Below are 56444 nucleotides of genomic sequence, written 5' to 3' on the forward strand. Positions count from 1 at the left end.
CGCGACGCGCTGGCCAAGCTGAAGGACTGAAACGCCGAATCGCGGACAGGCGCCCATCAGGGCGCCGTTTCGTTCCTGTGCCTCGGAACGCGATCTCTGCTGTTCCCATCGCTGATCAGCGGCCCGGCGATCGTCTATCATCAGGCGAGGCCCCGATCGGCCTGAAGAGGATGGCGGCGATGTCGGGAACGCGTTGCCGGCGCCGGTTAACCGAGGAGAGGGCAATGCAGCAGCAGGAATTCCTCGATCGCCTGCGGGCGGACGGCTTCGCCGAAGTCACGACCGTCGAGCGCGGGCCCGGCGGCCTCGACCTGCATACGCACCCGTTCGAGGCCCGGGCGCTGATCCTCGACGGCGAAATCGCGCTGACCGTCGACGGGCACACGACCGCGTACCGCGCCGGCGACATCTTCCACCTCGCCGCCGGCGTCGCGCACAGCGAGCGCTACGGGCCGCAAGGGGTCCGCTACCTGGTCGGCCGCCGCTAGGCGCACCGGGCCGCCGCGAGCACACGTCATGGAACCCCGCCTCAGCCTGATCACCCTCGGCGTCGCCGACCTCGCGCGGGCAACCCGCTTCTACGAGGAATGCCTCGGCCTGCCGCGGCTCGCGACGCCGCCGTCGGTCACCTTCTTCGAACTGGGCAAGACCTGGCTCGCGTTGTGGCCGCGCGAATGCCTGGCGGCAGATGCCGGACTGCCGGCCGAGGGGTCCGGCTTTCGCGGCTTTTCGCTGGCGCACAACGTGCGCTCGCCGGCCGAGGTGGATGCCCTGCTCGCGCGCGTCGCCGCCTATGGCGCGCAGGTGGTGAAGCCGGGCCAGCCCACCGACTGGGGCGGCTACGCCGGCTACTTCACCGACCCCGACGGCTTCCTGTGGGAAGTCGCTCACAACCCGGATTTTCCGCACGTCTGACGCTGTCCGCACAGGCCGCGAGTAGCTGCGCTCCTGGCGGCCTACCGCCGGCGAACTCGCGGGCCGGCGGCAGTTTCGGCGAAGCGCGCCGCGGCCGGCAACGGCGGCGAAACCCGCTCAGAAGCTGATACTATGACTAAACAATAATTTGCTAATTATTACTTTAGGCATAGAATGAAAGCCTGTAACAATATTCGAACGTCCTAAAAAAGGAAGCCCCCCATGAACACGTCAGGACGCATGACGCTGCGCACCAAGCTGATGGCGCTGGCAGCGGCGACGGTGGCCGCGCTGGCCCTGCTCTTCGCCGTCTCCCTCAACAACGACAAGGAGCAGCTGCTGCGCGACCGCAAGGAAAAGCTGCGCAACCTGGTCGAGGTGGCGCACGCGACGGCTGCGCTCTACGAGAAGCAGGCGAAGGACGGCAAGCTCTCCGCCGACGACGCACGGACCGCGGCACTCGCTGCGCTGCGCGCGATGCGCTACGACCAGGTCGAGTACTTCTGGGTGAACGACCTCGGCAAGCCGGCGCCGAAGATGATCATGCACCCGACGGTGCCGGCGCTCGAGGGCAAGGTGCTCGACGCCGAGCGCTTCAACAAGGCGACCTCGATGCAGCTCGGTGTCGACGGCAAGACCACGACGCTCTCCGGCAGGAACCTGTTCATGGCCTTCATCGACGTCGTCGACGGCGCCGGCCACGGCTACGTCGGCTACCTGTGGCCGAAGCCCAAGGCCGGCGGCGGCACCACCGAGGAGCTCTACCCGAAGCTGTCCTACGTGAAGAAGTTCGAGCCCTGGGGCTGGGTGATCGGCAGCGGCATCTACATCGACGACGTCGACGCGCTGTTCCGCAAGCAGGCGATCGAGTTCCTCGCCTGGGGCGTCGGCATCGGCGGCTTCATCGCGCTGGCGCTGTTCCTCGTCGGCCGCAACCTCGTGCACATGCTCGGCGGCGAGCCCGCCTACGCGGCCGAGATCACCCGCCGCATCGCCGCCGGCGACCTGACCACCGACGTGCACTGCGCGGCCGGCGACGAGGACAGCCTGCTCGCCGGCATGAAGGAGATGCAGGAGACGCTGCGCAAGATGATCCGCGAGATCGTCGGCGGCGCCGAGAAGCTCGCCTCGGCCTCGGAGCAGCTGCTGCATGCCTCCGAGGAGGTGGCGCTGCGCTCACGCCAGCAGAGCGAGTCGGCGTCGGCGATGGCGGCTGCGGTCGAGGAGATGACGGTGAGCATCGACCAGGTCTCGCACAACGCCGGCGAGGCGCATGGCATCTCGCAGGAAGCAGGCAAGAGCTCCGAGCAGGGGACGACGATCATCCAGAACGCCGCGCTCGAGATGCGCAAGATCGCCGATGCGGTGCAGTCCTCGTCGAAGACGATCGAGGAGCTCGGCCAGCAGACCGAGCAGATCACCTCGATCGTGAATACGATCCGCGAGATCGCCGACCAGACCAACCTGCTGGCGCTGAACGCGGCGATCGAGGCGGCTCGCGCCGGCGAGCAGGGCCGCGGCTTCGCGGTCGTCGCCGACGAGGTGAGGAAGCTCGCCGAGCGCACCGCGCTGTCCACCGCCGAGATCGGCGGCATGGTCGACAAGATCCAGAACGGCACGCGCAACGCGGTAGCCAGCATGCAGTCCGGTGTCGCCCAGGCGGACAAGGGCGTCGCGCTGGCGAACACCGCCGGCGAGTCGATCGTCAGCATCCGCGACGGCGCGCTGCGCGTGGTCGAGGTGGTGAACGACATCTCCTCGTCGATCCGCGAGCAGAGCGCGGCATCGAGCGACATCGCCAAGAACATCGAGCAGATCGCGCAGATGTCGGAGGAAAGCGTGCAGGCGGTGCAGAACACCACCGCCGCGGCGCGTCACCTGCAGGAGCTGTCGATCGCGCTGCACGCCGCGGTCAGCCGCTTCAAGGCCGGCTGAGCGACGGCGGCCCCGGCAGGAACGGTGCGGCGAACCCGCACCGTTTTTTTTCGCCGGCTCAGCCGGCGAGCTCGTGGTAGAAGCGGAAGAAGCCGCGCCCGCCCTGCTTGACCTGGTACATCGCGGCGTCGGCGTGCTTCATCAGCTCGTGGATGTCGACGCCGTCGTCGGGGAAGATGGCGACGCCGACGCTGGCCTCGGCCGACACCGTCGTCCCCTCGATCTCGTAGGGCGGCGCCAGCGCCTCGACGATCTTTTCGGCGACGCGCGCGAGATCGGCGTCGCTGCCGGCATCGGGAATCAGCACGACGAACTCGTCGCCGCCCAGCCGCGCCACCGTATCGGCGGCGCGCACCGCCGAGCGCATGCGCACCGCGGCGGCCTTCAGCAGTTCGTCGCCGGCGCCGTGGCCGAGCGTGTCGTTGACCTGCTTGAAGTGGTCGAGGTCGAGGTAGAGCAGCCCGACCTTGCCGCCCTGGCGCAGCGCGCGGCCGGTGGCCTGCTCGAGCCGGTCGAGCAGCAGGCAGCGGTTGGGCAGGCCGGTCAGCGTGTCGTAGTGCGCCAGGCGGTCGAGGCGCTCCTCGATCGTCTTGCGCTCGGAGATGTCGTAGAAGATGCCGGAGTAGCTGGTCGGCTCGCCGGCGGCGTTGCGGATGACGCTGATCGACAGGTACTTCGGATAGAAGCTGCCGTCCTTGCGCCGGTCCCAGATGTCGCCGTACCAGTGGCCGCTCTCCAGCAACGTCGTCCACATCTGCCGGTAGAAATCGGCATCGTGCCGCCCGGACTGCAGGATGCGCGGATTCCGGCCGACCGCCTCCTCCCGCGTGTAGCCGGTAAGCGACGTAAAGGCGTCGTTGACGGCGAGGATGCTGCCGTCGAGGCCGGTGACGACGATCGCGTGGTTGCTGGCGTCGAAGATGCGCGCGGAGAGCGAGAGTTTTTCCTCGGCCCGGTGCAGCTCGGTGACGTCATCGCCGATCAGCACCGTGTTGCGGGTGCGGCCGGAGAAGTCGCGCAGCGTCATCGCGTGCCAGGAAATCCGGCGCGCCTCGCCGTCGCGGGCGAGCAGCTCGCTCTCGAACTCGGCCGGAAACTGCGCGCTCTGCACGCCGCCCGGGTAAAGCTCGGCGAGCAGCCGGCGGTCGCCCGCTGACAGGTGGCGCTCGAACAGGTGGCAATCCATCAGTTCGGCACCGGGGCATTGCAGCAGCCGGCACAGGCCGCCGTTGGAAAACTGCACGCGGCCGCGCAGGTCGAGCACGACGCCGATCAGCCGCGTCTGCCGCAACAGCGAGATCATGTGCTGGGCGGCGCGCTCGGCCTCGGCCTCGCCCTCCTGGTAGGCGGTGACGTCGAAGCAGAGGCCGGCGTAGCCGCCGTCCGGACGCGGCATTCCCTGGCTGACGAACCAGCGGTAGATGCCGTCCTCGCGCCGGGAGCGGAACAGCAGGCGGACCTCGCGCCGCGCGCGCCGCGCCTCGTCGAGGCCGCGGGCGAGGCGCTCACGGTCGTCGGCATGGACGTGCTCGAGCCAGCCGTCGCCCAGTTCGCGTACCGCCTCGCGGCCGGTAAACAGGCTCCACGACGGACTGACGAATTCGCAGCGCCCGTCACCGTCGAGCATGAAGAGGAGTACGTGGTCCGGATAGGCGAGAAAGTGGAATTCCTGGTCGAGCGCTGTCATATCCGGCTGACAGGGCGACGCGCCGATGTTTTTCATGTCCCTTCCTCCCGCCGCGCCGAGCGCGGCCGAAAAGCCCCCTGGCCATGCCGTGCGCCGGTTCCGCGGAGGAACAAGGATCTCGGTCCGAGCCCGCCGTGGGCGGGCCGCGCCGGCCGTTGCGCCCATCGTGCGCCGAGGCCGGGCCGGAGTCAAACGGAGGCATGCGGGAGAAGGCCGGCGGCAGCCGGCGAAGGCGACGCGGGCGCCGGGAGGGGCGCTACTTTTCCCAGCGCGCCGCGGCGTCGTCGTCGGTCTCGCGCGCGTCGACCCAGCGCGCGCCGGCGGGAGTGACCTCGCGCTTCCAGAACGGCGCGCGGGTCTTCAGGTAGTCCATGATGAATTCGCAGGCGGCGAAGGCCTCGCCGCGATGCGCGCTGCTGACCGCGACGAAGACGATGCGGTCGCAGGGCAGCAGGCGGCCGACGCGGTGGATCACGCGCACCGCGTAGATGTCCCAGCGCGCCTTCGCCTCGGCGACGATCGCCTCAAGCGCCTTCTCGGTCATGCCGGGATAATGCTCGAGCGCCATCTCGGAGACACCGGCGCCGTCGTTCACGTCGCGCACCAGCCCGACGAAGCTCGCCACCGCACCGGCACGCGGATCGCCCGCGGTCAGCGCGGCAATCTCGGCGCCGACGTCGAAATCGGCTTCCTGGACGCTGACGCTCATCGTCAGCCCCCGGTCACCGGCGGGAAGAAGGCGACCTCGTCGCCATCCTTCACCGGCGTATGACTGCGCGCCATTTCCTGGTTCACCGCGCTCTTCAGGTTCCTCACTGCGGCGAGGCTCTCCCATTCGCCGCCGCGCGCGGCGAGCGCGGCGAGCAGGCCGCCGACGTCGGCGACGCCTGCCGGCAGTTCGAGCGATTCGCCGGAGGTGCCCAGCTTCTCGCGCAGGCTGGCGAAGTAGAGGATCTTGACCATCTCAGTTCAGTCTCAGTTGAGCAGTTCCGAAAACGGGATGAAGCGCACCAGGTCGCCGCGCGCCACCGCCTGACCCGGCGGGTTGTCGACCAGGCCGTCGGCCTGCACGCAGGACGACAGCACGCCCGAGCCCTGGCTGGCGAACAGCTCGACGCCGCCCTGCTCGTTGGTCAGCGCGCGCAGGAACTCGCGGCGCGCATCCGGCCGTTGCCAGTCGTAGTCGGCGCGCAGCAGGTAGGACTTCGGCCGCACCCGGTCGACGCCGGAGAGGCGCAGCACGAAGGGGCGCACCAGCGTGACGAAGGTGACGAAGGCGGAGACCGGGTTGCCCGGCAGGCCGATGAACGCGCACTCCTTGCCGCCGGCATTGACGGCGCCGAAGGCCAGCGGCTTGCCCGGCTTGATGCCGATCTTCCACATGTCGAGGCGCCCCTCGGCTTCCACCGCCGGCTTGATGTGGTCCTCCTCGCCGACCGAGACGCCGCCCGAGGTGATGATCAGGTCGTTGTCGGCCGCCGCCGCGCGCAGCGCCGCACGCGTCGCATCGAGCCGGTCCGGCACCAGGCCGAGGTCGCGCACCTCGCAGCCGAGGCGTTCGAGCAGCGCCACCAGCGCGAAGCGGTTGGAGTTGTAGATCGCCCCCGGCGGCAGCGGCTCGCCGGGCATGCGCAGCTCGTCGCCGGTGAAGAAGACGGCGACGCGCACGCGGCGCAGCACCGGCAGCGTGGCGAGGCCGACCGACGCGGCGAAGGCCGTGTCCTGCGGCCGCAGCCGTGCGCCGGCGGCGAGAATCTGCGCGCCGGGGGCGACGTCCTCGCCGGCGCGGCGGATGTGCTCGCCGAGCTTCGGCAGGTGGTTGATGACGACGCTTTCGCCGGCATGTTCGCAGCGCTCCTGCATCACCACCGCATCGGCGCCGGCGGGGATCGGCGCGCCGGTGAAGATGCGCGCGGCGGTGCCCGGCTGCAACGTCGTGCCGACGGTGCCGGCCGGGATGCGCTGCGACACCGGCAGCGTCGTGCCGGGCGCCGTCACGTCGGCGGCGCGCACGGCGTAGCCGTCCATCGCCGAGTTGTCGAGCGGCGGCACCGACAGCGTCGAATACTGCGCTTCCGCGAGCACGCGGCCGGCGGCGGCGAGCGTCGGCATGGCCTTGGTTTCGGTGACCGGCCGGCAGCCGGCAAGCAGTTTTTCCAGCGCTTCGTCAAACGAGAGCATCGGTCTGTCCTGTCAGTTCAAGCGTGTTGATCACGAAATCGGCGATGGCGTCGATGTCGTTCAGGTCGAGCACGGGCAGATGCGCCGGCAGATGCGCCTTGTCCCGCGCATCGGTCGCCACCGCGACGACGTTCGGGTTCTCCGGCCACAGCGGCGGCTTGCCGTTGGCCGGGCGGTGCACCTCCAGCTTCGGCACCGGCTCGTTCTTGAAGCCCTCGACCAGCACCAGGTCGCAGGGCGAGAAATGCGCAAGGTAATCGGCCAGCGTCGGCTCGGTTTCGTCGCGCAGTTCGTGCAGCAGCGCCCAGCGCTGCGCGCCGGTGAGCATCACCTCGCTCGCCCCGGCCTCGCGGTGGCGCCAGGAATCCTTGCCCGGCCGGTCGATGTCGAAGCCGTGGTGCGCGTGCTTGATCACGGAAACCCTGAGGCCGCGCGCGGTCAGCCGCGGGATCAGCCGTTCGAGGAGGGTCGTCTTGCCCGAGCCGGAATAGCCGGCCACCCCAAATACCTTCATCGCGAAAACTTTCATGACGCCATTTTACCCGCTGCCGCTTCCGGCACCTCGAACACCGGCGCGAAGCCGCCGCCGGGAGTGCGGAAGTTGGTGGTCTGCCCCTGGTAGAGGCGGGCGACGACGAGCTGCACCTGGCCGGCGTAGGCGTAGTTGCGCAGGTCGAGCTTGAACTGCTGCGGTTCGCCGGCGACGTTCAGGCGCCGCTCGGAGGGCGGCACCAGCGCCTGCGCGATGTAGTCGCCCTGCAGGATCTCCTCGAACACGCGCTTGGTCAGCTTGTCGCCGCGGTACGCGGCCTTGCTGCCGTAGCCGGCGGCCGGCTTGAAGAACCAGCGCTTGCGCCCGGCCCATAATTCCTCGGCGTCTTCCGCGCGCACCGTGCGCGTCATCGGCACCATGTCGGCGATCAGCCGCCGCGCCTCCGCCGGCACGCCGAGGTCGGCGAGCCAGCCGGAATCGCACAGCGCGACGAGGTTGCGCTTGTCGGCGTAGAGCGCATGCGCGCGCGGGTGCGGCGTGATCACCGCGCCGTCATGGTCCCAGGCGGCGCGCAGCGCGGCGTTCGCCGGATCGTCGAGCGCGAAGTCGGTGAGACGGTTGTAGACGAGATCGACCGGCTGTCCGGCGTGCAGCAGCCGTGCGCCGTCCCACGTGAATTCGGACGGGTCGGCGACCACCGCGGCGATGCCGGCGCGCTCGAACAGCCGGCGGAACAGCTCGAATTCCGGCGCCAGGTACTGCTCGCCCGGTGTTTCGTCGACGATCGCGATGCGCGCGAGCGGAAGGTCGCCGCGCACGCGCCGCCATTCGTCGCGGAACATCGCGACGAACAGTCCCTCGACATCGACCGGGGACGGCGGCATCAGCGCCGCGACGGCGTCGCAGCAGGCGCGCTGCGCCGCCGCCAGCCGCGCGTTCAGGAGGCCGCCGCCGGCGTTGGTGTTGATCTCGATCAGCTTCGGTCCTTCGTCGCCGACGTGGAAATCGTAGCCGAGGAAGGCGCCGGCCGCTGCCGTGGCATGCCGGGCCGAGGCCGGCGCCCAGCCGAGCACGCGTTCCTGCCAGCCGGGCAGCGCGACGATCGCATCGAACGCGGCGACCAGCTCGGCCATGTGCGCGAGATGCCGGCGGCCGACGAAGACGATCGAGTCGGAGAAGAGGTGCGGCCGCGTCGCGAAGATCTCGCGGTAGAGGCCGTCGGCGCCGAGCGCCGCCTCCAGCGCGGCATGGTCGAGCGTGACGCAGGTGCAGTCGCGGTTGAGCACTTCGGCGGCGGACTGACAGTCGTCGGGCAGCGGCGTCATCAGTTCGTTCATATCCGTTCGTTCATGCCAGGGCTCCGGCCGCGAAGAAGTCGACCACCTCGGCCAGCTCGCGCGTCCGCTTCATCGGCGGCAGGCTGCGCCAGACGCGCTTGCCGTAGGGCTTGGTGATCAGGCGCGGGTCGCAGATCATCAGCACGCCGCGGTCGCTCTCGTCGCGGATCAGCCGGCCGGCGCCCTGCTTGACGTTGATCACGGCGCGCGGCAACTGGTATTCCATGAAGGCGTTGCGGCCCTCGCGGTTCATCCTTTCGATGCGCGCCGACAGCACCGGGTCGTCGGGCGGCGCGAACGGCAGCTTGTCGATGACCACCAGCGACAGCGCCTCGCCGCGCACGTCGACGCCCTCCCAGAAGCTCTGGCTGCCGACCAGGATGGCGTTGCCGAGCCGCCGGAAGCGCTCCAGCAGCTCGTTCTTGCTGCCCTCGCCCTGCAAGAGCAGCGGGTAGTCCAGCCCCTCGCGCTCGAGGAAATCCTGCAGCAGTTCGTGCATGCGGCGCATCGCCCTGAGCGAAGTGCACAGGAAGAAGGCGCGGCCGCCGCTCGCCTGCACCACCGGGAACGCGGCCTTCGCCACGGCCTCGATGAAGCCCGGGCTGTTCGGCTCGGGCAGGCCCTGCGGCGCGTAGAGCACGGCCTGGCTGCCGTAGTCGAAGGGGCTCTCCCAGCACGCCGACTCGGCGTCGACCAGCCCCATCTCGGCGCAGTAGTGGCCGAAGTCCTTCTGCACCGCGAGCGTCGCCGAGGTGAAGATCCAGGCGCGCGGGTGGCCGCTCATCTGCTTGCGGAAAATCTCGCCGATCGCGAGCGGCGTCGCGTTCAACTGCAGCGAGTAGGTCGTCGCCTCGCCCCAGCGCACGCTGCCGGGGCCATCGTTTTCCAGTTCGGCCGCGCCGTCGTTCGCCCCGCCCGCCTTCTTCGCGTCGTCGCCGGCGCGCCAGCGGCGGAAGCCGGCGAGCAGTTCGAGGCTGCGCTGCCAGCAGCTCTCCAGCCCTTCCGAACGCTCCGCCTGCGTTTCCAGGATCGCCGCGAAATGCTCCAGCGTGTTGACCAGGCCGACGAGGTAGTTGTCGAAGCCGGCGCGCGCCTCGAGCTGCGCCAGCGTATAGCGCGCCGGCTCGACGCCGAGCGTCAGGCGCAGGTCCTTGGCCGCCTTCTCCAGCGTCGCGCAGGCCGGCGGCAGGTCGAGGCAGTCGCGGGCCGAGGCCAGCGCCTCGATCTTGGTGTCGCGCGCGAGGTCGGTGACCTGCGCCGTCGACACGCTGTCGCCGAAGAACAGGCTGGCGGTTTCCGGCAGCTGGTGCGCCTCGTCGAAGATCACCGCGTTGCACGCCGGCAGCAGTTCGGCCATGCCCTCGTCCTTCAATATCACGTCGGCGAAGAACAGGTGGTGGTTGACGACGACGACGTCGGCCTCCAGCGCCTGCCGGCGCGCGGCGAGCACGAAGCAGTCCTTGTGGCTCGGGCAGTCCTGGCCGAGGCAGTTCTCGCGCGTCGAGGTGACCATGGACCACACCGGCGAGCTCTCCGGCACGTCGTTGCATTCACCCTTGTCGCCGCTCTGCGTGGTCTTCGCGAAGCGGGCGATGGCGCGCGCGTGGCCGGCGTCCTCCTTCGCCAGGAAGCGGCCGTCGGACAGCGCGCGGTCGAGGTGGTAATGGCAGACGTAGTTGGCGCGCCCCTTCAGCAGCGCGATCTTCACCGGCGCCTTCAGCGCATCGCGCACGGTCGGCAGGTCGCGGTTGAAGAGCTGGTCCTGCAGCGTCTTGGTGCCGGTGGAGACGATCACCTTGCCGCCGGAGAGCAGCGCCGGCACGAGGTAGGCGTAGGTCTTGCCGGTGCCGGTGCCGGCCTCGGCGACCAGCACGCGGTTGTCGGCGAGCGCCGCGGCGACGCGCTCGGCCATCTCCAGCTGCTGCGTGCGCGTGCGGTAGCCGGGAATGCTCTGCGCCAGCGGACCGGCGAGCGAAAAGACTTCGGAGAGCGACGGGGACATGCGGGGTTTCGGGATGGGGAGCTCGGTGCGCGAAGGCGAATGCTACCAGAAGCCCGACGGCGATCGCCCGCCGGGCCGTTCACTTGGCCACCACGGTTCCTTTCTGCGGCACCGCTTCGTCATCCGGTTCGTCCGTTGTTCCGGGAACATCGGCCACCGGAGCGTAGCTCGCCCGCTGCCGGACCCATTGCTCGAAGGGAATTTCGGCGACCTCGGGCGTGCGCCGCTCGGGCGTACGCCGGCGGTCCTTCCAGCCCGGCGGCGGCCCCTGCTCGGCGTCGCGGCGATCCTTGTGCAGCCGCCGTTCCGGCGGCCCCTTGTCGACATGCCGGCGGTCCGTCTCGCCGGCGCGCCGTTCGGGTGAGCCGACGTCGATCAGCCGCCGGTCACCGTCGGTCCGGCGGTCATCGTGGCTGCGCCGTTCGCCCTTGCCGCGCTGCTTGTTTCCGCCCTGATCCATCACCCCTCCGTCGCCAGTTCAACTCCGCCGCCACGCCGATACGCGAATACTACCGTCCTCTGAACCGGGGCGAACGGCTGTGTTGCACCCGGACGGAATGGAGACACGGCGGTCATGACAACCCGCTAAGCGTACCCGCCAGTATAGGGCCGGGCAGGTCGAACGCAAGCGCTTGACCGGCCTGCGGGTTTGTCACGACAATCCTCGCAACAGCACCACGGAGACCTTGATGATCGACCAGCCAGTCGCCGACTTCACGCTACCCGCCACCGGCGAAAAGAGCTTCACCCTCTCCGCGCAACGCGGCAAGACCGTCATCCTCTACTTCTACCCCAAGGACAGCACCCCCGGCTGCACGACCGAAGCGCAGCAGTTCCGCGACCTCTTCGCGGACTTCGCCGCGGCCGGCTGCGTGATCGCCGGCGTCTCGCGCGACTCGCTGCGCTCGCACGAGAACTTCCGCGCCAAGCAGGGCCTGCCCTTCGACCTGCTCGCCGACACGGACGAGCGGCTGTGCAGCCAGTTTTCGGTCATCAAGCAGAAGAAGCTCTACGGAAAGGAGGTTCGCGGTATCGAGCGCAGCACCTTCGTCATCGACGGCCAGGGCATGCTGCGCAGGGAATGGCGCGGGGTCAAGGTACCCGGCCACGCCCAGGAAGTGCTGGACTACGTGAAAACCCTCAGCGAGAGATAACGGAGACCCATCATGGCCCGCAAGCCCGCAGCCAAGCCGAAGTCCGAGCCCGCTCACTGCAAGATCTTCGTCCTCGACACCAACGTGCTGATGCACGACCCGACCAGCCTCTACCGCTTCGAGGAGCATGACGTCTACCTGCCGATCATGACCCTCGAGGAACTCGACAACAACAAGAAGGGCATGTCGGAAATCGCGCGCAACGCGCGCCAGGCAACGCGCACCCTCGACGAGATCGTCAGCAGCTTCGAGAACGGCATCGAGAGCGGCATCCCGCTCGATGGCCCGTCGAAGAAGCTGGCCAGCGGCCGCCTCTTCCTGCAGACCGAGGCGATCGCCGCCGACCTGCCGGCGGCGCTGCCGACCGCGAAGTACGACAACCAGATCCTCGCCGTCGTCATCCACCTGCAGCGCAAGCATCCGCGGCGACCGGTGATCCTCGTCTCGAAGGACATCAACATGCGCATCAAGGCCCGCGCGCTCGGGCTGGAGGCGCAGGACTACTTCAACGACAAGGTGCTCGAGGACACCGACCTCCTCTACACCGGCATGCGCCAGCTGCCCGCGGACTTCTGGGACAAGCACGGACAGGGCATGGAGTCGTGGAAGCAGGACGGGCACACGATGTACCGCGTCAAGGGCCCGCTGTCGTCGCAGATGCTGGTCAACGAATTCCTGTTCATCGACGGCGATCCGAACTTCGCGGCGATCGTCAGGAACGTCGCCGGCAAGACCGCCGAGTTCGCCACGCTGACCGACTATTCGCATCCGAAGAACGCGGTGTGGGGCATCACGGCGCGCAACCGCGAGCAGAACTTCGCGCTCAACCTGTTGATGAACCCGGCGGTCGACTTCATCACGCTGCTCGGCCAGGCCGGCACCGGCAAGACGCTGCTGACGCTCGCCGCCGGCCTCACCCAGGTGCTGGAGACGAAGCTCTACGCCGAGATCATCATGACCCGCGTCACCGTTCCGGTCGGCGAGGACATCGGCTTCCTGCCCGGCACCGAGGAGGAGAAGATGACGCCGTGGATGGGCGCGCTCGAGGACAACCTCGACGTGTTGAACAAGACCGACGAGGGCGCCGGCGACTGGGGGCGGGCGGCGACGATGGACCTGATCCGCAGCCGGATCAAGGTCAAGTCGCTGAACTTCATGCGCGGCCGCACCTTCCTCAACAAGTACCTGATCATCGACGAGGCGCAGAACCTGACGCCGAAGCAGATGAAAACGCTGATCACGCGCGCCGGCCCCGGCACCAAGGTGGTCTGCCTCGGCAACATCGCGCAGATCGACACCCCCTACCTGACCGAGGGCAGTTCGGGGCTGACCTACGTCGTCGACCGCTTCAAGGGCTGGGACCATTCCGGCCACATCACGCTGCAGCGCGGCGAGCGTTCGCGGCTGGCGGACCACGCTGCGGAAGTGCTGTAGGCGCGGCGGGCGCCGGCGGCCGGGAACGGGCGCCGGCCGCATGCCAGCCGGCGGCCGCATCCCCGACCCGGCCGCGCCGCCGGCATCGGCGCGCAGCCGCCGATCCTCCGCTGGCACTCGCCGACCGGCGGACTACGATGGGTAGATGCCCACCCCGCTGCCCGTTCCATCGACGAATGACGACGCGACACGCCTGCTCGGCGTCGTCCGCGCGCTGGCGCGCGAGCTGCGCCCCGAGCTCGACGCCGGGCGCTACGGCCTAGACCATTCGCTCGAACGCGATTTCGGCCTCGACAGCCTCGCCCGCGTCGAACTGCAGACGCGGCTGCAGCGCGAATTCGCGCCGGTGCCGGCAGCCGCCCTCGACGCCGAGGCGCTGGCGGCGGCGGACACCCCGCGCCAGCTGCTCGACCTGATCGCCGCGCCGGCAGCGCCGGTGCCGGCGGCGGCTGTAGTGCTGCCGCCCGCGGCACCGCCGCAGACGCGGGAGCGGCCAGACGCCGCGACGCTGACCGGCCTGCTCGACTGGCACGCCGACCGGCATCCGGAGGCGACCTATATCCGCCTCTTCGCCGAGACGGCCTCGCCGCCGCAGGACATCGCCTACGGCCGCCTGCGCGACGAGGCCCGCGCGCTCGCCGGCGGCCTGCTCGCGCACGGACTCGCCGCCGGCGACCGCGTCGCGATCATGCTGCCGACCTGCCGCGGCTTCTTCGCCGCCTTCTTCGGCATCCTCTACGCCGGCGGCGTGCCGGTGCCGCTCTACCCGCCGGCACGGCCGTCGCAGCTCGAGGAGCACATGCGCCGCATCGCCGGCATCGTCGCCGACGCCGGCGCGACGGCGCTGATCGCCGATCCGCGCGCGCGGCTGCTCGGCCGCCTGCTGCGCACCGAATGCGCCGCGCTGCGCGTCGTCGCCACCGTCGACGAGCTGCTGCCGGCGTCGCCGCCGCCGGCGCTGCCGGGCGCGGCGTCCGGCGACATCGCCTTCCTGCAATACACCTCGGGCAGCACCGGCCAGCCGAAGGGCGTCGTGCTGACCCACGCCAACCTGCTCGCCAACCTGCGTGCGATGGAGGCGGCGAGCGGCGTCACCGCCGACGACGTGTTCGTCTCCTGGCTGCCGCTGTACCACGACATGGGACTGATCGGCGCCTGCCTCGGCGCCCTCGCCGTCGGCTTCCGCCTCGTGCTGCTGTCGCCGCTGACCTTCCTCGCCGACCCCGAGCGCTGGCTGCGGACGATCGCCGCCGAAGGCGGCACGGTGTCGGCGGCGCCCAACTTCGCCTATGAGATCTGCGCGACGAAGCTCGACGCGGCGGCGCTCGCCGGCCTCGACCTCAGCCACTGGCGGCTCGCCTTCAACGGCGCCGAACCGGTCGCCGCCGGCACGCTGGAACGCTTCTGCGAACGCTTCGCCGGCTGCGGCTTTGCCCGCACGGCGATGACCCCGGTCTATGGGCTGGCGGAAAACTCGGTCGGCCTCTGCTTCCCGCCGCCCGGCCGCGGGCCGCGGATCGACACCGTCGCCCGCGCGCCGCTCGCCGCCGGCGAGGCGCGCCCGGCCGCCGCCGGCGATCCCCATCCGCAGCGCATCGTCGGCTGCGGCCGCGTGCTGCCGGGGCACGAGCTGCGCATCGCCGACGCGCGCGGGCGCCCGCTGCCCGAGCGCCGCGTCGGCCGCGTGCAGTTCCGCGGCCCGTCGGCGACCCGCGGCTATTTCGGCCACGCCGACCCGGGGCTGTTCGACGGCGACTGGCTGAACACCGGCGACCTCGGCTACCTCGCCGACGGCGAGCTCTACCTGACCGGCCGCAGCAAGGACATCATCATCCGCGGCGGCCGCAACCTCTACCCGCAGGAGCTGGAAGAGGCGATCGGCACGCTGCCGGGCGTGCGCCGCGGCGGCGTCGCCGTGTTCGCCGCCGACGATCCGCGCAGCGGCAGCGAACGCCTGGTGGTGGTGGTCGAGACGGCGCTCGCCGACGCCGGCGCGCGCGAGCGGCTGGCCCGCGCGGTCGCCGACCTCGCCATCGACGTGCTCGGCCAGCCGGCCGACGACGTCGTGCTGGCGCCGCCGCGCACGGTGCTGAAGACCTCGAGCGGCAAGATCCGGCGCAGCGCCTGCCGCGAACGCTACGAGCGCGGCGAGCTGGTGCGCGGTGCGCCGGCGCCGTGGCTGCAGCTCGTCCACCTCGGGCTGGGCGGCGCGCTGCGCGCCGCCGCCGCCGGCGCCTGGGCGGCCTGGGCGTGGACGGTGTTCGTCGCCGTCGTGCCGCCCGCCTGGCTGCTGGTGACGCTGGCGCCGACGCTGGCGCTGCGCCGCCGCTGCGCCCGCCGCTGCGCGCGGCTGGCGCTCGCCGCCTGCGGCCTGCGCCTGCGGGTCGAGGGGCTGCCGGAACTGACGCGGGCGCCGCGCTGCGTCATCGTCGCCAACCACGCCAGCTACCTCGACGGGCTGGTTCTCACCGCCGCGCTGCCGCCGCGCTTCGCCTACATCGCCAAGCGCGAACTGGCGGCGCAGCCGCTGGCGGCGATCCCGCTCCGCCGGCTGGGCTGCGCCTTCGTCGAACGCTTCGACAACGTGCGCGGCATCGAGGACACGCGCGAACTCGCCGCCCGCGCCGCCGCCGGCGATTCGCTGCTGTTCTTCCCGGAGGGCACCTTCCGCGCCGCGCCCGGCCTGCTCCCGTTCCGCCTCGGCGCCTTCGCCGTCGCCGCCGGCAGCGGCCTGCCGGTGGTGCCGCTGTGCCTGCGCGGCACGCGCCGACTGCTGCCCGAGGGGCGCTGGCGGCCGCGCCGCAGCCGCCTCGAGGTGCTGATCGGGCCGCCGCTAGGCGCCGACAGCGCGGCCTGGAGCGACGCGCTGCGCCTGCGCGACGCAACGCGCGACTGGATCGGCCGCCGTGTCGAGGATGGCGACGGCGCTACAGAAACCCCTGCCCGCGCAGCGCCTGGATGACCACCCGCGCCAGCTCGACGGCCCCCCTGGCCGCGTCCTCGGGCGCGAACGACTCGGTCGTCGCCGACCACAGCAGGCTCTCGCCGGGCACCTGCCAGAGGTTGCTCTCCAGCGTCACCACCTCGTAGTTGTAGGTGCTCGGCGGCATCACCATCACCGACGAGTAGTAGCCGTAGAAACCACGGCGGAAGCCGACCGCCGGCATCAGCATCGGCTGCGCCGGATAAACGCCGACACGCCGCTCGACGCCGACCAGGCGCGTCGTCAGCACGCAGTCGGCGCCGGACCTGGCGACCGCGTCGCGCACGCGCGGCAGGTCGGCCTCGGTCAGCCCGGGCACCAGCGTGTAGCTGGCGACGGCGGCGACGCCGGCGGCCTGCAGCTGCTGCACGAAGCGGTCCTCGAACACGCGCCGGCCGGCGCCGTCGTCGCCGAAGCCCATCACCAGCACGCGCTGGAAACGCGGCCCGTGCCACGCGGCATCGCGCCACGAATTGGTGATCCGCGTCGGCGACGCGCAGCCGGCGAGCAGCACCGCCGCCAGCGCGACCAGAAACAGGCGCAGCTTCATCGATCCGACCTCCTTCTCGTCTGAGTTTAGGGGCTCGGCCGCTCTGTTACAATTTGCCCATCCTGAGGCCGTGTCGGACGACGCGGCCTCGTCGCTTTTGCCGTGGAGGTTCCGTGAAACGACGCGACTTCATCGCCGCCGCCGCGGCGCTGCCGCTGCTCGCCGGCGGCGAGGCGCTGGCGGCGCCGGCCGGCCGCCGGAAGGCGGCCGCCAAACCAGCCGCCGCGAAGAAAAAGCCGTCCGCGGCGAAGCCGGCGGTCGCCCCGGCCGCCGCCAACGAGAACCGCGTCGCCGCCGCGGCGCTGCCGGACGAGCCGGCGCCGCGCTGGCGCAGCTACGAGCTGACGACCCGCATCGAGGTCCGCCGCGGCAGCGGCCCGACCCGCCTCTGGCTGCCGCTGGCGCTGTTCAAGGACACCCCGTGGCAGCGCGCCCTCGGCCACGGCTGGCAGGGCAACTTCGCGCGCGCCGGCATCTACCGCGACCCGGCCGCCGAGATGGAGGTGTTCACCGCCGAGTGGGCGGACGGCGTGCCGCCGCAGCTCGAGCTGGTCAGCCGCGTCGAGACGCAGGACCGTCACTTCGACGTGACGAAGAAGCACTGCGCGCCCGAGCGCGGCGAGATCCTCCGGCGCAACCTGCAGAGCACCGAGCTGATGCCGATCAACGACAAGACGCGCGAGATCGCCGAGCGCATCGTCGGCCGGGTCAGGGACCCGCTGGCGCAGGGCAAGGTACTCTACGACTGGGTCGCCGAGCGCGCGCTGCGCGACCCGGAAACGCCGGCGCTCGCCGCCGGCGGCATCGACACGCCGCCGCAACTCGCCGACGCGCTCGGCCGCAACGCCGGCCATGCGCTGCTCTTCGTCGCGCTGGCGCGCGCCGTCGGCCTGCCGGCACGGCCGGTGTTCGGGCTGCGCTGCGACTACTCGAAGCTGCTGCCCAGCCTCGGCGCGCTCGGCGAACTGAACCGCGCCTTCCACTGCCGCGCCGAGTTCTACGCGCCGGGCTACGACTGGATTCCGGTGAACCCGGCCGACCTGCGCCAGGCGGTGATCGCCGAGAAGCTCGCCGCCGACGACGGCAAGCTGGCGGTGCTGAAGAAGCTCGGCTTCGGCTTCTGGGAAATGAACTGGATCGGGCTGAACACCGCGCTCGAGGTGACGCCGCGCGACAGCCGCGCGCGCCCGCTGCCCTTCCTGGCGACGCCCTACGTCGAGACCGCCGACGGCGTGCTCGACACTGCCGACGGCGAGCGCTTCCTGGTCAGCATCAAGGCCAGCCGCAGCGAAGCCTGAGCCAATAGCCAAACGCTATAGGGAAGATTCCAACAATCAACTGGAACGATGCCTGCGCGGCAGGCACACTGCAGCCATGAAACTCTTCACCGGAGAACGATCATGGCCAAGACCGCCACCTTCGCCGCCACGCACTTCACCGTCGCCTTCGCGGTCGGCTACACGCTGACCGGCGACGTCGCCGTCAGCAGCGCGCTCGCGCTGGTCGAGCCGGCCTGCAACACCGTCGCCTACTACTTCCACGAGAAGGCCTGGCTGCGCTTCGGCCACCGCCCGGACGCGGCCGGCACCGCCAGCGCCAGCCACCACGGCTGGCATCACGTCTGAGCGAAGAAGCCCCTTCGGGGAACGCCTGAGCGCAGCTCAGCGGCCGCGGCCGCCACCGGGGCCGCCACCGCCCCCACCTCCGCCGCCCCCACCTGCCCCGCCACCGCCCGGGGCGGCCGCGCCGGGCCGGTGCTCGCCGCCGCGGCCGCCGCCGTCCCGAAGAACGCCGCGCTCGTCCGCGCCGCCGCGCTTGCCCGGCTCGAAGCGCCGGCCGTCGCCGGGCGAACGCTCGTCGAACCGGCGGCCGCCGCTTTCGCCGCGCAGGTTGTCCAGGCGCCCCGCTTCCCGCTTCTCACGGCGCTCGCGCTGGCGCTCCTGCCACTGCTCGCGCGGCCCGGCCCGGTTCGCCTCCTGCGCCCGCAGCCGTTCGCCGTGCTGCTGCGCAGCGCGCTCGCCGAGCTGACGGCGGCGTTCCTTGAACGATTCGATGCGCTCGTTGCGGCGGACGTCGAGGCGTTCGCGCACCCGTTCGTGCAGGTTCTCGAAGCGGCGGTCGAAGCGGGCCGGCGCGAAGAAGGTCGGCACCGCGGCCAGCACGCGCGGCCGCGCCTTGCCCGAGAGGGCGACGAAACCGGCCTGGTTCGGGCGGATCTCGGTCCGTCCCTGCGCCGTCGACAGCACGGTCGCGCCCTGATTGACCTTGTCGTAGGTGCCGGCCTCGCCCTCGCTGCTGCCCTCGGGGATGACCCGCGTCTCGTGGTCGGTGCCGCGCACGCCGATGGTCGCCGTCGGCGTGCGCACGGTGTAGCCCTTGGGGTTGTACTTGCCGATCCAGCCGGTCACCGAGCGCAGCGCGCCCTGCACCAGCGCGATCACGCTGCTGTCGCCGCTGCCGCCTTCCGCCCTGTATTTGGCGATGCGCATGCGGGTGTTCGGGCGGATCGCGATCTGCCCTTCGTCCTCCATCGCCAGATGCACTTCGCCGTCGGCACCGGTGACGACGCTGTCGCCCTCGCGCACGAGCTCGCCGACCGCCGCCGGCCGCATCGCCTTCGCCGCGTCGTAGATGCGCGCGTCGCCGTCGCTCGCCTCGATGCGGCCGGCGACGTTGGGCTCCGCCCAGGCGGCGAACGACGCCGCGAGCAGCCACAGGAAAACGGGAATCTTCATGCCGCGCGCTCCGGACGGGGAATTGCCCGGAGTCTAGCGCAGCGGCGGGCAGCGGTCAGTAGCTGCCGGGGGCGGCGAAGTTCTCGAAGCGGGTGTATTCGCCGAGGAAGGCGAGGCGGCAGGTGCCGAGCGGGCCGTTACGCTGCTTGCCGATGATGATCTCGGCGGTGCCCTTGTCTTCCGAGTCCGGGTTGTAGACCTGGTCGCGGTAGATGAACAGGATCACGTCCGCGTCCTGCTCGATGGCGCCCGATTCGCGCAGGTCGGACATCACCGGCCGCTTGTTCGGCCGCTGCTCGAGCGAGCGGTTCAGCTGCGACAGCGCGATCACCGGGCATTCCAGTTCCTTGGCGATGCCCTTCAGCGAACGCGAGATTTCCGAGATCTCGGTCGCCCGGTTCTCGCCCTGGCTGCTGCCGGACATCAGCTGCAGGTAGTCGATGACGATCAGCCCGAGCTTGCCGCACTGGCGGTGCAGGCGACGGGCACGGGCGCGCAGGTCGATCGGGTTCAAGGCCGGCGTCTCGTCGATGTAGATCGCCTTCTCGTGGATCTTGCCGAGCGCGTAGGAGAGGCGCGACCACTCGTCGTCGTTGAGCTTGCCGGTACGCACGCGCTGCTGGTCGAGCCGGCCGACCGAGGCCAGCATGCGCATCGCCAGCTGGGCGCCGCCCATTTCCATCGAGAACACCGCGACCGGCGCGCCGTACTCGATCGCCACGTGCTCGGCGATGTTCAGCGAGAACGAGGTCTTGCCCATCGACGGGCGGCCGGCGACGATGACCAGGTCGCCCGGCTGCAGGCCCGAGGTCATCTTGTCGAGGTCGTGGTAGCCGGTCGGGATGCCGGTGATGTCGGAGGCGTTGTCGCGGTCGTGCAGTTCCTGGATGCGCTCGACGACCTGCGTCAGCAGCGGGTTGATGTGCTGGAAGCCGGTCTGGTGGCGCATCCCCGACTCGGCGATGGCGAAGACCTTGGCCTCGGCCTCGTCGAGCAGCGTCTTCGGCTCGCGGCCGAGCGGGTTCAGCGCGGACGATGCGATCTCGTCGCCGGCGGTGACCAGTTGCCTGAGGATCGCGCGCTCGCGGACGATCTCGCCGTAGCGGCGGATGTTCGCCGCCGAGGGGGTGTTTTGTGCCAGTTCGCCGAGGTAGGCCAGCCCGCCGGTGTGCTCGGTCTCGCCGGCGGCATCGAGCGCCTCGGCCACGGTCACCACGTCGGCCGGCTTGCCGCGCTCGAGCATGCGCTGCACGGCGCGGAAGATCCGGCGGTGCTCGTCGCGGTAGAAGTCGGTCTCGGAAACGAGGTCGCTGATCTTGTCGTAGGCCTGGTTGTCGAGCAGCAGGCCGCCCAACACCGACTGCTCGGCCTCGATCGAGTGCGGCGGAATGCGCAGCGCGGCGATGGCGGGGTCGATCTGGGGCTGTTGCTGCTTTTTCTGGAACTGGGCCATGGCGGGGGTCGCTTCGAAGGAGGAGCGAGTTTACCCGAAAGCGACTCCGGCGAGCGGGACGCCCGATCCATGCGGCCCACCGCCTGGCGATCGCGTAGAATGCGCAGCTTTTCCGCGTCTTCCGCTGCCATGAGCCACGCCCGCGCCGTCTCGCTGATGATCCTGGTCACGCTGCTGTGGAGCATCGCCGGCGTCGTCACCCGCCACCTCGATGCCGCGCGCAGCTTCGAGGTGACCTTCTGGCGCAGCCTGTTCAACGCGCTGACGCTCGCCGTCGCACTCACGGCGCTGCGCGGCCCGGCGCTGTGGCGCGGGCTGTTGCAGTGGCCGCGCGCGCTGTGGCTGTCCGGCGCCTGCTGGGCGGTGATGTTCACCGCCTTCATGGTCGCGCTGACGCTGACCACGGTCGCCAACGTGCTGGTGACGATGGCCGTCGGGCCGCTGGTCACCGCCCTCTTCTTCCGCCTGTTCCTGCGCCGCCGGCTGCCGGCGCGGACGTGGACGGCGATCGCCCTGGCCGGGCTCGGCATCGCCTGGATGTTCGGCCGCGAGGCGCAGGCCGGCGTCTCGCTCGCCGGTTCGCTGGTGGCGCTGGCGGTACCGCTCGCCGCCGCGGTGAACTGGACGATCCTGCAGCGCAACGGCGAGCGTGCCGCCGGCGCCGACATGCTGCCGGCGGTGTGGATCGGCGCCATGCTGTCGGCGCTCGCCGCACTGCCGCTGGCCTGGCCGCTGCAGGCCTCGGCGCACGACCTCGGCCTCTTGGCGCTGCTCGGCAGCGTGCAGCTGGCGATCCCCTGCCTGCTCGTCGTGCGCCTCGCGCGCGAGCTGCCGGCGCCGGAGATCGCGCTGCTGGCCCTGCTCGAAGTCGTCTTCGGCGTCGCCTGGGCCTGGCTCGGCGCCGGCGAGCAACCGTCGACGAGCACGCTGGCCGGCGGCGCGCTGGTGCTGGCGGCGCTGGTCGGCAACGAGGCGCTGGCGCTGCATCGCGGCCGCTTGCGGCAACCGGCCGGCGAGCGCGAGGACCGGACCCCAGCCACCCGACGGTGACGCCAGGGGCCTGCGGCGCCCCCACGGGGACTTCCGCCGGCGCGCGGCGCGGGAGTGCCGGTCGCCGGGGCCGCCGGGCGCACGGCGGGCGCCCCCGCCCGTAGCGCCCGACCGGCATTGACATCGCAGGCACCGCCGTCATACTGAATAAGTAATGCCTTATAAACAATCATGCCCAGTCGTTCGGCCCTGACCGGGGAGCATGACGGATGCACATACTGCTGCTGGAAAACGACCCCCTGGACGCGACGCTGACCTCGGTCGTCCTGGAAAAGGCATACAACCGCGCCGTGCGCATCGCCCGCGTTTCCTCGCTCGAACAGGCGCTCACGGCGTTGCGCCGGGAAGAGGCCGACGTGCTGTTCGTCGCGCTGCAGCCGGCGGCGCTTCGACTGCAGGCGATCCGGCGCATCAGCCACGAGCGGCCGGCGACGCCGATCATCGTCCTCGTCGGTGAAGGCGAGGACGAAAGCGCACCGGAGGCGTTCGCCGCCGGCGCCGTCGAGTTCCTGGTCAAGAGCCAGATCACGATCAACTGGATCCGCCGCGCGATCAATTTCGCGATCCACCGCAAGCGCATGCTCGAAGACCTGCGCGCCACCAGCAACCACATCCACAACATCATCAACCTGAGCCCGGATGCGATCGTCTCGGCCGACGCGCGGCAGAACATCGCGCTGTTCAACGTCGCCGCCGAGGAAATGTTCGGCTACGCGGCAAAGGACGTCCTCGGCAAGCCGCTGACGCTGCTGATTCCCGAAGCCTTGCGCGCGGCGCACGTCGGACACGTGCAGCGCTTCGCCGAGGGGCCGGCAATTTCCCGTCGCATGAACGAGCGCGGCGAACTGCAATGCCTGCGCAGCAACGGCGAGGTCTTTCCGGCGGAGATCGCCATTTCCAGGCTGCAGACGCCCGACGGGCCGATATTCACGGCGATCATCCGCGATGTCACCGAGCGCAAGCGCGTCGAGGCGCAACTGCTCGACCTGGCGATGACCGACCCGCTGACCGGCGCGGCCAACCGCCGCCACCTGTTCGAGGTCGCCGAACTCGAGATCAAGCGCGCCCGGCGCTACGGCCGTCCGCTGTCGGTACTCGCCCTCGACATCGACAACTTCAAGCCGATCAACGACGCGTGCGGGCACGCCGCCGGCGACCAGGTGCTGCTGCGCCTGACGGTTGCCTGCCACGAGGTGCTGCGTGAATACGACATGATCGCGCGCATCGGCGGCGACGAGTTCGTCGCCCTGCTGCCGGAGACCGACGAGCGGCGCGCGCAGGCGCTGGCGCAGCGGCTGGTCGACCACATCGCGAAGATCCGCGTCCGCTTCCAGGGCAAGGAACTGCAGACCACGATCAGCATCGGCTGCAGCGTGGTCGCCGACGACGACACGTCGATCGCCGAAGCCATCGAGCGCGCCGACCAGGCGCTGCTGCAGGCGAAGCGGGACGGGCGCAACCGCGTCGTCACGTATGCGCAGAGGGGGCAAACGCGCGCGGGTACACCGCCGGCCGCCGCCGGCACGGGCGCGGACAAGGGCTAGCGCGAGCCGCCGCCCCAAAGCAAAAGGCCCCGGGATTCCTCCCGGGGCCTTGGCGAACCGTGGCCGCCTGCGCGGCCGGCGGCCGGATTACTGCTCGCCGACGACCTTGACGGTGATCTGGGCGACGACGTCGGTGTGCAGCGCGACGTCGATGGTGCTCTCGCTGACGGTCTTCAGCGGACCGTTCGGCATGCGCACGGACGACTTCTCGACCTCGAAGCCCTGGGCCTTCAGGCCTTCGGCGATGTCGGCGTTGGTCACCGAGCCGAACAGGCGGCCGTCGACGCCAGCCTTGCGGGCGAGTTCGACGACGATGCCGTTCATCTTCTCGGCGACGCCCTGGGCGGCGGCGAGCTTTTCGGCGGCCAGCTTCTCGAGCTCGGCGCGGCGGGCTTCGAACTCGGCCTTGGCGGCCGGCGTGGCACGCTTGGCCATGCCGCGCGGGATCAGGAAGTTACGGGCATAGCCATCCTTCACCTTGACGAGGTCGCCGAGGTTGCCGAGGTTGATGACCTTTTCCATCAGAATGATTTGCATGTCCGGGCTCCTCGATTACTGGTGGTTGTCGGTGTAGGGCAGCAGGGCCAGGAAGCGGGCGCGCTTGATCGCGACCGACAGCTGGCGCTGGTAGTGGGCCTTGGTGCCGGTCAGGCGGGCCGGCATGATCTTGCCGTTCTCGACGATGAATTCCTTCAGGACTTCGACGTCCTTGTAGTCGACCATGTCGACCTTCTCGGCGGTGAAGCGGCAGAACTTGCGGCGCTTGAACAGACCGCCACCGCGCTTCGGCTTTTTGTCGTCCTTCTTCTTGAAGAATCGGGCCATTTCAGTTTCCTTCCAAAAATTCCAATTGTTCGATGTGCAGTACCAGTTGCTTGCTGTTGCGGCTCTTCGCGGCGAGGAATCCGGTCACGCGGACTGCGGATCCCGTCGTCGCCGCCTGCAGCCACTTCGCCGCGTCGCCCAGGCCGATGGCCGGGATTTCACACTCGACCCGGCGGGGCATGCCCGCCTCAACCTGCTCCGATTCGTGCCGGATCCGGCACTCGGTGACCGGGACCCCCGCCGGCGTATAGCGCAGCGCGAGGCGTTCGGTCAGGTCGCCGGTGAGTTCGACGCGGTTCAGCAAGCCTCCGATGAATCCTTAGGCGGCGGCCGGCGCTTCGGCGGCGGCAGCTTCGCCCTTGCCTTCCATCAGCGACTTCGACTTCTCTTCCTTCATCATCGGCGACGGGGAAGTGACGGCAGCCTTCATCTTGACGGTCAGGTGGCGCAGCACGGCGTCGTTGAACTTGAACGCGTGCTCGAGCTCGGCGAGGGTCTCGCCATCGCACTCGATGTTCATCAGAACGTAGTGCGCCTTGTGGATCTTCTGCAGCGGGTAGGCCAGCTGGCGGCGGCCCCAGTCCTCGAGGCGGTGGATGACGCCGTTGCGGGCGGTGACGAGCGACTTGTAGCGCTCGACCATCGCCGGGACCTGCTCGGACTGGTCCGGGTGGACGATGAAACAGACTTCGTAATGACGCATGAACGCTCCTTTTGGCAAAAGCCCCCCGCCATGCGGTAACGGTGGGGCAAGGTGGAAAAGCCCGCGATTATAGCGCCGTCGGGCAGCGGAAGGCAACCGCCCCGAGGCTTTCCGCGGCGCCTGGCCGGCGGCGCCCCGGCCAGGCGTGCGCACCGCGCGCAGGAAGGTCGCCGCGCCGGCGATTCCGGATGATTTGCATTATGACGTTATGCGCTATCCTTGGCCGATACGGTTCGATACAGGATGCCCGGTATGCCCCCCCACCCGGCGCCACGGCGAATGAGCTTCCACGACGACAGCGCTCCCCGCGGCGCACGGCACGGCCGCTGGCGGCTCGTCGCCGCGCTCTGCCTGCTGCTCGGCGCCGGCGGTGCCGCGGCCGAGGCGCGCGAGGTACGGGTCGGCGTCTATGGCAACGCCCCGAAGCTCCAGCTCGGCAGCGACCAGCGGCCGAGCGGCATCCTCGGCGACCTGCTGCAGGAGATCGCCGCGCGCGAAGGGTGGACGCTGCGTACCGTGCCCTGCGACTGGAAGGAGTGCCTGGAAGCGACCCGGGCCGGCCGCATCGACCTGATGCCGGACGTCGCCTACAGCAACGAGCGCGCCGAGATCTTCGACTTCCACCGCACGCCGGCGCTGCACAGCTGGTCGCAGCTCTATCCGCGGCCGGGGCTGCAGATCGCCTCGATGCTCGACCTGCGCGAGCGTCGCGTCGCGGTGCTCGCCGGCTCGGTGCAGGCCGACTACCTGCACCGCCTGTTCGCCGACTTCGGCCTGCACGTCGAACTGGTGCCGGTGCGCAGCATGGAGGAAGGTTTCGCGCAGGCCGCCGCCGGCCAGGTCGACGCGGCGGTGGCCAACCGCTTCTTCGGCGACCAGCATGCCGCCCGCTACAAGCTGGCCGAATCGTCGATCATGTTCCAGCCGGCGCCGCTCTTCTACGCCACCGGCAAGGGTCGCAACGGCGAGCTGCTGGCAGCGATCGACCGCCATCTGGACGACTGGCAGGGCCGCCAGGACTCGCCCTACTTCGCGCTGCTCGAACACTGGCTCGGCGGCGCGCCGAAGACGGTCGTGCCGACCGCCTTCTGGTGGGGGCTGGCGGCACTCGCCACGCTGCTCGCCGCCGCCCTCGCCGGTGCCGCGCTGCTGCGCCGCCAGGTCGCGATCAAGACGCGCCACCTGCGCGACAGCGAGAACCGGCTGGCGACCATCCTCAACGGCGTCGACGCCCACATCTACATCAAGGGCCGCGACTTGCGCTACCAGTACGCCAACCGCAAGGTCGGCGAGCTCTTCGGCAGGCCGCCGGAGCAGATCGTCGGCTGCGACGACAGCGACTTCTTCGACGCCGAGACCGTCGCCGCGCTGCAGCGTAACGACCGGCGCGTGCTCGAGCACGGCGAGCGCGTCGAAGCCGAGGAATCGAGCCGCGTCGCCGGCAGCGACGCCAGGCACACCTACCTGTCGGTGAAGCTGCCGCTGCGCCATCCGGACGGGACGATCTACGCGCTGTGCGGCATCTCGACCGACATCACCCGCCGCAAGGAGGACGAGGAGTCGCTGCGCAAGCTGTCGCAGGCGGTCGAGCAAAGTCCCAACTCGATCGTCATCACGCGCGTCGACAAGGTGATCGAGTACGTCAACGACGCCTTCACGCAGACCAGCGGCTACAGCCGCCGGGAAGCGATCGGGCAGACCCCGGCGCTGCTGCGTTCCGGCCGGACGCCGCCGCAGACCTACGTCGAGCTGTGGGCGGCGCTGACCGCCGGCAGGCCGTGGAAGGGCGAATTCATCAACCGGCGCAAGGACGGCAGCGAGTTCATCGAGTCCGCGATCATCACTCCGCTGCGCCAGCCGGATGGCCGCATCAGCCACTACGTCGCGGTCAAGGAGGACATCACCGAGCGCCGGCGGCTTGCCGACGAGCTCGCCGACTACCGCCTCCACCTCGAGGACCTGGTCGCGCGGCGTACCGATGAGCTGCACCAGGCGAAGGCCGCCGCCGAGGAGGCGAACCGCGCCAAGAGCACCTTCCTCGCCAGCATGAGCCACGAGATCCGGACGCCGATGAACGCGATCATCGGGCTCACCCACCTGATGCGCAATGAGGCAGCGACGCCGCGCCACATCGAGCGCCTCGCCCGGATCGACGACGCCGCGCATCACCTGCTGTCGATCATCAACAACATCCTCGACCTGTCGAAGATCGAGTCCGGCAAGCTGCACCTCGAAAGCGCCGACTTCGCGCTGGCCGAGCTGCTCGACCACGTCTCGTCGATCATGACCGCCTCGGCGCGCGCCAAGGACCTCGACCTGCGCATCGAAAGCGACGGCGTTCCGGAATGGCTGAACGGCGACCTGACGCGGCTGCGCCAGGCGCTGCTCAACTACGTCGGCAACGCCATCAAGTTCACCGAGCACGGCGGCGTGACGCTGCGCGCCCGGCTGATCGACGACCGCGACGGCGTCGCCACCGTCCGCTTCGAGGTCGAGGACACCGGCATCGGCATCGCGGCGGCGGATCTCGCCCGCCTGTTCGAGCCCTTCGAGCAGGCCGAAACCTCGACCACCCGACGCTTCGGCGGCACCGGCCTCGGCCTCAGCATCACCCGCCGCCTGGCCCGGCTGATGGGCGGCGAAGCCGGCGCCGAGAGCATTCCCGGCCGCGGCAGCGTGTTCTGGCTGACCGCCCGCCTCGGTCACGGCAGCAAGCGCCAGGCGCCGGCGAGCGAGCGACCGGCGCCTGCTGCCGAGCGCGAGCTGCGCCGCGAGCATGCCGGCGCGCGCCTGCTGCTCGCCGAGGACAACCCGATCAACCGCGAGGTGGCGCTCGACATCCTGCGCACCGTCGGCCTCGCCGCCGACGTCGCCGAGAACGGCCGGCAGGCGCTGCAGATGGCCGCCGAGCAGGCCTACGACCTGATCCTGATGGACGTGCAGATGCCGGAGATGGACGGGCTGGCAGCGACCCGGGCGCTGCGCGCGCTGCCCGGCTACCGGCGCACGCCGATCCTGGCGATGACCGCCAACGCCTTCGAGGAGGACCGCCGGCAGTGCCTGCAGGCGGGCATGGACGACTTCATCGCCAAGCCGGTCAACCCGAAGCTGCTCTACGCCAAGCTGTGCGACTGGCTGCCGGCGAACGCCGCAGCGGCAGCGGACGCCGGCAGCGCGGCGGACGCGGCCGGCGACGACGCGACGGCGGCAGCGCTGGCCCGCCTCGCCGGCATTCCCGGCCTCGACGTCGCCGCCGGCCTCGCCGTTTTCGGCCAGCGCGGCGCCAGCTACCTGCGCATGCTGCAAAAATTCGCCGCCAGCCACGCCGACGCCGTTCCCCGGCTGCGCGCCTTCCTCGCCGCCGGCGACTTCGCCGCGGCCCGCCTTGCCGCGCACTCGCTGAAAGGCGTCGCCGCCAATCTCGGCGCCGGCGGCGTCAGCGACGCCGCGACGGCGCTCGAAGGCGCGCTGCAGGCACCGCCCGCGGAAGCTGCGGCGGCGGCCGTAGACCGCCTGGACGGCGAGCTCGAACGCTTGCTCGCCGCGCTCGACCACGCCCTGCCGGCCGCCGTCGATGCCGTGCCGGCGGCGGTCGACTGGTCGGCGCTGCGGGCGACGCTGGCCGAGCTGGAAACCCTGGTGGCGATGGCCGACTACCGCGCCAACCAGCTGCATGCCGCACACGCCGCCGAGATTCGCGCGGTGCTCGGCGAGCGTGCAGAGCAGCTGGCGCAGCACATCGACAGCTTCGCCTACGTCGAGGCGCAGGCCTGCATCGAACAGGCGCGCCGCGAACATCCGGAACTCGGCAGCCGATGAACGGACGGATACCGCATACGCCCTCGCCCGCCCGGCGGCCCGGGGCCGGGAGTGACAACGGGGAAAGTGCGTAGAATGAAACCATAAGCCGACGCCGCCCGACCGCCCTGCCAGCGGGACAGGCGAGCCGAAGCGGAAAAGAAGACACAGGAGGCGAATCGATGCAGACAGCGGTCGGAAACCTCGGGCTGGAATGCCTGATGGACAGGGCGAACATCTTCTTCACCAGCGGCTACCGCTTTGCCGGGCCGCTCGACCTGGCCGCGCTGGAGGCGAGCTTCCACGCGATCGCCGGCGCCTTGCGCAAGTTCGAGTACCGCCTCCACTTCGAGGCGCAGGACCGCTTCAGCTGGCGGCACGCCGGCGGCCACCGCAGGCACTTCCGGGCGCTCGACTGCGACGACATCGACCAGGCCTTCGCCGAGCTGTGCCGCGACAGCCTGACGCTGGCCGAAGGCGAGCTGCACTGTCCGATGGCGGTGACGGTGCTGCGCCAGCGCCAGGGGCCGGAATTCATCATCGCCCAGACCTGCGAGCACACCTATCTCGACGCGCGCAGCGCCGAGTTTCTGTTCAACCGCATGGTCGACTACTACAACGCGCAGCGGCATGGCGACGCGGCCGGGCAGCAAGCGGCCCTCGACGCGGTGCGCCAGGTGCGCACCATCGGCAGCGACGAGATGCTGCACCTGCTCGGCCTCGACGAAGCCGCGCACGCGACGAACCTCGCCGGACTCGGCGGCTACCCGGTAGCCGACGACGGCCGCCACGCGATCCCGCTGCGCGACGTGCCCGACTGCCTCGCCGCCTACCGCCGGCAGCGCTTCGCGCCGGTGGTCCGCTTCCACCCGCTCGCCCCGCTGCTCGAACGCTGCCGCCGCCGCCACCCGGAAGTGACGCGCAACAGCGTCATCTGCGCGGCGCTGGCGAAGGCGTTCTACAACCTCAACCGGCGCACGAAAGACCTGCCCGAGCGGCAGACGATCAGCTTCAAGATGCTCTCCGACCTGCTCGCCCCGGAGCTGCGGGCGCACTACGGCGGCAACTACATCGCCTTCGTCCCGGTCAGCGTCGACGGCGAGCGCCCGGTCGAGGAGATCGCCGCGCAGATCCATGCGCGCATCCGCGAATTCAAGACGCAGAAGATCGACGTCAGCCTGTTCCGCGCGGTCGAGGACGCGGTCCGCGCCGGCGTCGTCGGCACCGTCGACGACCCGCTCTCCTTCGTCGTCACCAACTGGAACAACTACGCCTTCCTCGAGCGCGCCGATTTCCTCGACGGCTGCACCTCGCTGCGCCACCAGAGCGGCGTCAACATCGATCCGCGCGACGTGCTCGGCGCGGTGCTGGTGAACCGGCCGATCCTGGTGGTCAACCAGTCGGCGGCGGACGAGGTCTGCGTCTCGCTCTTCCCCTCGCTGCGCGCGCAGGCGGAGAACGAGGCGGTGGCGGCCGCGATCGGCGAAGTGTTCGGACAATGACGCCGCCGCGCGGCGCCGGAAGGGAGGGAGCGGGCATGGCGGCGCTAGACGATTCCGGCTTCCGGCTCGACGAGAAGCTGCACGACGACCGGCAGACGCGCGTCTACCGGGCGCGCCGCAGCGTCGACGACTGCCCGGTCGTGCTCAAGATCCTCAGCGACGAACAGCCGCTCTCCGAGGCGATCCCGCGCTACCGCCGCGAGTACGAGATCACCCGCTCGCTGGGCGGCATCGACGGCGTGATCAAGGTCTACGACCTGGTCGAGGTGCATGGTTCGCTGATGATCGTCGAGGAGGACATCGGCGCCGAGTCGCTCGACCGCGTGCTGGCGCGCGCGCGCCCCGACCTCGCGCAGGCGCTGGCGCTCGCCGTGCGCATCGCGCACATCCTCGGCGAGGTGCACCAGCACAGCGTCATCCACAAGGACCTCAATCCGGCCAACATCGTCTGGAACCCGGTGAGCGGCGAACTGCGCCTGATCGACTTCGGCATCGCTTCGCAGCTCTCGCAGGAGCAGCAGGAGTTCCAGAGCCCGACGCAGCTCGAGGGCACCCTCGCCTACACCTCGCCGGAGCAGACCGGGCGGGTGAACCGCAAGCTGGACTACCGCTCCGACCTCTACTCCCTCGGCGTCACGCTCTACGAGTTGTTCTGCGGCACGCTGCCGTTTCCGGCGCGGGAGGGGATCGAGCTGGTGCATGCGCACATCGCGCTGACGCCGCCGGCGCCGCACGAGGTCGATCCGCGCGTGCCGCCGGTCGTCTCCCGGATCGTCATGCGCCTGCTCGAGAAGATGGCCGACGACCGCTACCAGAGCGCCTGGGGGGTGAAGCACGACCTCGAGCGCTGCCTCGCCGAGCTGCGCGAGAAGGGTGGCATCGCCAGCTTCCCGCTCGGCGAGGGCGACATCCCGGTGCGCTTCCACATCCCGCAGAAGCTCTACGGGCGCGACCGCGAGGTGGCGGCGATCCTCGCCGCCTTCGACCGCGCCGCGGCCGGCGCCGCCGGCCTGCTGCTGGTCGAGGGCGCGCCCGGCGTCGGCAAGAGCGCGCTGGTGCACGAGGTGCACCAGCCGCTGACCGAGCGCCGCGGCAACTTCGTCGCCGGCAAGTTCGACCAGTACCAGCGCGACGTCCCGTTCTACGCCTGGACGCTGGCCTTCCAGGATTTCTGCCACCTGCTGCTGCAGGAGGACGAGGCGGCGCTGGCGCGCTGGCGGCAGCGCATCCTCACCGGCGTCGGCAGCCTCGGCCGCGTGCTCACCGACGTCGTGCCGTCGATCGAGCTGATCATCGGCAGGCAGCCGGAGGTGCCGCCGCTCGCCGGCGAGCAGGCGCTGAACCGGCTCAACTACGTCTTCGGCAACTTCATCAAGGCGATCAGCGTCGCCGAACATCCGCTGGTCGTCTTCGTCGACGACTGGCAGTGGGCCGACTCCGGCTCGCTGTCGCTGCTCCGCTTCATCCTCGGCAGCGGCCGCGGCGACCACCTGCTGGTGATCTGCGCCTACCGCGACAACGAGGTCGACGCGACCCACCCGCTCTCCACCGCGCTGGCCGAGATCGGCCGCAGCGACACGGCGGTCGAGACCATTCGCCTGCAGAACCTCGGCGCCGACGACGTCCGCCGACTGGTCGGCGACGCGCTCGGCGACGCGCCGGGGCTGCAGGACCTGGCCCGCCTCGCCTACGAGAAGACGCAGGGCAACGCCTTCTTCCTGGTGCAGCTGCTCAACGACCTGCACGAGCGCGCGGCGATCAGCTTCGACCGCAACCGCCGCTGCTGGTCGTGGAACCGGGCACAGATCGAGGCAGCCGGCATCGCCGACAACGTCGTCGGCCTGATGGCCGAACGCATCCGCAACCTGCCCGAGGCCACCCGGCGCGCGCTGATCTACGCCGCCTGCATCGGCGACCGCTTCCGCCTGACGACGCTGGCACGCATCCTCGACTGCCCGCCGCACTTCGTCGCCGACGACCTCGAACCGGCGCTGCAGGAAGGCATCCTCGACCCGCTCGGCTCGGGCTACCGCTTCGCGCGGCAGAAGGGCAACAGCGGGCTGGCGCACTACAAGTTCGTGCACGACCGCGTGCGCCAGGCCGCCTACGGGCTGGCCGGCGCCGACGCGAACGAGCGCGCGCACTACGAGATCGCCCGCCTCTGGCTCGACGAGTCGAGCATCGACGAGCAGGAACGCAACATCTTCGACATCGCCAACCAGTACAACGCCGGCCGGCGGCTGATCGACAGCCCGGCGCAGCGCGCCGAGCTGCTGGCGATCAACCTGCGCGCCGGCAAGCGGGCGAAGCAGGCCGCCGACCACGCGAGCGCGCTCAACTACTTGCGCAGCGCGCTCGAGCTGCGCGGCGACGACTGCTGGCGGGCGCGCCGCGAGCAGACCGCCGAGCTGCACCTGCTGGCCGCCGAAATGGCGCTGCTGTGCAAGGACTACGCGGCGATGGAGAGTTGGCTCGACGACTACCTCGCCCACGTCGGCGAGCCGCTGGCACAGGTCGGCGCACTGAAGATCCGGCTGCAGGCCTACGTCGCGCAGAACCGGCTGGCGGAGGCGGTCGACGTCGGCCTGCACGCGCTCGGCCTGCTCGGCACCGCGCTGCCGCGCCGGCCGGGCAAGCTGCGCGTCGCGGCGCGCCTGGTCGAGACGCGGCTGGCGATCAAGCGCCGCTCCTTCACCGACCTCTATGTGCTGCCGGCGATGACCGACCCGCAGCGGCTGGCGACGATGGAGCTGCTCGGCCTGCTGCTGCCGCCGGCCTACTGGACCTCGCAGGGACTGCTGGCGCTGGTGGTGTTCCAGATGGTGCGCGAGACGCTCGCCCACGGCTACTCGCCGAACGCCGGCTATGGCCTCTCCTGGTGGGGGATCACCGAAAGCGCGCTGCTCGGCAACATCGACGCCGGCGCCGTCTTCGGCGAGTTCGCCATCGAGCTCGCGCGCAAGCACCAGCTGAAGCTGCAGCAGCCGCTGTTCTTCGCCGGCTGGATCGTCCACAAGTACAAGCACCCGCTGCGTGAGTCGCTGCCGCTGCTCGAGCAGGCCTATGCCGTCTCGCTCGAGAAGGGCGACTTCGAGTACGCCTCCTACGCCCGCAACAACCAGATGCAGATGCTGTTCCACTGCGGCAACAAGCTCGACGAGCTGCTGCCGGAGATGGCCCAGGCGCACCGCGACCTGCTCCGCTTCCAGGTCGGCTCCTCGCTCTACTGGCACGACATCTGGTGGCAGACGGCGCAGAACTTCGTCGCCGCCCCCGACCCGGTCGACGTGCTCGCCGGCCCGGCCTACGACGAGGCAGTGTCGCTGCCGCAGCACCTCAAGGTCGATGACCACAGCACGCTGTTCCTGCTCTACTGCGCGAAGACGATGCTCGCCGTCTTCTTCAACGAACCCCGGCGCGCGCTCGCCCACGTCAGCGAGGCGCGGCGGCGCCTGGGCGGCGGCGCCGGCATGCACGCCGAGACGCTGTTCCATTTCTACGAGTCGCTGGCCCTGCTCGCCGACGCCGACGGCCGCAGCTACCAGCACCAGCTGCGCGTCCTGCAGCAGGTCGAGCGCAACCAGAAGAAGCTCGCGCGCTGGGCCGACCACGCGCCTTCGAACCACCGCCAGCACTGGTGCCTGGTCGAGGCCGAGCGTCTGCGCGTGGTCGGCAATCCGGAGGGCGCCACCGGCCACTACGAGCAGGCGATCGATGCCGCGCGCGACGGCGGCTTCGTCCACGAGGAGGCACTCGCCTGCGAGCTGGCCGCCCGCTTCCAGCGCCGGCAGCGGCGCGAGCGGCTGGCCAGCTACTACCTGCGCCAGGCGCTGCAGCTCTACGAGCGCTGGGGATGTGCCGGCAAGGTCGCGCAGCTGCGTGCCCAGCACCCGATGGCGCTGCTGAACGTGGCGCAGGCAGGCAGCCAGCGGCGGGCGACGCAGACGCGGCTGCGCCGCTCGAGCTCGGCGCACGGCGGCGAGACCTTCGACCTGGAGGCGGTGACGCAGGCCTCGCAGGCGATCTCCAGCGAGATCGTCATCGACAACCTGGTGAAGACGCTGCTCAAGATCGTCATCGAGCACTCCGGCGCGCAGAAGGCGGTGCTCGTCCTCCGCCACGACGCCGAGCTGCGCATCGAGGCCACCGGCATCGCCGGCGCGACGATCGAGGTCCGCGTCGAAGCGCAGGCGCTCGACGCGCCCGACCACCCGCCGCTGCCGAGGACGCTGGTGCAGTATGTCGGGCGGGCGCTGAAGTCGGTGGTCATCGACGACGCGCGGGGGCAGACGCCGTTCTCGCGCGACCCCTACTTCCTGCGCGAGCACCCGGTATCGGTGCTGTGCGAACCGATCCTGCAGCAGGGCAAGCTGGTCGGCATGCTCTACCTGGAGAACAACCTGACCGCCGGCACCTTCACCGAGGCACGCCTGGAGCTGCTGCGCCTGCTTTCTGCGCAGGCGGCGATCTCGATCGAGAACGCCCGCCTCTACGGCGGCCTCGAGCGCAAGGTCGAAGAGCGCACGCAGAAGCTGCAGGATTCGCTGGCGACGCAGGAGCAGCTCAACGCCGAACTGCACGCGTCGAGCGTCAAGCTGGAAGCGGCCTACGCGCAACTGCACGAGGCCAACCGCCTGCTCGAGGAGCGCGCCAACACCGACGGCCTGACCGGGCTCGCCAACCGCCGCTACTTCGGCGAGCGGCTCGAGTACGAGGTCGGCCGCTGTGCGCGCGAGCAGCAGCCGCTGTCGCTGATCATCTGCGACCTGGACAACTTCAAGCGCTACAACGACCTCTACGGCCATGTCAGCGGCGACGAATGCCTGCGCCGGGCGGCGGCGATCAAGTCGGTGTTCGGCCGCAACACCGACCTCGTCGCCCGCTACGGCGGCGAGGAGTTCGTCATCCTGCTGCCGGCGACCGACTCGGTCGAGGCGGTGCGCATGGGCGAACGCATGCGCACCACGGTCGCCGACCTCGGTATCGAGCACGGCGGCAACGCCGGCTTCGGCGTCGCCACCGTCAGCGTCGGCTGCTACACGCTGGTGCCGGCGCTCGGCACCGCGCACCAGGCGGTGATCGAGAGCGCCGATCGCGCGCTCTACGTCGCCAAGGGGCGCGGCCGCAACTGCCTGGTCAGCCTCGAGTAGCCGCCGCGCTCAGCCGCCGGAACGCGCCGCAGCCAGCTTCGACAGTGCCTCCATCAGGTCCACCGGCATCGGGAAGACGATCGTCGACGACTTGTCGCCGGCGATGTTGGTCAGCGTCTGCAGGTAGCGCAACTGCATCGCCTGCGGCGACTGCGCCAGCACGCGCGCCGCCTCGAGCAGCTTTTCCGAGGCCTGCAGCTCGCCCTCGGCGTGGATCACCTTCGCCCGCCGCTCGCGCTCGGCCTCGGCCTGGCGGGCGATCGCGCGCACCATCGACTCGTTGATGTCGACGTGCTTGATCTCGACGTTGGCCACCTTGATCCCCCACGAGTCGGTCTGCGTGTCGAGGATCTGCTGGATGTCGGCATTCAGCCGCTCGCGCTCGGCGAGCATGTCGTCGAGCTCGTGCTTGCCGAGCACCGAGCGCAGCGTCGTCTGCGCCAGCTGCGAGGTCGCCTCGAAGAAGTTGGCGACGTGGATGATCGCCTTCTGCGGATCGACGACGCGGAAATAGACCACCGCGTTCACCTGCACCGAAACGTTGTCGCGCGAGATCACGTCCTGGCTCGGCACGTCCATCACCACCAGGCGCAGGTCGACGCGCACCATCTGCTGGATGCCCGGGACGACGAGGATGATCCCCGGTCCCTTGACCTTCCAGAAGCGCCCGAGCAGGAAGACGACGCCGCGCTCGTATTCGCGCAGGATGCGCACGCTCGCCGCCGCCAGCGCGATCAGCAGCACGACGGCACCGGCCCAGCCGAAATCCCAGATGATCATGACTGTTCTCCTTTGTCTCCCGGTTCGACGATCAGGGTCAGCCCGTCGACGGCGACGATCCTGGCCCGCTCCCCGCGCGCCAACGGCCTGCTGCTGCGCGCCTGCCAACGCTCGCCGGCGGCGAGCACCCAGCCTTCCCGCGTGAAGTCCTGCAAGGCCTCGACGCTCATCCCGGCCATCGCTTCGACCCCGCTCACCGTCGGCCGCCGCCGCGCGCGCAGCGCGAAGGCGCCGATGCCGGCGAGCACCAGCGCGCTCGCCGCGGCGAGCGGCACGACCAGCGCCAGCGACACTTCCAGCCCCGGCACCTCGCCGTCGATCAGCATCACCGCGCCGGCGACGAAGGCGACGATGCCGCCGACGCCGAAGGCGCCGAAGCTGGGCATGAAGGCCTCCGCCGCCATCAGCGCGATGCCGAGCAAGAGCAGCAGTGCGCCGGCGGCGTTGATCGGCAGCATCGCCAGCGCGTAGAGCGCGAGCAGGAGGCAGATCGCGCCGACGATGCCGGAGACGCCGAAGCCCGGCGTATACAGTTCGAAGAGCAGACCATAGACGCCGAGCATGAGCAGGATCAGCGCGATGTTCGGGTCGGCGACCGCGGCCAGCAGCCGCTCCTGCCAGTTGCGTTCGACCGTGACGACGGCGGCGCCGGTCAGCGCCAGCGTCTTCTCGCCGGCGGCGAGCGCGATCCGGCGGCCATGCGCCTGGCGCAGCAGCTCGGGCAGGTCGGCGGCGACCAGGTCGATCACCTTGTCGCGCAGCGCCTCGTCGGCGGACAGGCTTTCCGCCTCGCGCACCGCCCGCTCGGCCCAGGCGACGTTGCGCCCGCGCAATTGCGCCAGGCTGCGCAGGTAGGCTGCGGCATCGTGCGTCGCCTTCTTCTCCATCGCGCTGCCGGCGGCGCCCTTCTCCGTCTTCTCGCCCTTCCCGTCGTCCGGCTTGGCGCCGGGCCGCGCCGCCTCGCCGCCGATGCCGATCGCCACCGGCGTCGCCGCGCCGAGGTTGGTCCCCGGCGCCATCGCCGCGAGATGGCTGGCATAGAGCAGGTAGGTGCCGGCGCTCGCCGCGCGCGCGCCGGCGGGCGCCACCCAGACGGCGACCGGCACCGGCGACGCGAGGATGCCCTGGATCATCTCGCGCATTGCCGTATCGAGCCCGCCGGGAGTGTCGAGCTTGAGCACCAGCAACTCGGCGCCGCTCTTCTGCGCGTCGCCGAGCGCGCGCAGGAAGTAGCCGGCGCTGGCCGGACTGATCGCCCCATGGATTTCGGCGAGCTTCACCGTCGCCGCGGCAGCCGCGACGGGCAACAGCAACAGCATGACGGCGAGGGCAAGCAGGCGTTTCATCGTTCCTCCCGCGGCGGCAGCGAGGCGTACCGGTCAATGGTTTGGACACGGCGCCGGCGATATCGATCGCGCGGCAGCGCCAAGTCTCGCCCAATAATGACACCAGCCTAGGATTTCGGCAAAATCCGGGCACCCGCCGCGGCGGGAACGACGGTGGCCGCAACGACCGGCCGCCGCGCCGACAACCGCGATCCGGACAATCGCGAAGCCAGGGAAGGAGATCCTCGTGCGCCACTTTGCCGCCGCGCTCGCCGCGCTGCTCGTCGCCACCCCCGCCGTCGCCGACCCCGCCCAGGCGACGCCGAAACCGCTGGTGTCCTACGACCCCGCCCGCTGCGAGGCGCACGCCCGCGAGCACCACGCCGGCGCATCGTTCGCCGAGCGGCAGCGGGCGCTGGAAGGCGAGCTGCAGGACTACCTGCGCCTCGCCGAACAGGCGCTCGCCTTCCGCGCCGAAGGCATCCGCCTCTACCGCGAACTGAAGGCCAGGTCCGACGCCGGCGAACCGCTCTCCGGCGCCGACCTGAAGCGCCTCAACGAGGGCGCGGCGGCGCTGCTCGCGCAGCGCGAGGCGCTGCTGGCCGTAGCCGAGGCGCACGAATGCTGGATTTACCTGCCGCCGGCGAGCGACGGGCGGGAAGCCGGCCTGCGCGCGGCCGGCGTCGCGATGTCGCTGTCGGCGGCGCTGATCCTCTACGACAACTACCTGACGGCGATCGCCCCGTTCCGCGAGGACCACGAGTTCCGGCGCCACCTCAACCGCGCCGACAAGGGCTTCGACCTGCACGCCGGCACGCTCAACCGGATCACGATGAACTTCGCCTCGCCGGAAAACCGCGAGCGCACGCGGCTCGCCCTCGAATGGTTCGAGCGCCACGGGCGCGCGCTCGACCCGGCGCCGTCCGAGCACTACCGCTACCTGGTGCGCTCGATCGAGCAGAGCCCGTCGCTGCAGCTGGTGCGCCGCAGCAGCCTGCTCGGCCAGCTCGGCAAACCGCTCGAACTGCTCGGCACGCTGACCGTCGACAGCCTGTTTGCGCTGAAGAACGAGGGCACCAACCTGACCAGCCTGCTCTTCGGCAACACCATCGGCCTGGTCGAGACCCGCCGCGGCAAGCTCCACGGCCGGGCGGAGGTCGCCCGCAGCGTCGGCGACCGGCTGCGCGCCGGCGACATCCTGCTCGAGAAGACGCCGTTCCGCCTCACCGACGTGTTCATTCCCGGCCACTGGGGACACGCCGCTATCTGGGTCGGCGGCGAGGCCGAACTGCGCGCGCTGGGCATCTGGGAGCACCCGGTGGTGCGCCCGCACCAGGCGGCGATCCGCGACGGGCGGGGCGTCGTCGAGGCGCTGCGCTCGGGGGTCGAGATGAACACGCTGGCGCACTTCCTGAACGTCGACGACCTCGCCGTGCTGCGCGAGGAGGCGGACGACGCGACGCGGCGGGCGGAGATCGTGCTGCACACGCTGCGTCAGGTGGGCAAGGCCTACGACTTCAACTTCGACGCCGAGACGACGCACCGCGTGTTCTGTTCGAAGCTGGTCTATCTCGCCTACGGCGACCTGCAGTGGCCGACCTCGCGCATGCTCGGCCGGGTCACCGTCAGCCCCGACAACATCGCTGCACGGGCGACCGGCGACGGGCCGCTCGCGGTCGTGGTGCTCTATCGCGAAGGCGAGGAGGTCGGCGACGCGCCGCGGCAGGCGATGGAACAGCTGATCGTCGCCGAGCGCCTGGCGCTGGCGCGGCGCGAGCAGGCGCGCGGCGGCGCCGACCGCGACCTATAGCTGGTACTCGTCGCCGCCGCCGGCGAGCGCCATGTCGACTGCCTTCTTCGTCAGGTGCGGCGCGAAGTGGGCGATGAAGTCGTATTCGTAGCGGCGCAGGTAGCTGCCGCGGCGCAGGCCGAGGCGGGTGGTGTTGGAACCGAACAGGTGCTCGGCGTCGAGCGCGACCAGCCCGGCGTCGCGCACCGGGTCGAAGGCCATGCGGGCGATGATGCCGAGCCCGAGGCCGAGGCTCACGTAGGTCTTGATCACGTCGGCGTCGATCGCGGCGAGCACGACGTTGGGCGAAAGGCCGGCACGCTCGAAGGCGCGGTTGATGCGCGAGCGGCCGGAGAAGGCCGGGTCGTAGGTGACCAGCGGCCACTTCGCCAGCGACGACAGCGACAGCCCCTTCTCCTTCAGGATCGGGTGCCCCTCCGGCGCAATCACCGCGTGCGCCCACTGGTGGCAGGGCAGCGTGATCAGCGCCGGGTACTGGTCGAGCGATTCGGTGGCGATCGCCAGGTCGGCCTCGCCGGACAGGGTCCATTCGGCGATCTGCGTCGGGCTGCCCTGATGCAGCGTCAGCCGCACCTTCGGCCAGCGCTCGAGGAAGCGGCTGACCACCGCCGGCAGCGCGTAGCGCGCCTGCGTGTGCGTGGTGGCGATGTTCAGGCTGCCGGCGTCCTCGCCGGCGTATTCCTCGCCGACACGACGGAGGTTCTCGGCCTCGCGCAGGATGCGCTGCGAGATCTCGAGCACCGCCTTGCCCGGCTCGGTGACGCCGGTCAGCCGCTTGCCGCTGCGCTCGAAGACGGTGATGCCGAGTTCCTCCTCGAGCAGCCGGACCTGCTTGGAGACGCCGGGTTGCGAGGTGTGCAGCGCCTCGGCGGCTTCCGAGACGTTGAGCCCGCGGCGGGAGACCTCGACCAGATAGCGCAGTTGCTGAAGCTTCATGGCGGCACAAAAGAACGTTAGGTTATAACAATCTAACCCAATATTCTTTTTCATTCAATTTGCCGGTTGCTACCATGCCCCAACTCTTATTGCGGCGCGTCATGGACTGGCTCTATACCCTCTCAGGCTTCGCGGTCGGCGCCATCGTCGGCCTCACCGGCGTCGGCGGCGGCTCGCTGATGACGCCGCTGCTGGTGCTGCTGTTCGGCATCCACCCGGCAACCGCGGTCGGCACCGACCTGCTCTATGCGGCGATCACCAAGTCCGGCGGCACCGTCGTGCATGGCCGCAAGGGCCACATCGACTGGCAGATCGTCGGCCGGCTGGCCGCCGGCAGCATCCCGGCGGCGGCGATCACCATCCTCGTCCTCGCGCAGCTGCCCAAGCGCAGCGCCGAGATGACCCATCTGATCTCGGTCTCGCTCGGCGTCGCGCTGCTGCTGACCGCCTGCGCCATCATCTTCCGCAAGCGCATCCTCGACTATGCGCTGCGCCACGAGAACTCCTTCGTGCAGCGCCACCTCGGCCCGGTCACCGTCGCCGTCGGCGCGCTGCTCGGCGTGCTCGTCTCGATCTCCTCGGTCGGCGCCGGCGCGCTCGGCGTCGCCGCCCTCTTCTTCCTCTACCCGCACCTGCCGGCGGTGCGCATCGTCGGCAGCGACGTCGTGCACGCGGTGCCGCTGACGCTGGTCGCCGGCGTCGGCCACTGGTGGCTGGGCAGCGTCGACTGGGCGCTGCTCGGCGCGCTGCTGCTCGGCTCGCTGCCGGGAATCTGGGTCGGCAGCCACATTTCGGCCAAGGTTCCGGATAGAATCCTGCGCCCGATCCTCGCCAGCATGTTGGTGCTGATCGGTGCGAAACTGATCGGCAGTTAAGAGTGCCTAACGAAATGAAATCGCGTCCTGCGCCGGGTATTTTTCGGGATGCAGTGCAAGGCGCGGTGGCGAAGCTTGAGTCATTCTCAAGCGAGCCGCCGGAACGCCGCAATGCGCCCGAAAAATGCCCGGCCCTTCGGGTTGATGCGCATGGCGGCGCCCGCTTCGTTGCACGGCTAGCCGATGGAATAACCATCGGCTACGCCGCGCGCCTCGCGTTCGTCCGCCCTGCGCAACAACGCAGGCCGGTTTCATTTTGTTAGGCACTCTCAGCCGTCTGATACACCTATAAAGCTTCAACGAGCGAGGTTCCCCCGACCATGTACCGCTACGACCACTACGACCAGGCCCTCGTCGACGAGCGCGTCGCCCAGTTCCGCGACCAGGTTGCGCGCTGGAAAGCCGGCGAGCTCTCCGACGACGAGTTCCGCCCGCTGCGCCTGCAGAACGGCCTCTACGTGCAGCGCCACGCACCGATGTTCCGCATCGCCGTCCCCTACGGCATGTTGGCGTCGCGCCAGCTGCGCTGCCTCGCCCAGCTCGGCCGCCAGTACGACCGCGGCTACGGCCACTTCACGACGCGCCACAACCTGCAGTTCAACTGGCCGAAGATCGAGGATGTGCCGGAGATGCTCGCCGAGCTGGCCAAGGTGCAGATGCACGCGATCCAGACCTCGGGCAACTGCATCCGCAACATCACCACCGACCAGTTCGCCGGCGTCGCTGCCGACGAGATCCTCGATCCGCGCCCGCTGTGCGAGATCATGCGCCAGTGGAGCACCTTCCACCCCGAGTTCGCCTTCCTGCCGCGCAAGTTCAAGATCGCGGTAAACGGCGCCAGGGAAGACCGCGCGCTGACCTGGTTCCACGACATCGGCTTGCACATCGTGAAGACCGACGACGGCCTCGTCGGCTTCCGCGTCATCGTCGGCGGCGGCCTCGGCCGCACGCCGATCCGCGGCGAGGTGGTGCGCGAGTTCCTGCCCTGGCAGGACATCCTCAGCTACTGCGAGGCGATCATCCGCGTCTACAACCGCTACGGCCGCCGCGACAACGCCTACAAGGCACGCATCAAGATCCTCGTGCAAGCCCTCGGCGTCGAGGAGTTCGGCCGCCAGGTCGAGGCCGAATGGACGCACCTGAAGGGCGGCCCGGCGACCATCACCCAGGCCGAATACGACCGCGTCGCCGCCTGCTTCGCGCCGCCGGCGTACGCCACGCTGCCGGCGATCGACGAGGCCTTCGTGCAGCAGCAGGCCGAGTCGCTGCCCTTCGCCCGCTGGGTCGAGCGCAACGTGCGCCCGCACCGCGTGCCGGGCTACGCCGCGGTGACGTTGTCGCTCAAAAAACCGGGCACGGCACCGGGCGACGTCACTTCCGAGCAGATGGAAGCCGCCGCCGACCTCGCCGACAAGTACAGCTTCGGCGAACTGCGCGTCACCCACGAGCAGAACCTGGTGCTCGCCGACGTCGAGCAGCGCCGCCTGGTCGACTTCTGGCAGGAAGCCAAGGCTGCCGGTTTCGCCACCCCGAACATCGGGCTGCTCACCGACATGATCGTCTGCCCCGGCGGCGACTTCTGCGACCTCGCCAACGCCCGTTCGATCCCGGTCGCCAATGCCGTGCAGGCGCGCTTCGACGACCTCGACTACCTGTGGGACATCGGCGACATCGAACTCAACTTCTCCGGCTGCATGAACTCCTGCGGCCACCACCACGTCGGCAACATCGGCATCCTCGGCGTCGACAAGGGCAACGAGGAGTGGTACCAGATCACGCTCGGCGGCGAGCAGGGCAACGACGCGCAGCTGGGCAAGGTGATCGGCCCGTCGTTCGCGGCCGCCGACGTGCCCGACGTGATCGAGAAGATCATCCGTTTCTACATCGCCCAGCGGCAGGAAGACGAACGTTTCATCGACACCTTCCGCCGCCTCGGCGCCGATCCGTTCAAGATCGCCGTCTATGGCGACAAGGCGCGCCTGAAAGCCGCCTGAGGAGCACGACCATGACCACCATCATCAAGAACCGCCAGGCCGTCGCCGACGACTACACGCTGCTGACGCTGGCCGAAGGCGACGCCGCCGACACCGTCGCGCTGCCCGCCGGCCCGCTGCTGGTGCCGCTCGCCGTGTGGCAGGCGCGCCAGGCCGAACTGCAATCCCGCGGCACCCTGGTCGGCGTCTGGCTGGCCGCCGGCGAAGGCCCGGAGGCGATCGCCGGCGATCTCGCCGCGCTGCCGGTCGTCGGCGTGCATTTCCCGAAATTCGTCGACGGCCGCGGCTACTCGACCGCCCGCCTGCTGCGCGAACGCTACGCCTACCAGGGCGAAATCCGCGCCCTCGGCGACGTGCTGCACGACCAGCTGTTCCTGATGGCGCGCTGCGGCTTCGACGCCTTCGCGCTGAAGGAAGGCAAGGACGTCGCCAAGGCCGTCGCCGCCTTCGAGACCTTCAAGAACCCCTACCAGGCCGCGGTCGACCAGCCGCAGCCGCTGTTCCGCCGCCGCGCGGCCTGAGAAACCATGGCCATCAACCTCAACCTGACCGACGCGCTGATCGCCTCGACCGCCGACAAGGCGGAGAAGGCGAAAGCCCTGCTCGCCGAGATCGCCCGCGACTTCAGCCCGGCGACGTTTGCCAACAGCCTCGGCGCCGAGGACATGGTGCTGACCGACCTGATCGTCAAGGAGAAGCTCGCCATCGAGATCTTCTCGCTCGACACCGGCCGCCTGCCGCTGGAAACCTACGACCTGATGGCCAAGGTGCAGGAACACTACGGGCTGAAGCTGAAGATCTTCACGCCGCGCGCCGAGCTGCTCGAACCCTTCGTCCGCGAGAAGGGCATCAACGCCTTCTACGAGTCGGTCGACAACCGCAAGGGCTGCTGCCACATCCGCAAGGTCGAGCCGCTCTCGCGCGCGCTCGCTGGCAAAAAGGCGTGGATCACCGGCATGCGCGCGCAGCAGTCGGCGACGCGCGACGGCCTGCCCGTGCGCGCCTTCGACGCAGGCAACGGGCTGGAGAAGTTCAACCCGCTCGCCGACTGGAGCGAGAAGGAGGTCTGGGCCTACATCAAGCAGCACGGCGTCCCCTACAACGCGCTGCACGACCAGTTCTACCCGTCGATCGGCTGCGCCCCGTGCACGCGCGCGGTGACCCCCGGCGAGGACATCCGCTCCGGCCGCTGGTGGTGGGAGAACCCGGAGACCAAGGAGTGCGGGCTGCACCTGAAGAAGGCCTGAGCCTCTCCGCAGGCGCGCACGAAAACGCAACGGCGGCGATGCGCCCCGTTGCGTTTTTTCTTGCCGCGTCCGCCGCGCCGTGGACTGCCGCCGTCGAACTTCCGCCGCGATGCCGCCTCCAACCTCTGGCCGGCGGCTGCCGCAGGGACTATCCTGAGCCAAGGAGGTATCGACCATGGAACGACCCGTGCATGACCTGAGCCACCTCTTCGCCCAGCTCGGCGAAGCCAGCGACGAGGCGGCGATCGCCCGCTTCATCGAATCCCATCCGCTGCCCGGCGACATGCATCTGCACGAAGCCCCGTTCTGGAAGCCGGCGCAGTCGCGCTTCCTGCGCGAGGCGATCCTCGACGACGCCGACTGGGCCGAGGTCGCCGACGAGTTGAACCGCGAGCTGCACCTGCGCCACTAGCGGAGACGGCGATGGCCCGGCTGGAACACGACTCCTTCGGCGACATCGAGGTCGCCGACGAGCGGCTGTGGGGTGCGCAGACGCAGCGCTCGCTGCACCATTTCGCGATCTCCGACGAGCGCATGCCGGCCGAGCTGATCCATGCGCTGGCACTGGTGAAGGCCGCCGCCGCCGCGGTCAACCGCGACCTCGGCCTGCTGCCGGCGGCGAAGGCGGCGGCCATTGTTGCCGCCGCCAACGAGGTCGCCGACGGCCGCCATGCCGACGAGTTCCCGCTGTCGGTGTGGCAGACCGGCTCCGGCACGCAGACCAACATGAACATCAACGAGGTGCTCGCCAACCGCGCCTCGGAACTGCTCGGCGGGCCGCGCGGCAAGGGCCGCCTGGTGCACCCGAACGACGAGGTGAACCGCGGCCAGTCGTCGAACGACATCTTCCCGACCGCGATGCACGTCGCCGCCGCGAGCGCCGTCACCGAGCGCCTGATGCCGGCGCTGGCACGGCTGACCGCGGCGCTCGACGACAAGGCCAACGCCTTCGCCGGCATCGTCAAGATCGGCCGCACGCACCTGCAGGACGCGACGCCGCTGACGCTGGGCCAGGAGTTCTCCGGCTACGTCGCGCAGCTGCGGCACGCGGCGGCGGCGATCGCCGCCGCGCTGCCGGCGCTGTACCAGCTGGCGGTCGGCGGCACCGCGGTCGGCACCGGTCTCAACGCGCATCCGGAGTTCGGCGCCCGTGTCGCCGCCGCGCTCGCGGCGCGCACCGGCCTGCCCTTCGCCGCCGCCGGCAACCGCTTCGCCGCGCTCGCCGGGCACGACGCGCTGGTCGCCGCGCACGGCGCACTGAAGACGCTGGCGACGGCGCTGTTCAAGATCGCCAACGACGTGCGCTGGCTGGCCTCCGGCCCGCGCTCCGGGCTCGGCGAGCTGAGGCTGCCGGAGAACGAGCCGGGCAGCTCGATCATGCCGGGCAAGGTCAACCCGACGCAGTGCGAAGCGCTGACCATGCTCTGCTGCCAGGTGCTCGGCAACGACGTCGCGATCGGCGTCGCCGGCGCTTCCGGCAACTTCGAGTTGAACGTCTTCAAGCCGGTGATCGCGCACAACTTCCTGCAGAGCGTCCGCCTGCTCGCCGACGGCATGGCCAGCTTCGAGCGGCACTGCGTGCGCGGCATCGAGGCGCAGCGCGAACGCATCGCCGAGCTGGTCGAACGTTCGCTGATGCTGGTCACCGCGCTGACGCCGCACATCGGCTACGACAAGGCCGCCGAGATCGCCCACCGGGCGGACCGGGAGGGGACCACGCTGAAGGAGGCGGCGCTGGCGCTGGGCTACGTGAGCGCCGCGCAGTACGACGAATGGGTGGTGCCGGCGGCGATGACCGGGCCGCACTGAGCGGCGGCATTATTCCGGTCGGACATAACGGGATTCGCAATTGTTCTAAAAAGGGCATTTAGCCCTTGCTACAATGCCGCCATTCGCATTTCGTCTCCGGATTCCCGCGCAATGACCCAAACCCGCACCCTGTCGAAAACAACGCTCAGCCACCTCGACTGGCTGGAAGCCGAAGCCATCCACATCATGCGCGAGGTCGCCGGCCAGTGCGCGAACCCGGTGCTGCTGTTCTCCGGCGGCAAGGATTCGATCTGCATGCTGCGCATCGCCGAGAAGGCCTTCCGCCCCGGCAAGTTCCCGTTCCCGCTGATGCACATCGACACCGGCCACAATTACCAGGAAGTCGTGCAGTTCCGCGACAAGCGCGCCGCCGAGCTGGGCGAGCGGCTGATCGTGCGCTCGGTCGAGGATTCGATGAAGCGCGGCACCGTCGTGCTGAAGCATCCGGGCGAATCGCGCAACAAGCACCAGTCGGTGACGCTGCTCGAAGCGATCGAGGAATTCGGCTTCGACGCCTGCATCGGCGGCGCCCGCCGCGACGAGGAGAAGGCGCGCGCCAAGGAGCGGATCATGAGCTTCCGCGACGAGTTCGGCCAATGGGACCCGAAGAACCAGCGCCCGGAACTGTGGAACCTGTACAACGCCCGCTCGCACAAGGGCGAGAACATCCGCGCCTTCCCCATCTCGAACTGGACCGAGATGGACGTCTGGCAGTACATCGAGCGCGAGCAGCTGGAGCTGCCGTCGATCTACTTCGCGCACAAGCGCCCGGTCGTGCTGCGCCAGGGCGCGATCGTCCCGGTCAACGTGCCGCTGATGAGCGGCGAGCTGACCAACCTGCCGAAGGCCGGCGAGGAGATCGTCGAGCTGCAAGTGCGCTTCCGCACCGTCGGCGACATCTCGTGCACGGCGCCGGTCGAGTCGGACGCCGACACCGTCGCCAAGATCGTGCTCGAAACCGCCACCACCACCATCACCGAACGCGGCGCCACGCGGCTGGACGACCAGACCTCCGAGGCCTCGATGGAACAACGCAAGAAAGAGGGTTACTTCTGATGTCCGCCATGGAAAATCTGCCCGTCGACAACGGCCTGCTCCGTTTCCTCACCTGCGGCAGCGTCGATGACGGCAAGAGCACGCTGATCGGGCGGCTCCTGTTCGACACCAAGACCATCCTTGCCGACACGCTGTCGGCGATCGAGCGCACTTCGCAGAAGCGCGGCATGGAAGCCGTCGACCTGTCGCTCTTGACCGACGGCCTGCAGGCCGAGCGCGAACAGGGCATCACCATCGACGTCGCCTACCGCTACTTCTCGACCGGCACGCGCAAGTACATCATCGCCGACGCACCGGGCCACGAGCAGTACACGCGCAACATGGTCACCGCCGCGTCGACCGCCAACCTGGCGATCATCCTGATCGACGCCAGGAAGGGCGTGCTGACGCAGACCCGCCGCCATTCCTACCTGGCGCACCTGGTCAACATCCCGCACCTGATCGTCGCCGTGAACAAGATGGACCTGGTCGATTACGACCAGACCACCTTCGAGAAGATTCGTGCCGACTACCTGGCCTTCGCCGAGAAGCTCGGCATCGAAGACATCCGCTTCATCCCGATGTCGGCGCTGAACGGCGACATGGTCGTCGACCGCGGCGACCGCCTCGGCTGGTACCAGGGCCCGACGCTCTTGGACGTGCTCGAGACCGCGCCGGCCGCGCACAGCGAGAAGGCCGAGAAATTCCGCTTCCCGGTGCAGTACGTCTGCCGCCCGCAGGACTCGGCCAACCCCGAGCTGCACGACTACCGCGGCTTCATGGGCCGCGTCGAGTCGGGCGAGATCGCCGCCGGCGACGAGGTCACCGTGCTGCCGTCGGGCCTCGCCACCCGCGTCAAGGCCATCGAGCTCTACGGCCAGCCGCTGACGCACGCGGTCTCCGAGCAGTCGGTGACGATCCTGCTGGCCGACGAGATCGACATCTCGCGCGGCGACATGATCGTCAAGACCAGCGAAGCGCCGGAACCGAAGAAGCAGATCGAGGCGATGGTCTGCTGGCTTTCGGAGACACCGATGGACCGTGCGCGGAAGTACCTGATCCGCCACACCACGCGCGACTCGAAGGCGATGGTCGCCGGCATCGAGTACCGCGTCGACATCAACACGATGGAATGGGTGCCGGCCGACAAGCTGGCGATGAACGACATCGCCAAGGTCGCCTTCAAGCTGGCGCAGCCGATCTTCTGCGACCCCTACGCTGAGAACCGTGCCAGCGGCGCCTTCATCGTCATCGACGAATCGACCAACAACACCGTCGGCGCCGGCATGATCGTCTGAGCGGCCGCGCCCCGCCCTTGCCTGCGGCATGCGCCGTCGTCCCCGCGGACGGCAGCGCATGCTGCGGTGCTTTCGGCGCCGCGATTTCCGGCTAGAATCGGATCATGATCCGCGCCACCTTCCAGCTCCTCCGCGACGTCGGCCACGACCTGGTCGAGACCGTGCGCTGGTTTTTTTCGCCGGATGCCTGGCGCATCCTGATCATCGTGCTCGCCAGCATCGGCATGCTGGTCGCCCTCGGCTACGTCGCGATCCACAACTACGACTACTCGCGCGAGGTGTTCGCGCGCTGCCCGACGAACAAGAACCTCATCTTCATCGCCGAGTTCTTCTCCTTCGCCTTCTTCGCGCTGTTCTCGTTGACCGCGGTCGGCGAGATGGTGAACTGGGTCGACGCCAAGCGCCGCGGCGAGGCACCGGGCCGGCTCACCGTCTTCTTCACCTACAGCGCGCTGGCGATCGCCTGCGGCACGACGGCGCTGGCGCTGATCGTCCGCTGCGCCTGAATCCTCTGCGCCCGCCAGCTCCCCGGCGGGGAACTTTGCGCGGCGATTCCCGACTATTTTGCTAAGGTACGAAACGCTTGCGGAGGTCGCGATGACGGCGGAATCAGACCGGTACACGCGGGAAACGATCACCGCGATCCACCGCTGGGCGCCCGACCTGTTCACGTTCCGCATCAGCCGGCCGGCAGGCTACGCCTTCGTCGCCGGGCAGTACGGGCGGCTCGGTTTCGCCGCCGGCGACGACATCGTCTGGCGCCCGTATTCGATGGTCTGCGCCCGCGCCGCGGCCGAGCTCGAGTTCTACTCGATCATCGTTCCCGGCGGCGCCTTCAGCACGCGGCTCGCCGCCGCACGCGTCGGCAACGAGATTCTCGTCGACCGCCGCAGCTTCGGCTTTTTGACGCTGGACGCCTTCGCCGACGGCCGCGACCTGTGGCTGCTGGCGAGCGGCACCGGGCTCGGCCCCTTCGTCGCCATCCTGCGCGAGCCGGAATGCTGGCGACGCTTCGCGCGGCTGATCGTCGTGCACAGCGTGCGTACCGGCCGCGAGCTGGCCTACCGCGAGACGATCGCCGAACTGGCGGCGTCGCCGCCCGCAAACGGCGCGCCGGCGGCGACGCTGCGCTACCTGCCGGTGGTGACGCGGGAAACGGTAGACGGCGCGCTCGGCGAACGGGTCACGACGCTGCTCGCCGACGGCCGGCTGGAGCAACACGCCGGCGCGACGATCGACGCCGCGAATTCGCGCATCATGGTCTGCGGCAACCCGGACCTGGCCAAGGCCCTGCGTGCGCAGCTGACCGCGCGCGGACTCGCGGTCGGCCACCGCGGCGTGCCGGGGCAGCTCGCCTTCGAGAACTACTGGTAGGCCGACGGCGACACGCCCCGATGCATGCCAATTGCCGCTTGCATCGGCGGGAGGGAGCCCCTAAGCTGCGCGCCTCGATCAATTCTCCACGCCCCGGATCGCCCCATGTGGTTCAAGAACCTTCATCTCTACCGTCTGCCCAAACCCTGGAACATCACCGCCGCCGAGCTCGAAGCGCAGCTCGACCGCCATGCGCTGCAAGCCTGCGGCGCCAGCGACGCGCAAAGCACCGGCTGGGTGCCGCCGCGCACCGGCGCACCGCTGCTGCACAGCGTTAACCGCCAGCACCTGCTGGCGCTCGGCATCGAGCAGAAGCTGCTGCCGACCTCGGTGGTCAAGCAGTTCGCCGACGACCGCGCGCGCGAGATCGCCGACGCCGAGGGGCGCAAGGTCGGGCGCAAGGAGATGCGCGAGATCCGCGAGGAAATGCGGCTGCAGCTGCTGCCGCGCGCCTTCGTCCGCCGCCGCACGACCTGGGGCTGGATCGATCCGGTCAACGGCTGGCTGGCGGTCGATGCCGGCGCCGCCGGCAAGGCCGAGGAGTTCGTCGAGCAGCTGCGCAAGTCGCTCGACAAGCTGCCGGCGAAGCCGCTCCGCGTCGTCCGCTCGCCGTCGGCGGCGATGACCGGCTGGCTGGCCGACGGCGACGCGCCGGCGGGCTTCACGCTCGACCAGGACCTCGAGCTGCGCTCGCCGGAGCAGGCCCGCGTGCGCTACGTGAAGCACGCGCTCGAAGGCGCGGAGATCCGCCAGCACATCGCCGGCGGCAAGACCGCGACCAAGCTGGCGATGACCTGGAACGACCGCATCTCCTTCGTGCTGACCGAGGACCTGCAGCTCAAGCGGCTGGCGTTCCTCGACCTGCTCAAGGAAGAAAGCGAGCAGCAGTCGGACGATGCGGACGAGCGCTTCGACCTCGACTTCGCGCTGATGAGCGGCGAGGTCGCGCGCCTGCTCGACGACCTGGTCGAGGCGCTCGGCGGCGAGGTCGCCGCCGACTGAAGACCCGCGCCGGCGCGCTCAGCCGCGCCGGCGGCGCGCCTCGTACAGGCAGACGCCGGAGGCGACCGAGACGTTGAGGCTGGAGGCGCTGCCCAGCATCGGGATGCGTACCAGGAGGTCGCAGGTCTCGCGCGTCAGCCGGCGCATGCCCTCGCCTTCCGCGCCCATCACCCAGGCCGTGGCCTGCGGCCAGTCGGCCGCATAGAGCTCGGTCGCCCCTTCGTCGTCGGTGCCGACGACGAAAATGTCGCGTTCCTTCAGCTCGCGCAGCGTGCGCGCAAGGTTGGTGACGGTGATGTAAGGCACCGTCTCGGCGGCGCCGCTGGCGACCTTGATCGCCGTCTGCGTCAGGCCGCAGGCGCGGTCCTTCGGCGCGATCACCGCGTGCGCACCGACCGCGTCGGCGACGCGCAGGCAGGCACCGAGGTTGTGCGGGTCCTGCACGCCGTCGAGCACCAGCAGGAAGGCCGGCTCCTCCAGCGTGTCGAGCACGTCGTCGAGCGTCACGTGGCGCTGCTGCGCCGAGACATGCGCCACCACGCCCTGATGCCGCGCGCCCGGCGCCATCGACTCCAGCCGCTTGCCGTCGACCGGCAGCAGCTTGATGCCGGCATGCTCGGCATGGCGGATCAGGTCGCGCGCGCGCGCATCCTTGCGCTCGGCGTCGAGGTAGATCTCGTGGATCGCCTCGGGGTCGTGGCGCAGCTTGGCGAGGATGGCGTGGAAGCCGAAGAGGGTGCGGCGGGACATGGCGGTTCCTTGCTGAAAACGAGGCGCGAGTGTATCAGGTCCGCCGCGCCGGCTGCCGGGTGCGGCCGAACGGCGCATCGGCGAGCACGAAGTCGATGCGGCCGCTCTCCAGGTCGGCCTTGACCAGCTTCACGCGCAGCCGGTCACCGAGCCGGTAGCGCTGGCCGCTCCTTTCGCCGAGCATCTGGTGCTTGACGTTGTCGTACTGGAAGTAGTCCTCGCCGAGCTCGGAGACGTGCACCAGGCCCTCGACATAGACCGAGTCGAGCGCGACGAAGACGCCGAACGGCACCACCGCGGCGATCGTGCCGTCGAACTCCTCGCCGATGCGCTCCTTCATGTAGTAGCACTTCAGCCAGTTGTCGACGTCGCGCGTCGCCTCGTCGGCGCGGCGCTCGGTCATCGAGCAGTGCAGGCCGACGTCGTCCCAGTGGCCGGGGCTGTAGCGCTCGCCGGCGAGCACCGCCTTGATCGCGCGGTGCACCAGGAGGTCCGGGTAGCGGCGGATCGGCGACGTGAAGTGCGTGTAGTGCTCGTAGGCGAGGCCGAAGTGGCCAACGTTGTCCGGGCTGTACATCGCCTGCCGCAGCGAGCGCAGCATCACCGTCTGCAGCAGCTGCATGTCCGGGCGGGGCTTGATCTTCTCCAGCAGCGCGGCGTAATCCTTGGCATGCGGCTCGTCGCCGCCGCCGAGGCCGAGCCCGAATTCCTTGAGGAAGCTGCGCAGCGACTCCAGCTTCTCCGGCGTCGGCCCTTCGTGGATGCGATAGAGGCAGGGCTGCTCGTGCTCCTGCAGGAAGGCCGAGGCGCAGACGTTGGCGGCGAGCATGCATTCCTCGATCAGGCGGTGCGCGTCGTTGCGGATCACCGGCACGATGTTGTCGATCTTGCCCTGGTCGTTGAACAGCATCATCGTCTCGACCGTCTCGAAGTCGATCGCGCCGCGCTTCGTGCGCGCCTTGGCGAGCGTCTGGTAGAGGCTGTACAGCGCCTGCAGGTGCGGCTGCAGCGCCTTGTGCACGTCGCTCTCGGGTTCGGCGGCGCCGGACAGCCAGTTCCACACCTGCGTGTAGGTCAGCCGCGCCTTCGAATGGAACACCGCCGGGTAGAAGCGGTACTGCTTGATCGCGCCGGTCGGGCCGACGATCATGTCGCAGACCATCGCCAGGCGGTCGACCTCGGGGTTCAACGAACACAGGCCGTTCGACAGCTTCTCCGGCAGCATCGGGATCACCCGGCGCGGGAAATAGACCGAGTTGCCGCGCGCCATAGCCTCCTTGTCGAGCGCCATGCCCGGCCGCACGTAGTGGCTGACGTCGGCGATGGCAACCACCAGCCGCCAGCCCTTGCCCTGCTTCTCGGCCCACACCGCGTCGTCGAAGTCCTTCGCCGTTTCGCCGTCGATGGTCACCAGCGGCAGGTCACGCAGGTCCTCGCGTCCCGCCCACTCCGACTTCTTCACCTTGTCCGGCAGGTCCTTGGTCTCGTCGAGCGCCTTCTTCGGGAACTCGAACGGCAGGTCGTGCTTCCTGAGCGCGATCTCGATCTCCATGCCCGGGTCGGCGTAGTTGCCGAGCACCTCGACGATGCGGCCGATCGGCTGCGTGTACTTGGTCGGCTGCTCGATGATCTCGACGACGACGACCTGCCCGGCCTTCGGCTTCAGCTTCGACTTCTTGTCTTCCGGCGGCACCAGGATGTCCTGGTTCAGCTTGCGGTTTTCGGGCACGACGAAGGCGACGCCGTGCTCGACGAAGACGCGGCCGACGACGCGCGTGTTGGCGCGCTCGAGCACCTCGACCACGGCGCCCTCGCGGCGCCCCTTGCGGTCGACGCCGGTGACGCGCACCAGCACACGGTCACCATGCAGCACGCGGCTCATCTGCTTCGGCTCGAGGTAGATGTCCTCGCCCTCCTCGTCCGGCACCAGGAAGCCGTAGCCATCCTTGTGCCCCTCGACGCGGCCGGCGATCAGGCTGGCGCGCTCGGGAACGATGTACGAGCCCTTGCGGTTCTGCATCAGCTCGCCTTCGCGCTCCATCGCCGCGAGACGGCGGCGGAACATGTCGGCCTCGTCCTTCCGGATGTCGAGCAGGTTGCATAGCTGCTCGAAGCTGACCGGCTTGCCCTCGCCTTCGAGCGTCATCAGGATGTATTCGCGCGACGGCAACGGGAATTCGTACTTCTGGACCTCGCGCTCGAAGTGGGGATCGGCGCGGCGAATTTTTGACAGTTTCTTTATTGACATTTTATTTTGTTCCTTTAAAATCTCGGCTTCTTCGGATGCCTGCCCAGATGGCGGAATTGGTAGACGCACTAGTTTCAGGTACTAGCGCTGCAAGGCGTGGAGGTTCGAGTCCTCTTCTGGGCACCAAGATCCAAGGGAAAGCCGGCGCAAGCCGGCTTTTTCTTTTGCTGCATTCCCTGGCGTGGCGGCATCGGCAAAATCGAAGTCGAATGGGTGAATGAGAAAGGCCGGCGTGTTGCCGGCCTTTTTGCTTTCTTACGCGAACGGATGACGCTTGAGGATCGTCTCGTCCCGCTCGGGGCCGGTCGACACGATGTCGATCGGGATGCCGACCAGCGCCTGCATGCGCTCGAGATAGGCGCGCGCGTTCGCCGGCAGGTCCTCCCAGCGCTTGATGCCGAAGGTGCTCTCCTTCCAGCCGGGCAGCGTCTCGTAGATCGGCTCGCAGCGTGCGACCTCGTCGGCGCCGATCGGCAGCAGGTCGACCACCCTGTCGTCGAGCTGGTAGCCGGTGCAGATGTTCAGCTCTTCCAGCCCGTCGAGCACGTCGAGCTTGGTGATGCACAGGCCGGTGACGCCGTTGATGCGGGCCGAGCGGCGCAGCGCGGCGGCGTCGAACCAGCCGCAGCGGCGCTTGCGGCCGGTGACCGTGCCGAATTCCTTGCCGACGGTGAACATCTGGTGGCCAGGCGTGTTCTCGGTATCGATGCACAGTTCGGACGGGAACGGGCCGCTGCCGACGCGCGTGCAGTAGGCCTTGGTGATGCCGAGCACGTAGTGCAGCTTGTCCGGGCCGATGCCGGTGCCGGCCGAGGCCTGGCCGGCGACGCAGTTCGACGAGGTGACGAACGGGTAGGTACCGTGGTCGATGTCGAGCAGCGTGCCTTGCGCACCCTCGAACAGCATGTTCTGGCCGGCCTCGTTGGCCGCGTAAATGGCGGCCGAGACGTCGGCGACCAGCGGCTTGATCGTTTCCGCGTCTTCCATCGCCTGCTTCAGCACGGCCTCGTAGCTGACCGCCTCGGCCTTCAGGAAGTTGACCAGAACGAAGTTGTGGTACTCCATCACCTCCTTCAGCTTCTGCGCGAAGCGCTCCGGATGGAACAGGTCGTAGACGCGCAGGCCGCGGCGGGCGACCTTGTCCTCGTAGGCCGGGCCGATGCCCTTGCCGGTGGTGCCGATCTTCTGGTCGCCGGCCTTGGCCGCCTCGCGCGCGCGGTCGAGCGCCGAGTGGTAGGGCAGGATCAGCGGGCAGCCCGGGCTGACCTTGAGGCGCGAGCGAACGTCGAGGCCGCCGGCCTCGAGCTCCCTGATCTCGGCGATCAGATGGTGGATGTCGAGCACGACGCCGTTACCGATGAAGCACTGCACGCCCTTGCGGACGATGCCCGAGGGCACCAGGTTGAGCTTGTAGACGCGCTCGTCGGCGCCCTGGCCGACGACCAGCGTGTGGCCGGCGTTGTGGCCGCCCTGGAAGCGGACGACGCCCTGCGCGTTGTCGGTCAGCCAATCGACGATCTTGCCCTTGCCTTCGTCGCCCCACTGCGTGCCGACGACCACGACGTTCTTTGCCATATCCGTGTCTTCCCTGATCAAACCGTGATTGCTTCGATGAGCCACTGCCCGTTCCGCGCCACCAGACGCCGGTCGCAGACCGGCCCTTCCGGAAGCGGCTGGCCCGGCAGCAGTTCGACGACGACCTCGCCGGCGCCGCGCAAGGCCGCGATTTCCCGCTGCAGCGCCGCGTCGCCGTCGGCGTACGGCGCCAGAATTCCGCCGGCCGCCGCCGACGCCGGCGCCAGCTGGACGGCGACGCGCAGGTCGAGCGAGAAGCCGGTGGCCGGCCGCGCGCGCCCGAAGGCCTGGCCGGCGCCGTCGTAGCGCCCGCCGAGCGCGACCGCGCCGGCGCAACCCGGATGGTAGGCGGCGAAGACGACGCCGTTGTGGTAATGATAGCCGCGCAGATCGGCGAGATCGAACGACAGCGGCAGGTCGGGCATCGCCGCGGCCAGCGCGCGCAGCGTCGCCAGCGCCGCGTCAATCGCCGGCAGCCGCGGCAGCTCGCGCGCGGCGCGGTCGAGCACTTCGGCGCCGCCGTAGAACTCCGGCAGGCGCAGGAAGGCCGCGCGGTAAGGTTCGGCAAGCCCGGCGCAGAAGCCTTCCAGCCCCGGCACATCCTTGCCCTGCAGCAGCGACAGCGCCGCGTCGATCGCCTCGGCATCGAGGCCGGCGGCTTCGGCCAGCGCGCGGAAGATGCCGACGTGGCCGAGGTCGATGCGCGACGCCGGCGCGCCGGCGGCGGCGAGCGCCGCGGCCATCAGCCGGATCACTTCGCGGTCGGCCTCGTCGCCGGCGTGGCCGTAGAGTTCGGCGCCGATCTGGATCGGCTCGCGCGAGGCGCTGATCGACGCCGGCAGCGTATGCAGCACGCTGTCGCAGTAGCACAGCCGAGTGACGCCTTCGCGGTTGAGCAGGTGCGCGTCGATGCGCGCGACCTGCGGCGTGATGTCGGCGCGCACGCCGAGCGTGC

48 protein-coding genes and 1 tRNA gene (2 of these 49 only partly in view) are annotated in these 56444 nt (G+C 69.8%); 27 read left to right on the forward strand and 22 right to left on the reverse strand.

The features are described 5' to 3' along the window. The 4 genes from IWH25_RS14505 to IWH25_RS14520 form a co-directional block, all read left to right on the forward strand. On the forward strand, positions 1-30 hold the final stretch of the coding sequence (locus IWH25_RS14505) for an acyl CoA:acetate/3-ketoacid CoA transferase (protein ID WP_203386480.1). The gene continues 1971 nt to the left of window position 1, outside the view; only the last 30 of its 2001 coding nucleotides appear in the window; its start codon lies off the left edge, out of view; its stop codon occupies positions 28-30. A 194-nt stretch (positions 31-224) separates the two neighbouring features. Beyond that, positions 225-488 carry a cupin domain-containing protein gene (locus tag IWH25_RS14510; RefSeq protein ID WP_203386481.1) on the forward strand — a complete coding sequence of 88 codons (264 nt, stop codon included), beginning with the start codon at positions 225-227 and terminating at the stop codon, positions 486-488. Between the two features lie 28 nt (positions 489-516). Then, positions 517-915: a VOC family protein gene (locus IWH25_RS14515; protein WP_203386482.1), complete on the forward strand. Its 399-nt coding sequence runs from the start codon at positions 517-519 to the stop codon at positions 913-915. 222 nt (positions 916-1137) lie between these two features. After that, a complete protein-coding gene (locus tag IWH25_RS14520; protein WP_203386483.1) occupies positions 1138-2850 on the forward strand; it encodes a methyl-accepting chemotaxis protein in 1713 nt (570 codons plus the stop codon). A gap of 58 nt (positions 2851-2908) precedes the next feature. On the opposite strand, the gene IWH25_RS14525 is transcribed toward IWH25_RS14520, so the two are convergent. The 8 genes from IWH25_RS14525 to IWH25_RS14560 form a co-directional block, all read right to left on the reverse strand. Then, complete coding sequence (locus tag IWH25_RS14525) at positions 2909-4573, reverse strand: diguanylate cyclase domain-containing protein (protein ID WP_203386484.1); 1665 nt, start codon at positions 4571-4573, stop codon at positions 2909-2911. A gap of 220 nt (positions 4574-4793) precedes the next feature. Then, a complete protein-coding gene (gene moaE / locus IWH25_RS14530) occupies positions 4794-5246 on the reverse strand; it encodes a molybdopterin synthase catalytic subunit MoaE (RefSeq protein WP_203386485.1) in 453 nt (150 codons plus the stop codon). A 2-nt stretch (positions 5247-5248) separates the two neighbouring features. After that, a complete protein-coding gene (gene moaD / locus IWH25_RS14535) occupies positions 5249-5500 on the reverse strand; it encodes a molybdopterin converting factor subunit 1 (RefSeq protein ID WP_203386486.1) in 252 nt (83 codons plus the stop codon). A 12-nt stretch (positions 5501-5512) separates the two neighbouring features. Next, entirely contained in the window at positions 5513-6718 is a 1206-nt protein-coding gene (locus IWH25_RS14540) for a molybdopterin molybdotransferase MoeA (protein ID WP_203386487.1), read from the reverse strand. After that, positions 6705-7232 (reverse strand): molybdopterin-guanine dinucleotide biosynthesis protein B, encoded by a 528-nt coding sequence (mobB, locus tag IWH25_RS14545; RefSeq protein ID WP_203389266.1) that lies wholly within the window; start codon positions 7230-7232, stop codon positions 6705-6707. Before mobB ends, IWH25_RS14540 begins: the two co-directional genes overlap by 14 nt. An 11-nt stretch (positions 7233-7243) precedes the next feature. Then, entirely contained in the window at positions 7244-8548 is a 1305-nt protein-coding gene (locus IWH25_RS14550; RefSeq protein ID WP_203386488.1) for an ATP-grasp domain-containing protein, read from the reverse strand. A gap of 10 nt (positions 8549-8558) precedes the next feature. Beyond that, a complete protein-coding gene (locus tag IWH25_RS14555) occupies positions 8559-10550 on the reverse strand; it encodes a DNA repair helicase YoaA (RefSeq protein ID WP_203386489.1) in 1992 nt (663 codons plus the stop codon). Positions 10551-10629: 79 nt separating this feature from the next. After that, positions 10630-11010, reverse strand: a complete 381-nt coding sequence (locus IWH25_RS14560) for a hypothetical protein (RefSeq protein ID WP_203386490.1) — start codon at positions 11008-11010, stop codon at positions 10630-10632. Between the two features lie 229 nt (positions 11011-11239). Between IWH25_RS14560 and IWH25_RS14565 the strand changes: the two genes are divergently transcribed. From IWH25_RS14565 to IWH25_RS14575, 3 genes are all read left to right on the forward strand, one after another. Beyond that, positions 11240-11704, forward strand: coding sequence for a peroxiredoxin (locus tag IWH25_RS14565; protein ID WP_203386491.1), 465 nt, complete (start codon positions 11240-11242; stop codon positions 11702-11704). A 12-nt stretch (positions 11705-11716) separates the two neighbouring features. Beyond that, positions 11717-13138, forward strand: coding sequence for a PhoH family protein (locus IWH25_RS14570; protein WP_203386492.1), 1422 nt, complete (start codon positions 11717-11719; stop codon positions 13136-13138). 145 nt (positions 13139-13283) lie between these two features. Continuing rightward, complete coding sequence (locus tag IWH25_RS14575) at positions 13284-16100, forward strand: AMP-binding protein (protein ID WP_238998914.1); 2817 nt, start codon at positions 13284-13286, stop codon at positions 16098-16100. Here the strand turns inward: IWH25_RS14575 and IWH25_RS14580 are convergent. Then, positions 16066-16671 (reverse strand): hypothetical protein, encoded by a 606-nt coding sequence (locus IWH25_RS14580; protein WP_203386493.1) that lies wholly within the window; start codon positions 16669-16671, stop codon positions 16066-16068. The genes IWH25_RS14575 and IWH25_RS14580 overlap by 35 nt on opposite strands. 113 nt (positions 16672-16784) lie before the next feature. Here IWH25_RS14580 and IWH25_RS14585 point away from each other — a divergent pair, with 113 nt between their 5' ends. Continuing rightward, positions 16785-17969, forward strand: coding sequence for a transglutaminase-like domain-containing protein (locus tag IWH25_RS14585; RefSeq protein WP_203386494.1), 1185 nt, complete (start codon positions 16785-16787; stop codon positions 17967-17969). Positions 17970-18071: 102 nt separating this feature from the next. Then, entirely contained in the window at positions 18072-18296 is a 225-nt protein-coding gene (locus IWH25_RS14590; RefSeq protein ID WP_203386495.1) for a DUF2061 domain-containing protein, read from the forward strand. Between the two features lie 36 nt (positions 18297-18332). Here the strand turns inward: IWH25_RS14590 and IWH25_RS14595 are convergent, their stop codons facing one another. Both IWH25_RS14595 and dnaB read right to left on the reverse strand, forming a co-directional pair. Beyond that, positions 18333-19406, reverse strand: coding sequence for a FecR family protein (locus tag IWH25_RS14595; RefSeq protein ID WP_203386496.1), 1074 nt, complete (start codon positions 19404-19406; stop codon positions 18333-18335). A 55-nt stretch (positions 19407-19461) separates the two neighbouring features. Then, positions 19462-20859: a replicative DNA helicase gene (gene dnaB / locus IWH25_RS14600; RefSeq protein WP_203386497.1), complete on the reverse strand. Its 1398-nt coding sequence runs from the start codon at positions 20857-20859 to the stop codon at positions 19462-19464. Positions 20860-20988: 129 nt separating this feature from the next. Between dnaB and IWH25_RS14605 the strand changes: the two genes are divergently transcribed. Together IWH25_RS14605 and IWH25_RS14610 are read left to right on the forward strand one after the other, a co-directional pair. Then, a complete protein-coding gene (locus IWH25_RS14605) occupies positions 20989-21909 on the forward strand; it encodes a DMT family transporter (protein WP_238998915.1) in 921 nt (306 codons plus the stop codon). A 209-nt stretch (positions 21910-22118) separates the two neighbouring features. Next, positions 22119-23453, forward strand: coding sequence for a diguanylate cyclase (locus IWH25_RS14610; protein ID WP_203386498.1), 1335 nt, complete (start codon positions 22119-22121; stop codon positions 23451-23453). An 87-nt stretch (positions 23454-23540) separates the two neighbouring features. Here IWH25_RS14610 and rplI read toward each other — a convergent pair whose 3' ends face one another. The 4 genes from rplI to rpsF are packed head-to-tail and all read right to left on the reverse strand — an operon-like array spanning position 23541 to position 24981. After that, on the reverse strand, positions 23541-23990 hold the full coding sequence (rplI, locus tag IWH25_RS14615; protein WP_203386499.1) for a 50S ribosomal protein L9: 450 nt from the start codon (positions 23988-23990) through the stop codon (positions 23541-23543). Between the two features lie 15 nt (positions 23991-24005). Next, a complete protein-coding gene (gene rpsR / locus IWH25_RS14620) occupies positions 24006-24278 on the reverse strand; it encodes a 30S ribosomal protein S18 (RefSeq protein ID WP_203386500.1) in 273 nt (90 codons plus the stop codon). Between the two features lies 1 nt (position 24279). Next, positions 24280-24582, reverse strand: a complete 303-nt coding sequence (gene priB, locus IWH25_RS14625) for a primosomal replication protein N (protein WP_238998916.1) — start codon at positions 24580-24582, stop codon at positions 24280-24282. Between the two features lie 15 nt (positions 24583-24597). Continuing rightward, positions 24598-24981, reverse strand: a complete 384-nt coding sequence (rpsF, locus tag IWH25_RS14630) for a 30S ribosomal protein S6 (RefSeq protein WP_203386501.1) — start codon at positions 24979-24981, stop codon at positions 24598-24600. Between the two features lie 279 nt (positions 24982-25260). Here rpsF and IWH25_RS14635 point away from each other — a divergent pair, with 279 nt between their 5' ends. From IWH25_RS14635 to IWH25_RS14645, 3 genes are all read left to right on the forward strand, one after another. Further along, complete coding sequence (locus tag IWH25_RS14635) at positions 25261-28800, forward strand: PAS domain-containing protein (protein WP_203386502.1); 3540 nt, start codon at positions 25261-25263, stop codon at positions 28798-28800. Positions 28801-28961: 161 nt separating this feature from the next. Next, positions 28962-30281 carry a hypothetical protein gene (locus tag IWH25_RS14640; protein WP_203386503.1) on the forward strand — a complete coding sequence of 440 codons (1320 nt, stop codon included), beginning with the start codon at positions 28962-28964 and terminating at the stop codon, positions 30279-30281. A gap of 35 nt (positions 30282-30316) precedes the next feature. Continuing rightward, positions 30317-35431: a diguanylate cyclase gene (locus IWH25_RS14645; RefSeq protein ID WP_203386504.1), complete on the forward strand. Its 5115-nt coding sequence runs from the start codon at positions 30317-30319 to the stop codon at positions 35429-35431. Positions 35432-35440: 9 nt separating this feature from the next. Here the strand turns inward: IWH25_RS14645 and IWH25_RS14650 are convergent, their stop codons facing one another. Together IWH25_RS14650 and IWH25_RS14655 are read right to left on the reverse strand one after the other, a co-directional pair. Further along, on the reverse strand, positions 35441-36211 hold the full coding sequence (locus IWH25_RS14650) for a slipin family protein (RefSeq protein WP_203386505.1): 771 nt from the start codon (positions 36209-36211) through the stop codon (positions 35441-35443). Next, positions 36208-37557 carry an NfeD family protein gene (locus IWH25_RS14655; RefSeq protein ID WP_203386506.1) on the reverse strand — a complete coding sequence of 450 codons (1350 nt, stop codon included), beginning with the start codon at positions 37555-37557 and terminating at the stop codon, positions 36208-36210. The genes IWH25_RS14650 and IWH25_RS14655 overlap by 4 nt, the downstream gene beginning before the upstream one ends. A 226-nt stretch (positions 37558-37783) precedes the next feature. Between IWH25_RS14655 and IWH25_RS14660 the strand changes: the two genes are divergently transcribed. Then, positions 37784-39346, forward strand: a complete 1563-nt coding sequence (locus tag IWH25_RS14660; RefSeq protein WP_203386507.1) for a YiiX/YebB-like N1pC/P60 family cysteine hydrolase — start codon at positions 37784-37786, stop codon at positions 39344-39346. On the opposite strand, the gene cysB is transcribed toward IWH25_RS14660, so the two are convergent. Then, entirely contained in the window at positions 39341-40282 is a 942-nt protein-coding gene (gene cysB, locus IWH25_RS14665; protein WP_203386508.1) for an HTH-type transcriptional regulator CysB, read from the reverse strand. The genes IWH25_RS14660 and cysB overlap by 6 nt on opposite strands. Positions 40283-40383: 101 nt before the next feature. Between cysB and IWH25_RS14670 the strand changes: the two genes are divergently transcribed. The 11 genes from IWH25_RS14670 to IWH25_RS14720 all read left to right on the forward strand — a co-directional run bounded on the left by IWH25_RS14670 (position 40384) and on the right by IWH25_RS14720 (position 50916). Beyond that, complete coding sequence (locus IWH25_RS14670) at positions 40384-41157, forward strand: sulfite exporter TauE/SafE family protein (RefSeq protein ID WP_203389270.1); 774 nt, start codon at positions 40384-40386, stop codon at positions 41155-41157. A gap of 320 nt (positions 41158-41477) precedes the next feature. Beyond that, on the forward strand, positions 41478-43151 hold the full coding sequence (locus IWH25_RS14675) for a nitrite/sulfite reductase (RefSeq protein WP_203386509.1): 1674 nt from the start codon (positions 41478-41480) through the stop codon (positions 43149-43151). A gap of 11 nt (positions 43152-43162) precedes the next feature. Beyond that, the gene (locus IWH25_RS14680) at positions 43163-43672 is read left to right on the forward strand and encodes a DUF934 domain-containing protein (protein ID WP_203386510.1); all 510 of its coding nucleotides are present in this window, start codon (positions 43163-43165) and stop codon (positions 43670-43672) included. Positions 43673-43678: 6 nt separating this feature from the next. Next, complete coding sequence (locus IWH25_RS14685) at positions 43679-44398, forward strand: phosphoadenylyl-sulfate reductase (protein WP_203386511.1); 720 nt, start codon at positions 43679-43681, stop codon at positions 44396-44398. 175 nt (positions 44399-44573) lie between these two features. Continuing rightward, positions 44574-44810, forward strand: a complete 237-nt coding sequence (locus IWH25_RS14690) for a DUF2789 domain-containing protein (protein WP_203386512.1) — start codon at positions 44574-44576, stop codon at positions 44808-44810. 11 nt (positions 44811-44821) lie between these two features. Then, positions 44822-46207: a class II fumarate hydratase gene (gene fumC, locus IWH25_RS14695; RefSeq protein ID WP_203386513.1), complete on the forward strand. Its 1386-nt coding sequence runs from the start codon at positions 44822-44824 to the stop codon at positions 46205-46207. Between the two features lie 111 nt (positions 46208-46318). Further along, complete coding sequence (cysD, locus tag IWH25_RS14700) at positions 46319-47263, forward strand: sulfate adenylyltransferase subunit CysD (protein WP_203386514.1); 945 nt, start codon at positions 46319-46321, stop codon at positions 47261-47263. Then, complete coding sequence (cysN, locus tag IWH25_RS14705; protein ID WP_203386515.1) at positions 47263-48540, forward strand: sulfate adenylyltransferase subunit CysN; 1278 nt, start codon at positions 47263-47265, stop codon at positions 48538-48540. Before cysD ends, cysN begins: the two co-directional genes overlap by 1 nt. A gap of 104 nt (positions 48541-48644) precedes the next feature. Further along, positions 48645-49046, forward strand: coding sequence for a hypothetical protein (locus IWH25_RS14710; RefSeq protein ID WP_203386516.1), 402 nt, complete (start codon positions 48645-48647; stop codon positions 49044-49046). Positions 49047-49137: 91 nt separating this feature from the next. Continuing rightward, positions 49138-49914 carry a ferredoxin--NADP reductase gene (locus IWH25_RS14715; protein WP_203386517.1) on the forward strand — a complete coding sequence of 259 codons (777 nt, stop codon included), beginning with the start codon at positions 49138-49140 and terminating at the stop codon, positions 49912-49914. Positions 49915-50019: 105 nt separating this feature from the next. Then, positions 50020-50916 (forward strand): recombination-associated protein RdgC, encoded by an 897-nt coding sequence (locus tag IWH25_RS14720; RefSeq protein WP_203386518.1) that lies wholly within the window; start codon positions 50020-50022, stop codon positions 50914-50916. Positions 50917-50934: 18 nt separating this feature from the next. Here the strand turns inward: IWH25_RS14720 and rlmB are convergent, their stop codons facing one another. Both rlmB and rnr read right to left on the reverse strand, forming a co-directional pair. Beyond that, positions 50935-51666 (reverse strand): 23S rRNA (guanosine(2251)-2'-O)-methyltransferase RlmB, encoded by a 732-nt coding sequence (rlmB, locus tag IWH25_RS14725; RefSeq protein ID WP_203386519.1) that lies wholly within the window; start codon positions 51664-51666, stop codon positions 50935-50937. 34 nt (positions 51667-51700) lie between these two features. Next, a complete protein-coding gene (gene rnr, locus IWH25_RS14730; protein WP_203386520.1) occupies positions 51701-53914 on the reverse strand; it encodes a ribonuclease R in 2214 nt (737 codons plus the stop codon). Between the two features lie 41 nt (positions 53915-53955). On the opposite strand from rnr, the gene IWH25_RS14735 reads away from it, so the two are divergent. Further along, positions 53956-54040 (forward strand) — tRNA-Leu (locus IWH25_RS14735). A 129-nt stretch (positions 54041-54169) separates the two neighbouring features. On the opposite strand, the gene IWH25_RS14740 is transcribed toward IWH25_RS14735, so the two are convergent. Continuing rightward, complete coding sequence (locus IWH25_RS14740; RefSeq protein WP_203386521.1) at positions 54170-55489, reverse strand: adenylosuccinate synthase; 1320 nt, start codon at positions 55487-55489, stop codon at positions 54170-54172. 17 nt (positions 55490-55506) lie between these two features. Then, positions 55507-56444 carry the 3' portion of an ATP phosphoribosyltransferase regulatory subunit gene (locus IWH25_RS14745; RefSeq protein ID WP_203386522.1) on the reverse strand. Its footprint extends 214 nt past the window's final position, so only the last 938 of its 1152 coding nucleotides appear in the window; its start codon lies off the right edge, out of view — the gene reads right to left on this strand; it ends in the stop codon at positions 55507-55509.

Source organism: Azospira restricta (genome assembly GCF_016858125.1).
Lineage (GTDB): Bacteria > Pseudomonadota > Gammaproteobacteria > Burkholderiales > Rhodocyclaceae > Proximibacter > Proximibacter restrictus.

Excerpts from the sequence above, each read along its gene's own strand:
- rlmB (WP_203386519.1), bottom strand. The coding sequence starts at position 51,666 with ATGTCCCGCCGCACCCTCTTCGGCTTCCACGCCATCCTCGCCAAGCTG.
- IWH25_RS14655 (WP_203386506.1), bottom strand. The coding sequence starts at position 37,557 with ATGAAACGCCTGCTTGCCCTCGCCGTCATGCTGTTGCTGTTGCCCGTC.
- cysD (WP_203386514.1), top strand. The coding sequence starts at position 46,319 with ATGACCCAAACCCGCACCCTGTCGAAAACAACGCTCAGCCACCTCGAC.
- IWH25_RS14610 (WP_203386498.1), top strand. The coding sequence starts at position 22,119 with ATGCACATACTGCTGCTGGAAAACGACCCCCTGGACGCGACGCTGACC.
- IWH25_RS14740 (WP_203386521.1), bottom strand. The coding sequence starts at position 55,489 with ATGGCAAAGAACGTCGTGGTCGTCGGCACGCAGTGGGGCGACGAAGGC.
- IWH25_RS14565 (WP_203386491.1), top strand. The coding sequence starts at position 11,240 with ATGATCGACCAGCCAGTCGCCGACTTCACGCTACCCGCCACCGGCGAA.
- IWH25_RS14555 (WP_203386489.1), bottom strand. The coding sequence starts at position 10,550 with ATGTCCCCGTCGCTCTCCGAAGTCTTTTCGCTCGCCGGTCCGCTGGCG.
- IWH25_RS14715 (WP_203386517.1), top strand. The coding sequence starts at position 49,138 with ATGACGGCGGAATCAGACCGGTACACGCGGGAAACGATCACCGCGATC.
- IWH25_RS14570 (WP_203386492.1), top strand. The coding sequence starts at position 11,717 with ATGGCCCGCAAGCCCGCAGCCAAGCCGAAGTCCGAGCCCGCTCACTGC.
- IWH25_RS14675 (WP_203386509.1), top strand. The coding sequence starts at position 41,478 with ATGTACCGCTACGACCACTACGACCAGGCCCTCGTCGACGAGCGCGTC.
- IWH25_RS14685 (WP_203386511.1), top strand. The coding sequence starts at position 43,679 with ATGGCCATCAACCTCAACCTGACCGACGCGCTGATCGCCTCGACCGCC.
- IWH25_RS14575 (WP_238998914.1), top strand. The coding sequence starts at position 13,284 with ATGCCCACCCCGCTGCCCGTTCCATCGACGAATGACGACGCGACACGC.
- IWH25_RS14580 (WP_203386493.1), bottom strand. The coding sequence starts at position 16,671 with ATGAAGCTGCGCCTGTTTCTGGTCGCGCTGGCGGCGGTGCTGCTCGCC.
- IWH25_RS14650 (WP_203386505.1), bottom strand. The coding sequence starts at position 36,211 with ATGATCATCTGGGATTTCGGCTGGGCCGGTGCCGTCGTGCTGCTGATC.
- IWH25_RS14525 (WP_203386484.1), bottom strand. The coding sequence starts at position 4,573 with ATGAAAAACATCGGCGCGTCGCCCTGTCAGCCGGATATGACAGCGCTC.
- mobB (WP_203389266.1), bottom strand. The coding sequence starts at position 7,232 with ATGAAGGTATTTGGGGTGGCCGGCTATTCCGGCTCGGGCAAGACGACC.
- IWH25_RS14605 (WP_238998915.1), top strand. The coding sequence starts at position 20,989 with ATGAGCCACGCCCGCGCCGTCTCGCTGATGATCCTGGTCACGCTGCTG.
- cysN (WP_203386515.1), top strand. The coding sequence starts at position 47,263 with ATGTCCGCCATGGAAAATCTGCCCGTCGACAACGGCCTGCTCCGTTTC.
- IWH25_RS14560 (WP_203386490.1), bottom strand. The coding sequence starts at position 11,010 with ATGGATCAGGGCGGAAACAAGCAGCGCGGCAAGGGCGAACGGCGCAGC.
- IWH25_RS14595 (WP_203386496.1), bottom strand. The coding sequence starts at position 19,406 with ATGAAGATTCCCGTTTTCCTGTGGCTGCTCGCGGCGTCGTTCGCCGCC.
- IWH25_RS14640 (WP_203386503.1), top strand. The coding sequence starts at position 28,962 with ATGCAGACAGCGGTCGGAAACCTCGGGCTGGAATGCCTGATGGACAGG.
- moaD (WP_203386486.1), bottom strand. The coding sequence starts at position 5,500 with ATGGTCAAGATCCTCTACTTCGCCAGCCTGCGCGAGAAGCTGGGCACC.
- IWH25_RS14540 (WP_203386487.1), bottom strand. The coding sequence starts at position 6,718 with ATGCTCTCGTTTGACGAAGCGCTGGAAAAACTGCTTGCCGGCTGCCGG.
- IWH25_RS14550 (WP_203386488.1), bottom strand. The coding sequence starts at position 8,548 with ATGAACGAACTGATGACGCCGCTGCCCGACGACTGTCAGTCCGCCGCC.
- IWH25_RS14590 (WP_203386495.1), top strand. The coding sequence starts at position 18,072 with ATGGCCAAGACCGCCACCTTCGCCGCCACGCACTTCACCGTCGCCTTC.
- IWH25_RS14635 (WP_203386502.1), top strand. The coding sequence starts at position 25,261 with ATGAGCTTCCACGACGACAGCGCTCCCCGCGGCGCACGGCACGGCCGC.
- IWH25_RS14645 (WP_203386504.1), top strand. The coding sequence starts at position 30,317 with ATGGCGGCGCTAGACGATTCCGGCTTCCGGCTCGACGAGAAGCTGCAC.
- moaE (WP_203386485.1), bottom strand. The coding sequence starts at position 5,246 with ATGAGCGTCAGCGTCCAGGAAGCCGATTTCGACGTCGGCGCCGAGATT.
- rnr (WP_203386520.1), bottom strand. The coding sequence starts at position 53,914 with ATGTCAATAAAGAAACTGTCAAAAATTCGCCGCGCCGATCCCCACTTC.
- IWH25_RS14720 (WP_203386518.1), top strand. The coding sequence starts at position 50,020 with ATGTGGTTCAAGAACCTTCATCTCTACCGTCTGCCCAAACCCTGGAAC.
- IWH25_RS14520 (WP_203386483.1), top strand. The coding sequence starts at position 1,138 with ATGAACACGTCAGGACGCATGACGCTGCGCACCAAGCTGATGGCGCTG.
- fumC (WP_203386513.1), top strand. The coding sequence starts at position 44,822 with ATGGCCCGGCTGGAACACGACTCCTTCGGCGACATCGAGGTCGCCGAC.
- IWH25_RS14670 (WP_203389270.1), top strand. The coding sequence starts at position 40,384 with ATGGACTGGCTCTATACCCTCTCAGGCTTCGCGGTCGGCGCCATCGTC.
- dnaB (WP_203386497.1), bottom strand. The coding sequence starts at position 20,859 with ATGGCCCAGTTCCAGAAAAAGCAGCAACAGCCCCAGATCGACCCCGCC.
- rpsF (WP_203386501.1), bottom strand. The coding sequence starts at position 24,981 with ATGCGTCATTACGAAGTCTGTTTCATCGTCCACCCGGACCAGTCCGAG.
- IWH25_RS14710 (WP_203386516.1), top strand. The coding sequence starts at position 48,645 with ATGATCCGCGCCACCTTCCAGCTCCTCCGCGACGTCGGCCACGACCTG.
- rpsR (WP_203386500.1), bottom strand. The coding sequence starts at position 24,278 with ATGGCCCGATTCTTCAAGAAGAAGGACGACAAAAAGCCGAAGCGCGGT.
- IWH25_RS14510 (WP_203386481.1), top strand. The coding sequence starts at position 225 with ATGCAGCAGCAGGAATTCCTCGATCGCCTGCGGGCGGACGGCTTCGCC.
- IWH25_RS14680 (WP_203386510.1), top strand. The coding sequence starts at position 43,163 with ATGACCACCATCATCAAGAACCGCCAGGCCGTCGCCGACGACTACACG.
- rplI (WP_203386499.1), bottom strand. The coding sequence starts at position 23,990 with ATGCAAATCATTCTGATGGAAAAGGTCATCAACCTCGGCAACCTCGGC.
- IWH25_RS14515 (WP_203386482.1), top strand. The coding sequence starts at position 517 with ATGGAACCCCGCCTCAGCCTGATCACCCTCGGCGTCGCCGACCTCGCG.
- IWH25_RS14690 (WP_203386512.1), top strand. The coding sequence starts at position 44,574 with ATGGAACGACCCGTGCATGACCTGAGCCACCTCTTCGCCCAGCTCGGC.
- cysB (WP_203386508.1), bottom strand. The coding sequence starts at position 40,282 with ATGAAGCTTCAGCAACTGCGCTATCTGGTCGAGGTCTCCCGCCGCGGG.